This window comes from Myroides odoratimimus (genome assembly GCF_001485415.1).
GTDB classification, from domain to species: domain Bacteria; phylum Bacteroidota; class Bacteroidia; order Flavobacteriales; family Flavobacteriaceae; genus Flavobacterium; species Flavobacterium odoratimimum.
On sequence record NZ_BCMQ01000005.1, the window covers coordinates 1 to 57671 of the forward strand.

The following is a 57671-nucleotide window of genomic DNA, read 5'->3' on the forward strand; positions in this document are numbered from 1 at the left end:
TGTAATGGTAACACAGCTGATTTTGGTTCAGTCGTTCTAGGTTCGAGTCCTAGTAGGCCAACAAAAAACCTCTTGATCATTCAAGAGGTTTTTTTATTTCAAGAATAAGGAATTGAAATAAGAAAGGTCAGAGCACGCTCTGACCTTTTTTTGTTATTAGTTTTGACCTTTGAATTCAGGTTTTCTTTTTTCTAAGAAAGCAGTAGTTCCTTCTGTGAAGTCTTCTGTTTCGAAGCATTCTCCGAAGTTCTTGATTTCTTCGTGGTATCCGTTTACACCATCTTTAAAGTTAGCATTAATAGATTTTATTGCTCTTCCAATTGCAGAAGCAGAGTTAGAAGCTATTTTGTTCGCTATTTTCTTTGTGAATGCTAATAGTTCTTCTTGCTCTACAACGTGGTTCACTAATCCATAAGATAGAGCTTTATCAGCTGTTATCATCTCTGCAGTCATGATTAGCTCCATTGCTCTTCCTTTTCCAATAAGTTGAGGTAAGCGTTGTGTTCCGCCATATCCTGGGATTAGTCCAAGTGTTACTTCTGGAAGTCCCATTTTAGCGTTATTAGAAGCTATTCTGAAGTGTGCTGACATCGCTAACTCTAATCCACCTCCTAGGGCAAATCCATTAACAGCAGCGATTACTGGTTTGTTGTAATTTTGAACATAGTCGAATAGAAGCTCTTGTCCTTTGGCAGCTAACTGTGAACCTTCACTAGTGTTGAAGCTAGAGAATTCTTTAATGTCAGCACCTGCAACGAAAGCTTTTTCTCCACTTCCAGTAAGGATGATAACACGTGTTTCACGGTCTTTTTCAAAGTGTTTAAGGGCTTGGTGAAGCTCTTCAATTGTTGGCTTGTTTAAAGCGTTTAATTTAGTTGGTCTATTAATGGTTATAATGGCCAGACTTCCTTCTTTTTCTACTAGAATATTTTCAAAATCCATAATATCTTTTATTTGATTAATTATTTATAATAGGCAAGGTAACAATAAATGTGGTGCCAAGACCTTCTTCTGTTTCGAAGACTATTGTACCGTTGTAATTTGTAATTATGTTTTTTATGATTCCCAATCCTAATCCCATGCCACTTGTTTTGGTAGTGAACTTAGGTTGGAATATTTTGTTTAGATCTTCTTGCTTTATACCTGTTCCGTTATCAGCTACTTTGATGATTGCGCTTTCTTCTGTTCTAGATATACTCACTTTTATTTGTGGGCTCTTCTGCTCAGATGGGATAGCTTGTATTGCATTTTTGACTAAGTTAGTAATAATTCTGATTAGTTGTGTTCTATCTATTTTAGAGATGATCTCCTGATCGGTGCTTTCAAACCAGATATAGTCTTCATTAAAGATGTCAAGTGTTAATTTTACAGTATTGACAATGTCAAGAGTTTCGTCTTGCTGAGCAGGCATTGCAGCAAAGCTTGAGAACGCTGTTGCAACAGAAGTCATCGTATCTATCTGTTGTATTAATACCTGTGAAAAATCTTTTAGTTTAGTTTTAATATTAGGATCATTAGGGTCAAATCTTCTTTCAAAGCTTTGAACAGTCAGACGCATTGGAGTAAGAGGATTTTTTATTTCGTGTGCAACTTGCTTAGCCATTTCTCTCCAAGCTTGCTCTCTTTCTGTTTGAGCTAGTTTTTCGTACGAATCATCGAGTTTCTCCACCATATCATTATATGCAGTGATAAGAGCTGAGATCTCTTTACTAGTGTTGCTAGAATCAATCTTTTCGTTTTTTTGCCCGAACTTAGTACTTGTAATCTTGACACTAATATTGTTTAGACTTTGGGTAATATAGTTTGACAAGAAGTAAGAGATAGCAATAGACATAATCAGCATAATGATATATACTTGTCCAAATTTAACCATGAAGTTCTGAATCTCGTTCTCGTAAAACTCTGTTTTCTCCTCATACGGTATTTTAAGTATACCTAGGGGTTTGTACTTTAAATCCTTTAAGAAGCTATATGCGATACGTATACGGTTGCTATCTACCGTTTTTATATCTACAAAGCGTTTGTTTGGAGAGGACTGTATTGTCTTTAAAACTAAAGGAGAGATGTTTTTAGAGATGCTATCTACAGAAAAGGTACCTCTTGAGGTAATCAAGAGGTGTCCTTGTAGATCGTGTATATTGATCTCTGTATTGTGTATGGCTGCTAGCTCATGTATTTTATCTCTAAAAATGCGAGGGATATTCTCTGTTGTTAGAGGGTATTCTGAGGTTGTTAAGATGTAGTTTATATTCTCGTTGATAGAGTTTTCTGTCCTTTCTAGTCTATATTGATGATAAGTACGTGCTTCTTCTCTGAATTGATACACTGATACAGCTGATATCAATACAGATGAGATAATACTCAAAAATATAAGTGAGAAAAATATTCTATTTCTCAGAGAAAAGTTCTTTAATATAAAGTCATCTTTCATTATTTTCTGCTATCGCGAATTCGTTTGTATAAGCGTATTCCTAGCATTAATAGTATTGATAATCCTACTAGACCTACAACTCCAAATATCCAATTAAAAGTACTTTTTAAAATTACTAAAAATACTACAGAAAATAAAATCAAGGTTGCTCCTTCATTCCAAATTCTAAAAAAGGAAGATGTTTTAGTCATCGTTCTATTGTTGATTTGTTTGACGAACTGATGGCATTTTAGATGATAAGCAATTAATGCTACTACAAATAATAGTTTTACATGCATCCAAGGTTGACTTAACCAAGCAGGTATTGCTATCAGCATCCATATTCCAAAAATAGTTGCCAATACTGCCGCAGGCCATGTGATGATGTTCCACAGGCGATTAGTCATGATGGTGTATTGATCTCTTAGGATGTTGGATTGTACTTCAGGCATATCCTTCGTCTCGGAGTAATATACAAATAGACGTACGATATAGAATAGTCCTGCAAACCAGCATACTATAAAAATAATATGTAGAGCTTTTAGATATAGGTATAACATGCTATTATTTGTTTTGCCATTCTTTAATCCAAGTAACCATTGCATCTATCCACATGTCATCATCATTCATACAAGGGATTGTTCTAAACTCTTCTCCTCCGTGTTTTAAGAATTCGTCATGTGCTTCCATGCCTATTTCTTCTAGTGTTTCAAGACAGTCGGCTACAAAGGCAGGAGTAACTACTGCTAGCTTTTTAATGCCTTTCTCAGCTAATCCATTTACAGTAGCATCAGTTGGAGGTTGTAGCCATTTGTCCATTCCTAATCTAGATTGGAATGAGTTAGTGTATTTATCAGCAGGGATGTTTAATTTCTCTACTACTTGTCTTGTTGTTTCTAAACATTGGTGTCTATAGCAGAACTCATGTGCTTTAGAAGCTGTTTGACAGCAAGAGCCGTCTATAGTACAGTGTCCCTTCGTTACATCTGATTTGCGGATATGTCTTTCAGGTACCCCATGATAAGAGAATACGATATGGTCATAGTCATACCCTTCTAGATGACCTTGTATAGTATGAGCTAGAGCATCTACATATTCTTTCTTGTTGTAGAAAGCTGGGAAGCTCGTAACTTTCATTTGAGGAAAGTATTTCTGTCTTACTTCTTCTGCTAATACATTAATAGTCTCTGTAGTTGCCATGGCAAACTGAGGGTAAAGAGGGATCATTAGTACATCATCTATACCTTTGTCTTTTAATTCTTGTAAACCTGTTTGGATAGAGGGTTCTCCATATCTCATAGCTAATGCTACTGGTATGTCCACTTTTGCTTGTACTTTCTTTTGTTGTCTTTCAGAAATTACGATTAGTGGTGAACCTTCTTTCCACCATATTTTAGAATAAGCTTCTGCTGATTTCTTTGGTCTAGTATTCAGTATGATTCCTTTAACTAATAAACTTCTTAGGATGTATGGCATGTCTATTACTCTTTCATCCATTAAGAATTCTCCTAAGTATGGTTTTACGTCTTTTGCTGTAGGGCTTTTAGGTGAGCCTAGGTTAACTAATAATATACCTTGCATGTTGTTAATTATTTGTGTTGAGAGACATTAAGTATTTTTTCGGTGTAGTGCCAAACTTCTTTTTAAAGGCAGCAATGAAATGACTAGCAGAACTATAACCGATCTTTAGTCCTACTTCGTTTACATTATAACTACCGTTGTCTAAGAGCTTGCGTGCGTATTCCATCTTATAATCAAACAAGAAGCTGAATACAGAGTCACCGTAAATCTGCTTAAAGCCCATTTTTAGTTTTTTAATGTTAATACCTACTGAGTCTGCTAACTCTTGAAGAGTAGGTGGTTCAGCCATTTTACTGATGATGATATCTTTCGCTTTTTTGATTTTAACGACATCGTCTTCATCAGATAAGAATGGGCAATTCTCTATGTTTTGATCTTCATTCTGATTAAATAGTAAACTAAGTAACTCGTATGTCTTACCAGTGTAGTATAGCTTTTTGATAGTTGGATTCATATAGAAGTTAAACAACTGATTTAGGACTATAGCCATAGAAGGAGTAATTCCTTCTTCAGAGTAATACTTCTTGTCTCTGTTTTCACCAGTTAAAAAACCGATGAACTCTGCTTCTGTTGAAAATAGAGCATGGAACTTCTTGATAGAAATTAAAACACTTATGACCCATGTATTAGGGGATATCTCTAAGTGTACAGGAAGCTGTTTTTGTGGGTTGTATAAGATCAAGAACTTTTCTTCATTAAGAGGAAGAGAATAGGCTCCTTGATTGAATACAAATTTGGCAGACCCTTTTAAACCAAAGTAAAATTGGATAACATCTGTTCCCATTTCTCGTTGAAATGTTATGTTCTCTGTCAAGTTGTTTTCGAATCTTAATATCGAAAAATTATCATCAATTATTATTTCTTCCGTAGGACTCATAGCGATACTTTTTAAACTTAAGTTAGAAACTTATCTAGTTATTTTTTATTTAGAATGATTCTATATAGGGTGTCTTTTAACCCTTGCTATTGTTGCAAATGTACTGTATTATAATGAAATGCAAGGCTTTTTTTTTCAGAAATCCCTTAGCGATATAAATAGTCCTTCTAGCGTTACTTTTGTCGATTCTTTAATCTTAAATTTGTTTACTTTTTTGAATTAACTCTGTGGTATGGACAAAATAGATAAGACTAAACCTGCGACTTTTTATGCAGTGGGATTAAGTTATAAGAAAGCGGACGCTGAAATGCGCGGTAAGTTTAGTCTAAGTGATGAGGCCAAAGACAATTTATTAACTCAAGCTAAAAATGAAGGAATCGAGAGTTTAATCGTGATTTCTACATGTAATAGAACGGAGATATTTGGTTTCGCACAACACCCTTTCGAACTGATTAAATTATTATGTGATAACAGTAATGGTACAGTGGATGACTTCCGCAACGTGGCTTATGTATATAAGACTAAGGAGGCGATAGAACACTTATTCCGTGTTGGAACAGGACTAGATAGTCAGATATTAGGTGATTTTGAAATTATCAGTCAGATTAAGAATGCTTTCTACTTAGCGAAGGAGAAAGAATTGACAACAAATTACTTCGAGAGATTAGTCAATGCAGTTATCCAAGCAAGTAAACGTATCAAGAATGAGACTGAGCTTAGTTCTGGAGCTACTTCTGTGTCATTTGCTTCTGTACAATATATTATGGACCATGTAGAAGATATCTCTAATAAGAATATCTTGTTATTCGGAACAGGTAAAATCGGTAGAAATACATGCGAAAACTTAGTGAAGCATACTAAGAATGATCATATCACACTTATTAATAGAACAAAAGAGAAAGCATTAGAAGTAGCAGGTAAGTTTAACCTTATCGTAAAGGATTATGCAGATTTACAAGCAGAAATACGCAAATCAGATGTGCTTATCGTAGCGACTGGTGCGCAGAAACCTACAGTAGATAAGGCGTTGCTTAACTTGACAAAACCTCTTGTTATTTTAGATTTGTCTATTCCTAAGAACGTGAGTGATGATGTGACTGAGATAGAAGGAGTAGAATTAATACACCTTGATTATTTATCTCAAATGACAGATAAGACGATCGAGAGAAGAAGAGAGTTCATTCCACAAGCAGAAGAAATTATAGAAGAGATCATGTCTGAGTTTATCGCTTGGACGAAGATGAGAAAATTCGCACCTACTATACATGCTCTTAAATCTAAGCTAGAGCAGATAAAAGATGGGGAATTAGATTATCATAAAAAGAAATATGATAACTTTGATTCTGAGCAGGCTGAACTAATCAGTATGCGCATCATACAGAAGATCACTACGCACTTTGCAAACCATCTTCGTCATGAAGATACAGTAGTGGATCAGAGTATAGAATGGATAGAAAAAGTGTTTCATATAGAATCAAATTAAAATGGGTAGAATTATTCGTATAGGTACACGTGATAGTGAACTAGCAATGTGGCAAGCAAAAACAGTTGAACAATCTCTTCAGAAATTAGGGTACAAAACAGAGTTAGTACCTGTTAAATCTACAGGAGATCTAGTGTTAGATAAGCCACTATATGAGATGGGAATCACAGGAATCTTTACTAAGACTCTAGATGTGGCAATGATTAAAAAAGAGGTAGATATCGCAGTACATTCTATGAAAGATGTACCAACAGCTCTACCACAAGGAATCGTACAAGGAGCAGTACTTAAACGTGCTAATACTGTAGATATCTTATTACATAAAGGAGATACATCTTTTATGTCAGAAGAGGTTGAGGCAGTAGTAGCTACAGGAAGTTTAAGACGTAAAGCTCAATGGTTAAACCGTTTCCCAAAGCATACAACAGTTGACCTACGAGGTAATGTAAATACTCGTATGGAAAAACTACAAAACAGCGATTGGAATGGAGCAATCTTCGCTTCAGCTGGTTTAGATCGTATTAAAAAGAAACCATCGAACTTCATTAATCTTGACTGGATGATACCAGCACCTGCACAGGGAGCTATGGTAGTAGTCGTAAATGCAGATGATAATCATGCTTTAGACGCAGTAGCTCAGTTAAATGATTATGAAACAGAGATGACTACTTATATAGAAAGACAGTTCTTAAGAACACTAGAAGGTGGGTGTACAGCTCCTATCGGTGCTTTAGCTACTTATAATGATCACGATGACACGATTAATTTTAAAGGGGTATTATTCTCTTTAGATGGTCAACAGAAGTTCGAAGTGAACAAAGTAGTGGATATCGCAGAGTGGAAGAAACTTGGATTCTTTGCGGCTAAAGAAATTCTTGAGAATGGTGGTAGTGAATTAATGGAAACACTACGTCAACAATTAAAAAAATAAAATGTCTTTTAATCCAACTATTTTATCTACACGTAAGATTAAAGCGAGTGTATTAGACACTGTTGCTTTAGGGAAGGTGCATTTAGTAGAACAAGATTATATCTTGACAGAACACTTGGTATTCGACTTAGATGCTGTACATGAGTATGTATTGTTTACAAGTCAGAATGCGGTGAAGAGTGTGATTAGTCAAGGGTATAGAGAAGTTCTGAATAAGAAACCAGCGCTATGTGTAGGGATAAAAACAAAAGAATTGTTGGAAGAGAACGGTTGGGAAGTTAAGGCTTGGGCACATTATGCAAAAGAATTAGCTCCTATCATTGTTCAGGACTATAAAGATAGATACATAACATTCTTTAGTGGAAGTATCAGAAGAGATCTATTGCCAGATGCTTTTAGAGCAAATGGTGTGGTCTTTAATGAGTTCACAGTATATCAGACTGTACTTAATCCAGTAAAGAATGAATATAAAATAGATGGATTGTGCTTTTACAGTCCTTCAGCGATAGAGAGTTATCTTCAGCAGAACAGCATCACGACAGAAGTGTGCTTCTGTATAGGAGATACTACAGCAGAACCATTAAAAGGAGTTACACAGAATATTGTAATAGCGAAGCAACCTACAGTGGAGGCTACATTACAAGCTTGTGTGGATTATTATAAATAGAGTCAGCTAAAAATTGACGTATTAAAATCGAATAGAAATGATTAAAAATGATTTATTCTTAAGAGCGTTAAAAGGTGAAACAGTAGAGAGACCACCTGTATGGATGATGCGTCAAGCAGGTAGATACTTACCAGAGTTTCGCGAATTAAGAGATAAGTATGATTTTTTTACACGTTGTAGAATGCCAGAAATCGCAGCTGAGATTACAGTACAACCGATTCGTATTGTAAAACCAGATGCTGCTATTTTATTCTCAGATATTTTAGTCGTACCGCAAGCTATGAACATTGATGTAGAGATGAGACCAGGAGTAGGGCCATGGGTACCTAATCCTATCCGTTCTGCTAAAGATGTAGAGCAAGTTATCGTACCTAATATCGAAGAGACATTAGGATATGTAATGGATGCTATTAAAGTAACGAAAGAGATGTTAAACGATGAGGTACCATTGATTGGATTCGCTGGTTCACCTTGGACTATCTTTTGTTATGCAGTAGAAGGAAAAGGTTCTAAGAGCTTTGACTTAGCGAAAGGAATGTGTTTTTCTGACCCAGTAGCGGCGCATACGTTATTACAAAAAATTACAGATACAACTATTTTATACCTTAAAGAAAAGGTAAAAGCAGGTGTAAATGCAGTACAAATATTCGATTCATGGGGAGGTATGTTATCTCCAGTAGATTACCAAGAGTTTTCATGGCAGTATATTAATCAAATAGTAGAAGCATTAGCTGATATCACTCCAGTTATTGTATTTGGAAAAGGATGTTGGTTTGCATTACCTGAAATGGCGAATTCAAAAGCTTCTGCATTAGGAGTAGACTGGACTTGTAGCCCACAGAACGCTCGTCTATTCACAGGAGGAGATATCACATTACAAGGTAACTTTGACCCAAGCCGTCTAATGTCTCCGATCCCTACTATTAAGAAAATGGTACACGAGATGATCGATGCTTTCGGTAAAGATAAGTATATAGTGAACTTAGGTCACGGTATCTTACCTCATATCCCAGTAGATCATGCAAAAGCATTTATCGAAGCGGTAAAAGAATACGAACACAAGTAAAATATTGACAGAAAAGCCTGCCGAAGTATGACGTAGGCTTTTTTGTTTTACTATATCATTTGACCTATGTTAAACAAAGGAACAAAAAGTGAAGAAGAAAGACGTATAGAGTCTATTGTTCAGAAGTTGTCTTCTATTGGATTTACACCAGAGGACAAGAAATTTATAGAAGATCTAGACGTAGAGCTTCAAAAGATAGGCCTGAGTTATGAACAACTGTTGATAACAGAAGGTAAGGACTTAGCCTTACACTTACATAAATTCAACTTCCCTTGGGATAAGATGGAAGAGTTCACAGATCTATTAGTGAAGTGGTCTTCTCAAGAGCCTTTATTAAAAGCAAAAGCAAAGGCTGTCTATCAATATATCCAAGATGAGAGTAAAGCATTCTCATTTAATATCATGACTAAGATTAGTCGTCTTTAAGAGATCACTATTTACAGCAGAAACAGGTTGAGGTATCATACACACTATGATAGTGATATGTAGGACTAGAGGAGTCTGCTTACTATTGTTTATTTAAAGATAAGGTAGAGAGGTGTAATATAATGTATTGGCTGAACTACGGAACAATAGTTTTTTTAATGATGAGTATCCTGACAGAGAGAGGATATGTACTATTTATAATATGAAAGAACAATTTTATCAATATATACAACAGCTTCAAGATACCATTACAAAAGGACTTGAAGATATAGATGGAAAGGCAAAATTCCAAGAAGACCTTTGGGAACGTCCTGAAGGTGGTGGAGGTCGCACACGCGTAATCGAGAATGGAGCAGTATTCGAAAAAGGAGGAGTGAATATCTCTGCCGTACACGGACCATTACCAGTAGCGATGCAAAAGTACTTTAATGTAGGAGATGTAGATTTCTTCGCTTGTGGACTATCGTTAGTGATTCACCCGAAGAGTCCTATGGTACCTACAGTACATGCTAACTGGCGTTATTTTGAAATGTATGACAAAGAAGGTACAGTAGTGCGTTCTTGGTTTGGTGGAGGACAAGACCTTACACCTTATTACCTATTCGATGAGGATGCTACGCATTTTCATACTGTATGTAAGACAGCTTGTGATAAACATAATCCAGCGTTTTATCCATTGTATAAAAAGCAATGTGATGAATATTTTTGGAATGCACATAGAGAAGAGGCACGTGGTATCGGAGGATTATTCTTTGACCGCTTAGAAGTAACAGAAGAAATGTCTATGCAACAGTGGTATGACTTCGTAACCGAAGTAGGAGATAGCTTCTTAGAAGCTTATGCACCTATCGTAGAACGTCGTATGGATACCCCTTATAGCAATGAGCACCGTACATGGCAAGAAATCAGAAGAGGTAGATACGTAGAGTTTAATCTTGTTCATGATAAAGGAACTCTATTTGGCCTAAAAACCAATGGACGTATCGAATCTATCCTAATGAGTTTGCCACCACATGTACAATGGGTATATGACCACCATCCAGAAGAAAACAGTTGGGAAGAAAAGCTGTTGAAGGTATTAGCTAATCCTGTTGATTGGATGAAATAGTTTACAGTTCACGGTTAACAGTTTACAGTATAAAACTACTTAATAGAGATAATTAGTTATATAAACAAATTATTAAGTTATTAGATTTTGTGTATAATGGAATGTTTGTTGTTGCAATTTATGGTACTATAAATAACCATGAATTATATGATAGACTATCGAAATTATAATGTTTGGAAACTGAGCCATGAATTGGTATTAAAGATCTATCCATTATTAAATTTATATCCTAAGTATGAGGAAAGAAATTTAATAGATCAGATAAGAAGGGCAGTAGTATCAATTCCTACCAATATCGCAGAAGGATGTGGTAAGGATACACAAAAAGAACTTGTTAGATATCTATATATCGCCTCAGGTTCAGCACATGAAGTTGAGTATTTAATATTTTTATCAAAAGACTTAGGTTACTTGAATGAGAATGATTTTTACTCAGTTCAGAATGATATTGTAAGTATTAAAAAGATGCTTGTAGTGTTGATTAAAAGAATAAGAGAAACAATGGATAGTAAAAAGTAAACTATAATATTGTTTATTCTATAAATAGAACATTAATAGAATTATCGGGTACATTTAACTGTAAACTGTAAACCGCTTGCTGTAAGCTGTATACCGTTCACCGTAAATCAAAATAAGAACACAGGTCAACGTTCTGTTTATAGATGTCGAGAGCAACTGTAAACTGTAAACAGTTCACCATAAACCAAAATAAGAACATAGGTCAACGGTCTGTTTATAGGTGTCGAGAGCAACTGTAAACTGTATACCGTTCACCGTAAACCAAAATAAGAACATAGGTCAACGGTCTGTTTATAGATGTAGAAAGCAACTGTAAACTGTAAACCGTTCACCGTAAACTAAAATAAGAACACAGGTCAACGTTCTGTTTATAGATGTCGAGAGCAACTGTAAACTGTAAACCGTTCACCGTAAACCAAAAATAATTATGTTTCCATTACAAAGAGGTAGAAGATTAAGAACAAATGAGTCTATTCGTAGTTTGGTAAGAGAGACTATCGTGACTCCACAAGATTTTATGTTCCCTATGTTTATAGCAGAAGGGACTAATGTACAAGAAGCTATTCCTTCGATGCCAGGTATGTTTAGACGTTCTGTGGATTTGACAGTAAAGGAAGTAAAAGAGCTTTATGCATTAGGTATTCGCGCAGTGAATATCTATGTAAAAGTAAGTGATCATTTAAAAGACAATGCAGGTACAGAAGCATGGAATCCTAATGGATTAATGCAGACTGCTATCAAAGCGATAAAAGATGTATGTCCAGGTATGATCGTAATGCCAGACGTAGCATTAGACCCATATTCTATATACGGACATGATGGTATTATAGAGAATGGAGTAGTAGTGAATGACCCTACAGTAGATGCACTGACGAAGATGAGCGTATCTCATGCAGAGGCAGGAGCAGACTTCGTAGCACCTAGTGATATGATGGACGGACGTATCTTACGTATGCGTGAAGCATTAGACCAATCAGGATTTACGAATGTAGGTATCATGAGTTATTCTGCTAAGTATGCATCTGCATTCTACGGACCATTCCGCGATGCACTAGACAGCGCACCGAGAGCAGATGTAGAGATACCAAAAGACAAAAAAACATACCAGATGGACTATGCTAATCGTATTGAGGCTGTGAAAGAGGCGTTATACGATGTAGAAGAAGGAGCAGATATCCTTATGGTAAAACCTGGTATGGCTTATTTAGATATCGTACGTGAAGTGAAAGACGCTGTGAATGTGCCTGTAGCTGTGTACCAAGTATCTGGTGAGTACGCTATGGTAAAGGCTGCATCAGAGAGAGGGTGGCTTGATCACGATCAGATAATGATGGAACAATTAACTTGTATCAAACGCGCTGGAGCAAGTATTATCTCAACATACTTCGCTAAAGAAGCGTCTATTTTATTGAATAAATAGTTAGAATAAGTACTATAAATAAAAGAAGCTCGTTGATTTTGTCAACGAGCTTTTTTCATTATAAGCTATTGATAACTTTTTTTCTAAATAGTAGTAAGAAGTGTTTTAACTTTATCCACTAGTAAAATTATAGAATATATGACGCCTGATTTTAAAAATAAAACATATCGATTAGCAGAGTTTATCTTACTTGTTAAAGATCGAAAAGAAAGAACTACGGAGTATGATCCAGCCTATCAGTATGCTATTTATGCTGTAGAAGATGAGGCAGATGTAGAATTAGAGATTTATGTTGGTGATCCTGTTGAGGTGACAGAGGATGATGAAGAGATATATCCAGACGCTGTTACAGAACTAGATATGTGGTATCTGTGCTCTGACGAAGATATACAAGATGTAGTAGACTTAGCAGTGAGCCAGAAACCCACAGTGACGGTAGAAGAGCTCATCATGGCATTAGATTACTACCTGACGATAGATGATTTTATTGATTTTGACTAAACGATATAGAGACTACTAAATGTTATTTGTCCGTTTATTGCACTAAAAGGACTGTTTTGTATACTATAATGTTCATTTTGTTTCTCTATTTTTGATGGAAATAAATAAACAACAACAATGACAAAAATTATAAAAACTAGTTTGCTACTTCTTGCTACTATTAGTGTAGTAGCATGTGGCGGTAAGGATGATAAAACACAACCTGAAGCTGTGTACGAATCAGAGAGAGGAGAAGTAGCCGAAATGACTATGTCTGAAAAAATCAAACTAGGTGAAGACATCTTTAAAGGAAAAGGAAACTGTGCTTCTTGCCATCAGACAGATAAAAAAATAATAGGACCTAGTGTCAAAGAAATATTACAAGTGTATGATAAACACAACGCTGATCTAGTTTCTTTCTTGAGAGGAAATGAGGAACCTATAGTTGATCCGTCTCAGTTTATCATTATGCAAGCTAACTTAGAGATCACGAAGAAGTTTAGCGATCTAGAAATGGAAGCACTTATTGCCTATATGCGAAGTTTATAGATAATAAATAAACAGTAAGATATCGAAAAGCCTTGAGTCAATAGATTCAAGGCTTTTTTATATTCAGTAAGAGATAGATTTTACCCATTAATATAAAATGCAATTCAGACTAGATTGAATGATAAATGGGAATAAAATACTATTTATTAGGGGGTGGTCGGCATGTGGTCGGCTAGTGATGGGCATTTGGTCGGCTTAAAAGTACCAAAAATAGCCTATCACTATCCCATCATATAGGTATCATATAGTGAGCAAGTGGAAGGAGCGTAAAAGTGAGTAAAAGGGAATTAGAATAGAAAGCATAGTAATGTGCTTAATATTAGTGTGATAGGAGGTGAAGGAATAAGATAGTGCTACATATTATAAAAAGAGAATAAAAAAATGTTGTCTAATATGCGAAGAAAGTGCTCATTCTTAGAGAAATAAAATGAAGAGTTCTAATATTAATCTGTAAAGTGTAAATGATCTATATCCCTTATAAACACTGGCTATTTAGAAGCATTCTACGATTTTATAAGGACTTTAATTAGTAATTTTACTAAACAAAAATAAACTAACAATTCAATGGACTTCATATATCAAGATCCGTATCCGATTCAGAAAGATGATACGCAGTACAAAAAGATTTCTTCTGACTATGTAAAAGTAGAAAAATTAGGAGATAGAGAGATATTAGTGGTTGATCCTAAAGCGATTGAGATGATTGCTGAGACAGCGATGACAGATGTGTCATTCATGTTGAGAACATCGCACTTAGAAAAATTAAAAGCTATCCTAGACGATCCGGAAGCGACAGATAACGATCGTTTTGTGGCTTATAACTTATTACAAAACGCAAAAGTAGCAGTAGAAGGACAATTGCCTTCTTGTCAAGATACAGGTACTGCTATCGTAGTGGCAAAAAAAGGAGAAAACGTATATACGGGATCGAATGATGCCGAGAGTTTATCTAAAGGTATCTTTGAAACATACCAAAAGAAAAACTTGCGTTACTCTCAGATCGTACCTATCAGTATGTTTGAGGAGAAAAACTCAGGTTCTAACTTACCAGCACAGATCGATATCTATGCTACACAAGGAGCTAAATATGAGTTCTTATTCTTAGCGAAAGGTGGAGGATCTGCTAACAAGACGTTCTTATACCAAAAAACAAAATCTCTTCTTAATGATAAAAACTTAACGGAATTTATCAAAGAGAAAATCATGGATCTAGGTACTGCTGCCTGTCCTCCATATCACTTAGCATTAGTGATCGGTGGTACATCTGCTGAGGCAAACTTAGCGGCTGTAAAGAAAGCATCTGCTGGATACTATGATAACTTACCTACTTCTGGGAATATGGGAGGTCAAGCGTTCCGTGACTTAGAGTGGGAGAAAAAATTACAATTAATCTGTCAAGAGTCTAAGATTGGAGCACAGTTCGGGGGTAAATACTTTACTCATGATGTACGTGTGATCCGTCTTCCTCGTCACGCTGCTTCATGTCCTGTAGGATTAGGAGTATCTTGTTCGGCAGATAGAAATATAAAAGCGAAAATCACTGCAGAGGGATTATTCGTAGAACAATTAGAGACTGATCCAGGACGCTTCTTGCCTGCAGTAGCTCCTCACTTAGAAGAGCCTGTGGTAATCGACTTGGACAAGCCAATGAAAGAACAATTAGCAGAGTTAACGAAGCATCCTATCAAAACTCGTGTAATGTTAAACGGAACTGTTATCGTGGCGCGCGACATCGCTCACGCTAAGATCCAAGAGATGTTAGACAATGGACAAGAGATGCCAGAATACTTCAAAAATCACCCAGTGTACTATGCAGGGCCAGCTAAGACTCCAGATGGTATGCCATCAGGAAGCTTCGGACCAACTACAGCAGGGCGTATGGATCCTTATGTAGATAGTTTCCAAGCGGTAGGTGGAAGTATGATTATGTTAGCGAAAGGTAACCGTAGCCAAGCGGTAACTAATGCGTGTAAAAAACACGGTGGTTTCTATCTAGGTTCTATCGGAGGACCAGCTGCTATCCTTGCAAAAGAGAATATCTTAAGCGTAGAGGTGGTTGACTTCCCAGAATTAGGAATGGAAGCTGTACGTAAGATCGTAGTGAAAGACTTCCCTGCCTTCATCATCACTGATGATAAAGGAAATGACTTCTTCGCAGATCTATAGTAATCAATTAGGAATTGAGAGTTAGGAATTACGAATGTGTGCCTATGGCATGTGATTATTCATAAACCTAACTTTTAAAACAAGGATAAACTAACAATTTATAGACGACAATGAAAAGCCGATACTAGCGACAGTATCGGCTTTTTTTAATTGGGAATTTAGAATTAGGAATGTCCCATTCACTAACGGTGTCAAACAGATGTTTTTTTAAGGCTCTGTTCTGTGTCACTTCCTATTGACATACTGTATAGCACACAGTATGTCATCCCGACGATAGGAGGAATCGCACTAGTTTATTCTCACGACTATTTCTACATCTCGTGTGTGATCTTTCCTTACGTCAAGATGACAAAGACAACGGGTAAGGTGTAGGTTAGTAGTAACTTCCAAATATTACTACTTCTTTGTTATTCCGACGATAGGAGGAATCATATTAGTATATCATACATTGATATAGTCAATATAAGTGCCTGAATAATAATATAAGTAGCCCTATTCTAGTAAAGAATAGGGCTGTTTTTTTAAAACTTACTTCTTATGTCTCAAGAGTAGTAATAAGCTAATTAGGAGTAATAAAGCTGCTATGGCAAAGGCTATACCAGGTAAGTATGGTAAGGTATTGTCCTGTGTGTATAGGTAGAAACAATAGGTAAATACTGGTGGAGCCACAATAGTCGTTAATCCGTTAAGGCTTCCTAATACCCCCTGTAGTTCTCCTTGATGTTGCTGATCTAGTGACTTAGATAGCATAGACTGAAAACCTGTCTGTTGTATACTTCCTAGTAAGTATAATGTGATACCTACCCAGAGTTGTATTTCAGTAACACAATAACTCAATAAGAGTAATCCTATAAAGCAGGTTAATAAACCGATGTAGACAAGTCTTTGGTCTGATAGTTTAGTAGACAAGTATTGCAATAGGTATGCTTGTACTAAGAAACCTATGATGCCTATAATGGTTAGTGATAATCCTACTTGCTGTTTACTCCAGTCAAACTGTATCATGGTATAGAATGACCACGTACTCTCCATGCTATGTGATGCAGCCGAAAGTAAAAAGAATACAATAAATAGTAGACTTAGTTGTTTAAAGCGCTTGATACTTTTTAGAGATTGTAAAGGGGAGATTTCTTTTAGTGATAATCGTTTCAGTGAACGTGAAGTATTGGTTTCTGGAAAGAAGAAATACCCATAAAGAACATTTAATAAACCTAATATTCCCGCAAAGTAAAAAGGGTAGGTAAAATGATATTCTCCTAATAATCCTCCTACTAAAGGGCCTATGATAAAGCCAATATTAAAAGCTGCATTTAAATAGCCGAAGTATTTCGTTCTGTTATCTTCATCTGTAACATCTGTAATCGTAGCTGATGCCACGGCAAAGGTAGCACCTGTCACCCCGGCGATAAGCCGACTGATGAATAGTAACCAATAACTATGAGCAAGTGCCATAATAAAACAGTCTATAGAGAATCCAAAAAGAGAAAGTAATAATACTCGTCTACGTCCATAACGATCGCTAATAATCCCTAAGATTGGTGCAAAGATAAATTGCATAAAGGCGTAAGCTAACGTAAGTACACCTCCGTACTTCGCTGCTGTGCTGAGGTCAGCATGTAGTACGTGTTCTAATAGTTCTGGTAATACTGGAAAGATAATACCGAAGCCAGCACTGTCTAATATAATGGTGATCGTAATGAATATTACGATGCTGTTAATCTTGTTTGATTGCATAAGTATATATAATAAAATAACGGTACCCTAAAGAGGGGGTACGCTTAAATAAACTGAGTCACTTACTACGCTGTAGGGGGCGACTGTGATTCGGAATGTTATTTTACTATTGCTGCATAATGGACAAAGATAATGTGTAATGGGTTTATTATCAAAGAGTAATTGCCTTTTTTTAAAATAAGAGAACAGATGTGTACAGTTCTAGAAGGTTATATTTCTATGAATTTTAGTACCTTGCTTACTCATTTGTAAGTACCATGAACGACTTATTATCTTATATATACAATAACCCTTCTAGCTTAACGAAAGGCAAGGGAGGGGACGAATTATTCTTAGCGAAGTACAGTGAGATACAGAAGAAGACTGATGCTCCATGCTTTTTTTGGGGTAATGTGAAGGATCCTTTTATTATGGCACGTTGTTTAATCACGTTGTCTAATGTGGTGAAGTCTAGTTTTAATTTATCTCCTGCTGATCTAGCTAAGCTAAAAGACCCTATTGCTACAGCTGGGGATGGTAGAGTGCGATTCGAAGGATTCTCTCACTGTGCAGGAGTGTACGCTCGTGTAGATGTATTGCCTGATGGGTTAGATGGGGAGTTCTTAGAGAATGGGACTACGAATGTAGACTTTAACCAACCGATGCTTACTGCGCTGAATAGTATTAAGCAAAAGGAAAATGTACTGCTGTCAATAGGTCAGAAGGAGGTTAGTATTCAGACTGAGGATAAGAAAATAGTGGAACGAAAAGTACCTCTTCCGATTAAGTGGATTAAGGGACTGAGTACGGTACAGATCTATCTGTCTAAGGCAGAGAAAGTACATACGTTTAATAAAATACAGACACAACAACTGTTTAGAGGTATTCCGAAAGGGGCGATCAAGACAGATTATTACTTAACTGTACGTGGTAATATGCCTGTGTTTACACCTGTTAAGTCTGCTAATGCAGTCTGTGTAGGAGGTATTCATCGCTTGAGATTGTTAGAACCTCTATTGCCTTATATAGATACTATGCAAGTATATCCACATCCTGATATGCAGAGCACCACGTGGCAGTTGTATTTTGGCGATATTCGATTTAGTTTGTCTTTATCTCGTGAAGCTTTTAGAGGGTTCTCGGGAGAGGGAGCAGCATTAGAGTCGTTAATAGATGATGTGGATGACGAGTGGATAGATGCGATGGATAAGTATGCTTATGCGAATCAACGCTTTAACCCGACGATGTTTGCGATGGAAGAAGGGATGAGTTTCACTGATGCAGATAGTCTGACAGGGCGATTAGCAGCTATGGGATTATTAGGGTTTGACTTAGATGACAATGCTTTCTTTTATAGAAGATTGCCCTTTAAGCTAGAGCGTATCCTAAGTCTAAATCCTCGCCTAAAGAATGCTGAGAAACTAATAGCTGAGAATAAAGTAGAGATTATTAGTGATGCTAATGGACGGGTAGAAGCTCGTGTAGAGGGAACTGGTGGTGTGAGACATACGGTAATCTTAGATGGTGATCAGGAGCGATGTACTTGTGAGTGGTATGGTAAGTACCAAGGAGATAGAGGAATGTGTAAGCATGTGCTGGCAGTGAAGAAGGTTACGGTTAAAGGTTAACAGTTAACAGTTGACAGTTGACAGTTTATGGTGGACGGTTAAGAATGACTAGCTTTGTGGATACTAGTTGGTTATACAGTACACTAGTTCCTAATTGATTGTTCCTTACATTATTGTTATAATTTTATTACAGTATTTGGCAGTCGGATAATTTGAGATTAACTTTGCGCCATGCAAATAGACAAAAAAGACATCAGAAGTTTATCTAAGGAACAATTAAGGGATTTCTTTGTTTCTCAGGGAGATAAGGCATTTAGAGGAAACCAAGTGTACGAGTGGTTATGGAGTAAAGGGGCTCATAGCTTTGAAGATATGAGTAACTTATCATTGGCTACCCGTGAGATGCTAGATGCTAACTTCGTAATTAATCATATCAAAGTAGATAGTATGCAGGTAAGTACTGATGGTACTATCAAGAATGGTGTGAAGTTACACGATGGTCTTATCGTAGAGTCTGTTTTGATTCCTACAGAAACACGTACTACAGCCTGTGTATCTTCTCAGGTAGGGTGTAGTTTAGACTGTGAGTTCTGTGCTACTGCTCGCCTTAAGCGTATGCGTAACTTGAATCCTGATGAGATTTATGATCAAGTATTAACAATCGACCAACAAAGTAGACAGAATCATGGACACCCGTTGTCTAATATTGTGTTTATGGGAATGGGAGAGCCGTTAATGAATTATAATAACGTACAGAAAGCCATTGAGAAGATTACTTCTGAAGAAGGGCTAGGGATGTCTCCTAAGCGTATCACAGTGTCTACTTCAGGATTGCCTAAGATGATCAAGAAGTTGGCAGATGATGGTGTGAAGTTTAAGTTGGCAGTGTCTTTACACTCTGCTATCGAAGAGACACGTAATCGTATTATGCCTTTTACTAAGAATTTCCCATTAACGGAGTTGCGTGAATCACTTCAGTACTGGTATAGTAAGACGAAGAGTCGCGTTACGTATGAGTATGTGATTTGGAAAGGAATTAACGATGACAAAGCTTCTGTGGATGCATTAGTGAAGTTCTGTAAGTATGTACCGTGTAAAGTAAACTTGATTGAGTACAACCCTATCGATGATGGAGAGTTCCAACAAGCAGATGAACGTGCTACGAATAGCTATATAGCAGCTTTAGAGAAGAATGATATCACTGTAGTGGTACGTCGTAGTCGTGGTAAAGATATTGATGCAGCTTGTGGTCAGTTGGCTAATAAATCATAAGTTTAGTTTAGAGGAAATTACGTAAAGAATTGTTTAGCAATTTCTTAATGATTTCTATTTGAGGGAAACTATCGAATGATATAAAAAAGTCGTATTTTTGGGTGCAATGAACATAGTACAGCAAATAAAACAGCCTATACAGAATGAGATGGAGCTTTTTGAAAAGAAGTTCCGCAACTCAATGACTACTAAGGTAGCCTTACTAAACAGAATCACTTACTACATTGTAAATAGAAAAGGGAAGCAGATGCGCCCTATGTTTGTATTTCTAGTAGCGAAGATGGTGGCAGGTGAGGTTAATGAGCGTACTTATCGAGGAGCATCTGTTATAGAGTTAATCCATACTGCTACTCTAGTACACGATGATGTAGTAGATGATAGTAATAAACGTAGAGGTTTCTTTTCCCTTAATGCTTTATGGAAGAATAAGATAGCCGTGTTAGTAGGTGATTACCTATTAGCAAAAGGACTTTTATTGTCTATTGATAACGGTGATTTTGATTTACTTCGAATTATCTCAGTGGCTGTACGTGAGATGAGTGAGGGAGAATTACTTCAGATAGAGAAAGCGAGACGATTAGACATTACAGAAGAGGTGTATTATGAGATCATTCGTCAGAAGACAGCTACATTGATTGCGGCTTGTTGTTCATTAGGAGCTGCTGCTGTCGATCCAGATAATGCAGAACTTATAGAGAAGATGCGTAAGTTCGGAGAGTTAATCGGTATGGCATTCCAGATAAAGGATGATTTATTTGACTATACGGATGGGCCTATTGGTAAGCCGACAGGTATTGATATCAAAGAACAAAAGATGACACTTCCTCTTATTTATACTTTGAATACTTGTGAACCAAAAGAAAAGAAATGGTTGATTAACTCTGTTAAAAATCACAATGAGGATAAAAGACGTGTGAAAGAAGTCATCGCATTCGTCAAACAAAAAGGAGGTCTAGAATACGCTACTACTAAGATGGTAGAGTATCAACAAGAGGCTTTAAATATACTACAGGAGTTTCCAGAATCTACTTATAGAGAAGCTCTGTTCACGATGGTGAATTATGTTATAGAAAGAAAAAAGTAAAATAGTAATAAACGGTATAAAAACAGAAAGAGTCGCTTAGTATATATTAAGCGACTTCTTTTTTTATCTTTGTAAGCACATTCCAATAAAAATATGATTTCCAAAAGTACCATAGATGCTGTATTTGACGCTGCTCGTGTAGAGGAGGTGATAGGAGACTTTGTAACTCTGAAAAAGTCAGGGAGTAATTACAAAGGCTTAAGTCCTTTCGTAAACGAGAAGACTCCGTCATTTATGGTGTCACCTGTGAAGCAAATATGGAAAGACTTTAGTTCTGGAAAGGGAGGTAATGCGATTAGCTTTATTATGGAGCATGAACACTTCTCTTATCCTGAGGCAATACGATATTTAGCAAAGAAATATGGTATCGAAATAGAAGAGACAGAACAGAGCGATGAGGAGAAAGAGCAACTGAATGAAAAGGAGAGTATGTTCATCGTGTCTGAGTTTGCGAAGAAGTACTTTGAAGAGACATTGTTCAATGCGGAAGAAGGTAAGGCAATAGGAATGACCTACTTTAAAGAGCGTGGTTTTACTCAAGAGACAATTAAAGAGTTCGGATTAGGGTATTCTCCAGATCAGTGGAGTGCTTTCACAGATGCAGCTCTTCAGAAGGGATATTCTTTAGAATACTTAGAGAAAACAGGGCTTACCATTGTAAAAGAAGACCGTAAGTTTGACCGATTTAAGGGAAGAGTTATGTTTCCTATTCAGAGTATGTCCGGTCGAGTATTAGGATTCGGAGGACGTATTCTTATTACTGATAAGAAAGCTGCTAAATACCTAAACTCTCCTGAAAGTGATATCTATCACAAGAGTAAGGTACTATATGGTATCTATCATGCTAAACAAGAAATTGCCAAACAAGATAACTGTTTCTTAGTAGAAGGATATACCGATGTTATACAGATGCATCAGACCGGTATAAAGAATGTCGTCGCTTCTTCGGGTACTGCATTAACGCCTGACCAAATCCGTTTGATTAGTCGATTGACTAAGAATATCACGATGTTATTTGATGGGGATGCTGCTGGTATTAGAGCTTCTCTTAGAGGGGTAGACTTGATATTAGAGGCAGGGATGAACGTACGCGTATGTCCTTTGCCTGATGGAGAAGACCCAGATAGTTTTGCTCGAAAGCATTCTAAAGAACAGCTAGACGAGTATTTCAAGAATAATGCTACTGACTTTATCCGTTACAAGGCTAATCTATTAATGGGGGAAGCGAAGAATGACCCTATTAAGAAAGCAGAGTTAATTAGAGATATGGTACAGAGTATCTCTAAGATTCCTGATCAGATACAGAGAGAAATCTATGTGCAGGAATGTGCTCGTATAATGGATATTTCTGAGGATGTAATCTTTAATTCTTTAGCTCAGATTGGTCGAAAAGAATTAGCTGAGGCAAATAAGAAATATACACAGGAGAGGAAGCAGATGGAGGTGGTGCATTCAGAGCAACAACCAAAAGAAGCAATTGATCCACAATATAATTTAGAACGCAAGATCATCGAGATATTGCTGTTGTATGGTAATATGGAAGAGTTGTTTATAGAGCTCTTATTAGATGTGAATGAGGACAATGAGGTAATAGAGGTAGAACATAAAGTAGAACAGAAGGTATATGAACGTATTTACCTTAGTTTGCAGGAAGATGAGGTACAGCTAACCAATCCAATGTTCAAAGTGATTTATAAAGATATTATGGATTACTATCATCATAACGCTTGGGATCTGGAGAAGTATTTAAAGACATTAGATCCAGAAATGGCTCAGGAAGTAACTAATATTATCATGGAGGATGAGAAGGAAGCTTTGCACAATTGGGAGTCTCAGAATATTATAGTGAAACAGAAGGAGCAGGGAGTATCTCAATATGTGACAGAAACTATTCTAACTCTTAGAATGTTCTTATTGAATACCATGATAGAAAAGTATAAGGTAAAGCTGAAAGATAGTGATGAGAAGAGATCTTATGAGATGCTTACGCTAATTATGGATTACACAAGTCTGATGAATATGTTCTCTAAGAGATTAGGTCAAGTAACATCAAGATTTAAAACGATAGAAGACTAAAAAAAGAGGCTATTGCCTCTTTTTGTATTAATTATAGAATTGAACAGTAGTTATTACATCGTATTGCTCACTTTTTGTTTTAGGAACAATGGTATGGTAAGTAATATAACCATTATATCTATAGCCTTTGTTCACTTTAATTTCTACATTTAGAATGTTTTGAAAGTTGTAATTACAACTTTCTTTATAGAATGTTGATATGTCAATAATTTTACTGAAACGCTCTTCATATTTTTGTCCAATAATCAGCTCATCATATCTCCAATCTATAACATTTCTATAGTATTGAGCTCCATGCACTCTATTTTGGAAATCTCTTTCATTTCTAATGACAATAAAGGAATCTCCTTTGAGTCCTTTTACATAGAAATTTAAAGGGCTAAAATTAGGTGTCTCATTAAGTTGTAATGATCTATAGGTTTCATTACCACAATAATCATCATCTGAAGAACATCCTGCTAGGGATATTGATAATATGGTAAGTAAAAACAATAAAAACTTTTTCATAACTAATATTTTTTAACAAAGGTATTTGTTTTAATATATAGTTAATAATAAAAAAATATATTAGTAAGTAATTATTTGATTTCTATAGGAATTATACAAACAGGTATAGGGTTAATCTTATGTTGGTTGATTCTATTTAATCTGCTATATATTTCAAAAACTTCTTTTTCTCTTCCTGTGAAGTCTTCTGCTTTAGCTCCTTTTTCGTGTGCTAGCATAGCTATTTCTAGTTCGTCATAATTAGCACCTAGTTGATCTTCATCAGATCGCTCATCCCCAAATAATCCATCAGTAGGTTTAGCTACTATAATACTACTAGGAACTCCTAAGTACTCTCCGATAGCACGTACTTCTGATTTCATTAAGTCTGCTATAGGGCTTACGTCTACACCACCATCACCATATTTAGTAAAGAAACCAACTCCGAAGTCTTCTACTTTATTTCCTGTTCCTGCTACTAGACTTCTGTGTAGTCCAGCATAGTAGTATAATGTAGTCATACGCAATCTAGCACGTGTGTTGGCAAGTGTAAGGTTTAAGATAGCTTCATCATCTGAAGAGGGAACAGCTGTTTTTAATGTTTCAAATGTCGAAGTTAAGTCTGCTACAGTAGAGGCTACATTAGTAAACTTTTCTTGTAAGAAAGAGATATGTTCTTTTGCTCTTGATACTTGTGAGGAATCTTGATGAATTGGCATTTCAACACATAATAGCGGTAGTCCTGTCATAGCGCATAGTGTTGAGGTTACCGCAGAATCAATACCACCTGATATTCCTATTACATATCCACTTACTCTTGCATTCTGCGCATATTCTTTTAACCAATTAACGATATAATCTGTTACTGCTGAAGTATTCATTTTAGTGTTGTTTACCATGACTTTAAATATTTATGGAATAGGTTGATATCTATCTTATTATATTTGTACATTGAAAATAAAAAAAGATAAAATGACTTTTTCCAAATTTACTAATTTATCTAGTGCTGTATTACTAGTGAGCTGTGTTTTTTGGTCTAGCTGTGGAGATAAGCAGAGTGAACTTGATAAAGAGATTAATGCTATTCCTATAGATATGACTGTTACTCGCTTTGATCAGGAGTTCTTCAAGTCAGAAGATGCTGATCTAGCAAGTATTAAAAAGCAGTATCCGTATTTCTTTAATGAGAATTTATCTGATGAGTTTTGGATAAAGAAAAAACAAGATACCATATTCATTGAGTTAAATGAAGAGGTAGAGAAGAAATACCAAGATTTAGGTGAATTGCCAAAGCAATTAGAAGAGTTCTTTAAACATGTGAAGTATTATTATCCACATGAGGCTTCGAAGAAAAAGGTAATCACATTAATCTCGGAAGTGGATGTGACAGCAAAAGCTATTTATGCAGATTCGTTAGCATTGATTGCTTTAGATACTTATTTAGGGAAGGATCATCATTTCTATGTTAGTTTTCCTGAGTATTTAAGACCATCTTTTGAGCCCACACAGATATTACCTGATTTAGCAGAAAGCTTCGTTTTACAGAAAATAGGAGGCAATAGAGATCGTACTTTCTTAGGAGGTATGGTACAATACGGTAAGGTATTATACGCTAAGAAATTATTGTTGCCTAAAGTTAATGATGCTTATATCATGGGGTATACTTTAGAGCAGATACAGTGGTGTCAGGAGAATGAGCCAGAGATGTGGAGATATTTTATAGAGAATAATTTATTATTTGATACAGACAGTAAGTTGAGTAGTCGATTTCTTACAGCTGCTCCTTTTTCTAAGTATTATTTAGATATTGATGGTGATAGCCCAGGGAGAACTGGAGCTTGGTTAGGTTGGCAGATTGTTAATGCGTATATGCAAAATAATAATGTAACTTTGCATGATCTGTTTAATACGGATGCAAAAGAAATATTTGAAAAATCAAAGTATAAACCAAAGAAGTAATGAGTAAAAATCACGTTTCTGATATAAATATTAGAGTAGAGTTAGACGAGAATAAAGTACCAGATAAATTGTTTTGGACTGCTAAAGATGGAGGTGTAGAGAAAGCTAGTTCTAAAGCAATGTTATTATCTATCTGGGATCATAAAGCCAAAGAGACATTGCGTATAGACTTGTGGACTAAGGATATGCCTGTAGATGAGATGAAAAAGTTCTTTCATCAAACATTAGTGGCAATGTCAGATACATTTGAGCGTGCTACAGAAGATGAGAAGATGGCAGCAACAATGAAAGACTTCTGTGATTATTTTGCAGAGAAATTAGATCTTTTAGAAAAGTAATTATAAGAAAGAGCCTCATACGTTTAAATGTATGAGGCTCTTTTATTATACAACCATAAGATTACAACCTCTTATGTCAGAATGGTCAAATCTTCCAAGTATTTCGAAAGAACCATCTTTATATTTTTTTCCTAAGTCTTGTGTAGCAATAAACGAGCAAGAATTAAGGTTAGCTAAATCGATTACATTGACCCCGCCTGTTTTGCCTTCTTCTACATAGGTTAAAGCATCTTCTGGATCACGAGTTAAGATATCCATCCATGGAGGACATTCAAAGATACCATCACCAAAAGAATAGCCTTGAGATAATAGTTCGGTCATTCCATACTCAGAGTGTATTTTAGATACCCCGAAACCTTCACATAATACTTGGTGTAGTTCTTCTCGTATCATTTCTTTACGTCTACCTTTCATGCCTCCAGTCTCCATAATGATAGTATTGCTAAGGTTAAACTTTTGCATTTCTATCATATCTAGTAAGGCATAGGTAACACCTATTAATAGAACATTTTTACCTTGTTTATCTAAATCGATTAGCATTTTAGCTAATTCTTCATAGTTGTGTAGGTAGAATCCACTTTCAGGCTGATTAGAACCTTCTATAAGATCTTCTACCATATAGATTAGAGAAGAACCTTCTCTTTCTAAATAAGCAGGTAAAAGAGCTAAAACAACATAGTCTTCGATATTTCCATAGAAGTGAGAGAATGCTGCTCTAAAGCTGTATTCGTAATAGTCTAGATCAGTCACATGATGTTTACTAGTTATCATTCCGGTAGTACCACTACTTGTGAATGTTATTTTTATAGGATCTATTGAAGATAAAACATCTTTGCTCTTAAAGAACTCGATAGGTAGAAAAGGTACATCAGTTAATGTTTTGACTTGCTCAGGAGTTTTATTTAGAAGATTACAGAACTGTTGATAAACAGGATTATGTTCATACTGGAATCTAAAGACTTTCATAGCTACTCTATGAAAATCTTTTTTTGTTTGTATTTGGATGATTTCTTCAGGTTTAAACACGGTCTATTATATTTAAGTACAAAAATACAAATAAAAAAAGAGCATCACTTTAGTGATACTCTTTTAAGAATATAAAATCATTAAAATGTATTTCTTATTTTACTACTATTTTTCTAGTAGCAGTAGCATTACTTTCCTTTATCTTCATGATGTAAATACCAGCATTTACACTATAAGGTAAGTTCAACTCTCTGTTATTAACAGTAGTTGTAAATACTTTTTTTCCTACAACATTGTAAAGCTCTACTTCTTTTGGTTCATTTTTAGTAGACTCAATGTACAATTTACCATTTGAAACCGCTGGGTTAGGGTAAATAGATAGCCCTTCGATATTCTGATTAGCGTATCGAGGTTCATTATTATAGCGCAAACCACTTTGCGCAAATGCTGTGCTTCCGCCTAGCATTGCAATGAGCATTATGATATAAAAGTATTTTTTTGCCATCTAACTAAAATTATGGTATAAAAGTAATTATTTAAAATGACATAAAAAAACAAAAAAGTGCCTATTTTTTTAAATAAGCACTTTTTTTTAACATTTTTATCTTAGTATTACTATAGACCTACTGTCCAACCTTTAGTCCACTCTGGAACACCAACTCCATTTCCTGCTCCTTTAGCCTCTCCAGCAGTGAATACTTTAGATACATCTACTGCATCTCCTTTAGTATTTTTACCAGATGTAGCTTTACCTACATTGATAAGTTTTACATTGCTTAAGATTAAAGAACCATCTTTAACGTTAGCAATAGTCTCATCGTGTTCCACGTCGAATGCAGTTGCATAAGCTCCGATTACTACATCAGAAATATTTCCTTTTGTTCCTTCACGTAATTTCATTGCTGTTCCTTTTCCGTCTACTGCAGGTAATAATGTTACTCCTACGATAGTTGGATTAGAGTAAGGGTTTGCAGCTCTGTTTTTAGAATTGTTATCTGCTTCGAATCCTTTATCTGCTGTACCTGATTGTTTTGAATACCAGAATTTGTTTTCTTTCCCTGACCATCCTTCTGTCCAGTCAAACTGATCATCATCATTATTAGTAGACACTAAATATTGTGCACTAACTGTTCCTCCGAACCACTCAAATCCGTCATCAGACCCTTCGTGTGCTTGTACATATTGGATTACAGTCCCACTTCCTACTCCGAATAAAGAAAGTCCATTGAACTCTTTTTCAGCGTTGTAGTTAGCTCCTGCGTATTCGATTCTTAAATATTTAATAGAACCTGAGTTATCATTAGCTACTTTACCTCCGTATGTTAAGTCTGATACTTCAGCTGTTGCTGTTTCTGCTTTGTTAATAGGTGCTTTTCCACAGATTACTAGACCTCCCCAGTTTCCTCTACTTTTCTCTACACCTGTCATTACTACAGGATTGTTTTGTTTTCCTTCTACATAGATTTTTCCTCCTTGTCCCACTGCGATATAAGCAGAAGTACCACCTTCTCCAATAATTTTAACTCCTTCTGGGATGTTTAAAGTAGCTCCATCGTTTACTATTAATTTAGAAGTTAATTTATATGTTTTGTTTGCTTCTAAGCTTAGTTTATCTCCTTTTTTAAGTTCTCCACCTAATATGTCTCCTTTTAGACCTGGAGTAGTTGTTCCAGGATCTGTTGTTCCTCCTCCGTTATTATCATCACTTGATGAACAACTTGCTAATGTTAATGTAACTAATGCAATACTGAATCCTGCTCTTAATAATTTTTTCATGTGTAATATAGTTTTTTATATTGTTTGATACAAAGATGTCTAGAAAACAGAAAAAGTATGTTAACTCATTATCATTGAATGATTAATAGTTTGTTTCCTCAATATTAAATAGGTGTTAAGTTGGTTAATTATAATAGTATATGGATTTGTAGTTTAAGCGAGTGTAAATAGGAAAGAGGAATGAGTACTTTTGTAAGTAATTAGGAGAGAAATATTTTTTAAAATAGATCATATTGAATATGATTTTAATTGACCTTTTTTAGTAAAAAATAAAGCGAGAGCCTTATTAGAAGACTCTCGCTTTGCTTTTGGGGTATTATATGATATTTAGATTCTAGAATGAATAGTTTAGGCTTAAGCTAAAGTTTCTTCCAAGTTTATATGATCTTACTAAGACATCTTGAGTCTTGTTTTGTTGTTCTCTTTCAATTTTTGGGTCTAATAAGTTTTTAGCATTTAAACCAATACCAAACCTTTTATTAAATTTCATTTTGAAAGTAAAATCTAACATACCAAATGCTTTGTCTACTAGGTTACCACTTTGCTCTGTTCCGATAGAGTATAATTTATCAGAGAAATGAGCATAAGATACAGTAGCCATTAAGTTTTTCTCACCCCATTCTTTGATATAAGATAAGTCAGCATTTAATAAGAAATCTGATGCACCTGTGAAGTCTGAATTGTCATGTGTAAATGAGGTAGTGATATATTTATTCTCTCGATTTACTTTTTCATTATCTAATTTTTGGTACGTCTTCATTATAGAAGCGTTTAACCCTCCCGTTAGTTTATTAGTATTTACATCATCGAAGCTGATTAAGTTTTTACGTACTTCTATTTCTACTCCTGCTGCGTATCCATAGTCACCTGTATTCGCATACGTGATATCATTAGAAGAAGAAGCTGAAACAATCTCGTTGATTGGGTTTTTAATATATTTACCAAATACAGAAGCAGAGAATACTTCATCATTAGTAGGGAAGAATTCCCACTTAAGATCTACGTTATAATCATCAGATGCATATAAGTCTGGGTTACCTACTTTAATCTCAGTTACATCCTCATAGATAAATCTAGCTCTCTCTTTGAATTGAGGTAAAGTATATGTTTTAGATGCAGCAAAACGAAGGTTATTTCTATCATCAACAGCATATTTTAAAGATAAGCTTGGTAAGAATGCATTTTTATCTAATGTATTAGAGCTCTTATCTGCGTCTAACTGTGTTTGCCAAGTTACTTTTTGAGTGATTGTCTCAAATCTAGCTCCGATAGTACCTGATAATCTATCTGATAATTTGTATTCTACATTCGCAAAACCTGCATGTACTGTCATATCTCCATCATACGTTTGAGGTAATAATGCATTAGGTGTATTCGCACCTCCTCTGAAAGTGTATGTTTGGAAGTATCCGTTGTTGAAGTTTTGTTGATTAAAGAAGTTATCTAATGCATACGGATTTATATTGTTGTTGTAATCAGCATTGATCTGAAATACGTACTGTGTAGCCTTAAACTCTCTATTTTTTTGACGTAAGTTATATCCTACTGTTAACTTTCCATTGTATAGGTTCTCACTGTTTTTACTGAATTTATAAGATGCAGCGATATTTGCACCTACTTCGTTTTCGATTAGATCCTCGAAGTATCTGTTATTATCAGATCTAGAGTTAGTTGAGAATTCGTAGTTATCCTCTCCTTTAACTTTGTTTAAAGTGTACATCTGTCTGTCAGGAGTCTGAGCAGAGATGTTATTAAGCGCTAACCCCCAGTTTAGGTCTATTTGATCATTTAGTTTATGATCTCCTAATAATTGGTTTACGAATAGACGATCTTGTCTGTAGTTTTGTCTTGATAGAAGCGTATTTTCATAATAGTCTTTTCTATCTGTAATATCTCTGATAAAACCAGTGTATTCATCTAGTTTTTCTTGAGTACCATTGATTAAAAGAGAATTGTATTTAATACTATTTCTAGAGTTGATATTATACTCAGCATTTAACATCGCAGTAGTATTCGTATTGTACTCATAAGACTTCATGTATAAATCTTTTGTAAAACTGTTTTGAGCTTGAGCAGTACGATTAATTCCTTCTTTGAATTTGTAATTATTGTCAAATGATACAGTAGCAAAGATGTTTAATGAAGACTCTGCTCCGAAGTAGAATGATTTACCACCATTCAGTCCTAAACTTATTCCATAAGGAGATTTGTTTTTTGTCTGAGCAGAGTTTTTAAAACTAAAACTTTGAAGCGCATTACTAGGTTGTTTTGTATTAGAGAATCCTAAAAAGTTTCTGTCTGATAGAGATCTAAACTTATCTTCTCCTACAGCATTAGAATTAATGTTTGATCCTAAACTAATGTTGAAGAATCCTTCTCCACTGTGTTTTTTAGAAATAATGTCTATATTTCCTCCTGCGAAGTCTCCAGAGTTTCTTGCACTATATGTTTTATCTATTGAGATGTATTCTACGATATCAGTAGAGAATAAGTTTAAATCAATATTCTTTTTCTCTGGGTCATTTGAGGCTAGTGGCAATCCATTTAGAGAAGTACTGTTATATCTATCTCCTAGTCCACGTACGAATATTGTTCCTGTACCTTCTTGCTTGGCTACACCTGTTGTTTTAGCTACTGCAGAAGCTACATCACTTACCCCTTTACGAGATAATTCTTGTGAACCTATATGTTGTTTGATCTCACTAGATCTCTGTTGTTCTATAAGTAGAGCTGATTCTCTAGATTTAGAACGTGTAGCTTCCACTATCACTCCTTCTAGTTCTACGTGTTCAGAGGCTAATGCTATATTTAATGTTTTTGATTCTTTTTTTGCAACTGTGATTGATTTTTCTTGAGTTACATATCCCATATATTGAAACTGTAATATATAAGTACCTGCTTCTATCGAGATACTGTAACTTCCATCTAATTCTGTGTTTACTCCTTCAGAAGTATTTTTAATTGCCACGGTAGCATAGGCTAGTGGTTCATGCGTAGAGTCATCTGTTATTTTTCCTTTAATTTCGGCCTTTTGTCCATAAAAAGTGGCTGATACCATTAAGGTTAAGATCACTAAGAAATTTTTCATATAAATAAGTGTGTTGTATTATTGGTGCAAAGAACCTAGATGAATGTATAGTGAATGTTAATCAAAGTTTAATTTTTTGCGTATATTAGGTTATCAAATTGTTAACATATTAAATTATTGTAAAGTCTATATTTAGTAATGTATTATGCTCTATATTTGACCTACTAAAACACGCAACACAAGTATGAAAAATTCTGAAATTAAGATCCTTTTAGCTGATGATGAGCAAGATATTATCGATATCATTGGATATAATTTAGAGCAAGAGGGGTATCAAGTATTTACTGCAACAAACGGTAAGCTAGCAGTGGAGTCTGCAACTCAAAACAAACCACACCTTATTATATTAGATGTAATGATGCCTGAGATGGACGGTATAGAAGCATGTGAGTTGATTAGAAAAAACAGTGGTCTATCTAATAGTGTAATCACCTTTTTAACAGCACGTGGGGAAGATTATTCACAGGTAGCAGGTTTTGAAGCAGGTGCGGATGATTATATTACTAAGCCTGTCAAACCTAAGGTACTAATGAGTAAGGTAAAGGCATTACTTAGACGTGCACGCTTCAGTGACGATACTTCTAGTAATACTATAGAAGTAGGAGATATTAGAATAGATAGGGATGAATACAGAGTATTTGTTCGCAAAGAAGAAATTGTATTCCCTAGAAAAGAATTTGAACTACTTTATTTATTAATGGCTAAGCCAGGTAAAGTGTTTACTCGTGACGAGATCTTAGATGCAGTATGGGGTAATGAAGTGGTAGTAGGCGGAAGAACTATCGATGTACATATCCGAAAACTAAGAGAAAAAATCGGAGATAGTTACTTTAAGACTATAAAAGGAGTAGGATATAAATTTGACCACGCAGAATAGTTAATGGCTACAAAGTTTAAAAACTCTTATAAGTTTGCAATAAAGTCTTCATCTTCTATTACCTTGATAAGCTTTATTGTAACCTTTCCCATAGGTGTATTTTATCTAAACATCCCAGTTTGGATAGTGTTAGGATATCTTTTAATCTTATTTACGATGTCCTTTTTTATTCTTCAGTATCGTGTAGAGCACTTTATCTACAGAAGAATTAAAAAAATATATGACAATGTCTCTCTGTTAGAACATGCTGAGCTGAGAAGTAAAGCCGTGACGACTGATATGCAGACCTTGACAGAAGAAATCCAGAAATTTGCTAAAAACAAGAAAATTGAGATTGAGTCTCTTCAAGTGAGAGAAGAATATAGAAGAGAGTTCTTAGGGAATATATCTCATGAACTAAAGACTCCTCTATTCACGATACAGAGTTATTTAGAGACTTTACAGGATGGTGCGATTAATGATCTTAAAGTCAGGGACCGTTATATAGAGCGGGCAGCTCAGAGTGTAGATCGTCTTATCTATATCGTTAATGACTTAGATATGATTACTAAGCTTGAGTCTGGTGATCTACACCTTAATATCGTGACTTTTGATATTGTAGAGACGATTCGACATGCTTTTGACTTTTTAGATTATAAAGCCAAAAAAAGAAATATATCTCTAATCTTCGATCTGAATTATAACAAACCTATTTATGTAGTAGGTGATAAGGAACGCATAGGACAAGTCATTACGAATCTAATAGATAACTCTATTAAATATGGTAAGGAAAAAGGGACTACGGAAGTAACTATTGAAGACTTAGTGAATAATAAATTAATTATCCGTGTTACAGATAATGGCTTAGGGATTAAGAAGGAGAATGTGTCTCGTCTATTCGAGCGCTTCTATCGTATAGATAAGAGTGGAGCTAGAGCAGTGGGTGGTTCTGGATTAGGATTGTCTATCGTGAAGCATATTGTAGAGGCACATGAAGAACATATTTATGTAGAGAGTAGTTTTGGCTATGGATCAGAGTTCTCTTTCACTTTAGAGAAAGCTTTCGTAGACCCTACTGATAATTAATTATGTGCCAATAGGGTATCTATTTGTTGCAGATAAAATTAAAATAGGATAGTTTCACTATAATTACTTAATTTTGCGCAAATTTATAATGAAGTATATCACGTGGGAAGTAAAAATAAACTAAAGCGATTCAGAGAGAACGAAACTTTTGACATTGTATATCAGCCGACTAGAGAAGATATGATAGGAGAGTTACCTCAAAAAGGTAATTGGAATAAAGACGTTTTTAAGAATGACAATCCTATAGTATTAGAACTAGGATGTGGAAAAGGAGAATATACAGTAGAGCTAGCGAAGCGTTTTCCTGAGAAAAACTTTATTGGTATTGATATTAAAGGTGCTCGTTTTTGGCGTGGGGCTAAGACAGCTGTAGAGTCAGGAATGACTAATGTGGCTTTCTTACGTACACAAATCGAACTTATCGAGTATGCATTTGCATCAGGTGAGGTGAGCGAAATCTGGATTACTTTCCCAGACCCTCAGATCAAGTATAAACGTACTAAACACCGTCTAACGAATAGTGAATTCCTTAAACGTTATAAGAATATTTTATCAGAAGATGGTATTATGAACTTAAAGACGGATAGTGAGTTCATGCATGGTTATACATTAGGACTTCTACATGGAGAAGGACATGAAGTTATCTACGCTAATCACCACATTTATAAAAATGAAGGTGCACCTTCAGTAGTAACAGAAATTCAAACTTTTTACGAATCACAGTATTTAGAACAAAATAAACCTATAACTTACATTCAATTTAGAATTAAGTAAGATGGGAGTAGAAGTTGTCACACTTTTATTTTTCGGTTTTTTAGCAGCTACCTTGGGAGTTTCTCTTCCAGGGCTGCTTAATATGACAGCTGTCAAGATTGCTAAGGAAGAAGGAGGGCGCAATGCTTTCTCGTATGTCTTAGGAGCTTCGACCGTTATTTTTATTCAGACCTTTATCGCCATATTCTTTTCTAAGCTTATTGATTCTAGCCCGAGTATTACTGAGGCATTACACGAAATCGGTTTAGTTATTTTTGCAATATTGACGATTTACTTCTTCTTTTTTGCAAAGAAAAAAGAGATGAAGAAAAAGAATAATCCTAAGAAGAGCAAGTCGCCTTTTGTTTATGGACTTTTCTTAGCTTCGATCAATGTATTCTTAATTCCCTATTACGTTTTTTTAAGTATTACTTTAGCTACTTATGATTATCATATCTTTGACCTGATCTGTACTATATTCTTCTCATTAGGGGTAGTGATAGGATCAGCGATGATGTTTTATCTCTATATTTCCTTTTTTAAGAAACCCTCTAGAGAAGATGCTTTTATCTTGCGCAATATTAATTATGTAATCGGAACTATTACGGGTATTATCTGTTTAATCACGATATATAAGTTATTGAAATAATGGACAAGCAGGCTAATTTCTTTGAACGAGTTTTCACTGTTGCAAGACAGATACCCGTAGGTAGAGTGACTACTTATGGGGCTATAGCTAGAGCTATCGGAGCAGCGCGTTCGGCGCGTATGGTAGGTTATGCGATGAATGCGTCTCATGATGATGATACAGTACCTGCACATCGTGTAGTGAATCGCAATGGATTATTGACAGGTAAGTTTCATTTTGATGGAACTAATCTGATGCAACAGTTATTAGAGAATGAAGGGGTTGAGGTAGTAGATAATAAAGTGGTCAATTTTAAAGAACTCCTTTGGGAACCTACTGTGTACGAAGGAGAATAATTAACCTCATAGACCGCTTCTTTTCTCTAGTAGTGTATTTTAATCCAATTATTTAGATGTTATTAGTTCATATTTTGAATTAGTTTGTTTACTTCTTATTTTTACAGAAAGAGGTCTGTTTTTCTCTAATAAATAGCTGTTATTTCCTTTTTAAGAGTTTTAGAAGACTCTTTATTTACTGTTTTTTTGCATATTTAGGCTATTTAAGCCTTTTTTTGTGTCTTTTTTTAAAAAATAAGCTTAGTTTTTTTGCATTCATATTGAGATTTTAATGATTCAAATCATTGATTATTAGTTGTTTGTGGTTGTTTTTGTTTTTAGGGGTTAAAAACCAGAATAGCCTGTAATCCTAGATATAGTACGCTTTAGAGTGAGCTCCTTCAAGAGTTCTTCAACATTTCCCCAAGATTACTCTATTAGAGCACTTATTTCTTGAAGAAGTCTTGAAGGAATATTGAGGGAGTGTTGAAGGGGATAGAAAAAACGAATGATTAGTTAGTTGTTACTTATCAGTACAGGCTTTGTTTTTCTGATATCATTATATTTACTAAAAAATACCTGAATGAAAGAAGAGAAAGTATATTATTATGGTTCTAGCATGGGTAGAAGCCTTGTGATCATAGGTGCTATAGGTTTAGTATTCGGGCTAGTACTGTGTTATTTTATACTTAGAGATGTGGAGGTGAGTATCACGTTATTTATAACATTTTGGCAGTTGACTTTATTGTTATCACTATTCATAGGAGTAGGTATAGTCTGGATAGTTCTAGGCATTATCTTGTTAAGAAAGTCAGCAAGTCGACACGTCCTATTGAGACTTACACCCGATGAGATTATTAACTATGAGAGAGGGATTACCCTTAAGTGGAGAGATATAGAAGAAGTGATATACATTGGCTTTCGCAACAAGCATGGGATAGGGGTTAAGATGAAGAATAAAGATCTTGTGTTTAATCAATTGCCTTTGTACAGTAGTGTATTTAATCGAATATTTGGATTGAGTTTATTTGATGCTCTCTCTGGAGAATATCTTGAAGGAGATGGTAGAGCTATACATCAGGAGATAAAAGGATATCATGAAGGGGCGAGATAGGTATGGACTGTGAGTCTGTGCTAATATGGTTGTAAAAAGTCATGACTCAATTTTCAGGTTCTTAGATCTTACATTATCTTTATAAGAAAAGAGATTAATATTATGGAGTATAATAAAAATTTTAAAGATTTAATAGCAATAAATAAAGACGAACTTTATATTGGAAAAGGTAACCCTATGGGGAAAATTTTGTTTGTTGGAAAAGAGGCTGCAATAGATATAGAAAATAATCTAAAAGGATATAATCAAGAAGTAAAGAATAATCATTTATACTGGGTAGATAATATAAGTAAAAATTTATCTCAAGAAGAAGTTATGAGTTGGTGTAGTAATGAACCATTATTTAATCCACTTTATCCATATAAAGGACAAAAGAATACAATATATTCTTTTGATACTAAAAAGAATATAGAAAGAGGAAAAAGAGGAACAAGTGCTACTTGGTATAATTATCAAAAATTATATGATAAGATTTATAATAATGGAGTAAAGAATAATTGTGTTAGTTTCTTTGAGAATTCTTTTATAACTGAATTGAGTGAAGCATCTGCAAAAAGTAGTTCTAGAGTTGATAAGCTAGAGAGAACTATTAGTATAAAGAAAAGAAGAAAGTTTTTATCTAATGATTTTTATCGTGATTTTCCTATTGTTATAGTTGCAGTAGGACACTATGTAAGAGACGAAGATATAAATATTGAAGAAATATTTGATGTAACGTTTGACAAGAAACAAAGTACTATTGATGTTACAAAATCAAATTATATAAATATTCATTATGATAATCTTGAAAAACCTAGTAGGATAGTAATTCATACCAATCAATTAAGTATGGGAATAAGTGATGCTTTATTAGATAAAATAGCTGAAATAGTTGAAAGTTTTAAATAATTATAGAAAAAACTCCACTTGATTAGGTGGAGTTTTGTTATTTATAGTATTCCTCTTTTTGATAGCTTTAGAGATCATATATAGATATGTGGTCAAAAAGGTCGGGTATTAAGAAAATATCTAGTAGACATTTTTAGTGATGTCCATTGTGTGACGCGCATGATAATGCGTCTGTACTTTGACGTAGTCAGGAGGCGTGTGGGCTAAATGCGTTTGTGGATATGCTAGTGTGATTCCTCCTATCGTCGGAATGACAAGATACTAGATATTATGCCATAGGTGCAATTTCTAATTCCTAATTAATTTAATACAGTGGGAAGTTAAGACTGAAGACTGTTCTGTCTTCTCGTCTGTGGTACGTTAGGTATCCATTGTGCATCTCTACGATATTCTTAGATAGAGGTAATCCAATACCTGCTCCTTCTTCACGGGTGGTGTAGAAAGGGATGAATATCTTTTCTTTAATCTCAGGGATGATTCCTAGTCCACTGTCTTCTATATCTATGTAGATACGATTGTTCTTTTCGTATAAGTTAATATGGATTTCTTTTACCTCTTGTTTGGCAGTGGCGTGTATTGCATTCGTCAATAAGTTGATAAATACTTGCTCCATCTGTTTAATGTCCCACTCTAGATTGATCTGCAGATTTAAGTTCGTTTGTACTTTGATACCATTATTTTTGAATAGAGGCATCAGAGTTTCTATACTCATCTGTATAATGCGATTAACGGGGACTGACTGCTTTTTAGGAGAAGTCAGCATGGTTAATTTTCTATAGTTGTCTATGAATTGCTGTAAGTGATTAGTACGGTTAACGATTGTATTGATACTTACTTTGATATCATCCATATCTTCTTCTGACAGCTCTTCCTCTTCTAGTATTTCTTGAGTATTATGAGCAAGTGAGTGGATAGGTGTAAGAGAGTTCATGATCTCATGAGAGATAATCTTCATTAGATTCTCCCAAGTATCTTTTTCTTTTTTCTCTAACACTTTCTGAATAGAATCTAATAATACGATGAAGTACTCTTGATTTTGACTTATTGTATTAGAAGTTTGGAGCATAAAGGTTTGTTTCTCCTCATGCTCTATTTTGATATCGATAGACTCTTTAGATTCTTTAAAGTTTAGTTGTTGTAGATGATGTGTCAGTGTAGGGAGTAGTCGTTCTAGGTTTGTCCAAGACCTAATCTTCGGTATATCGAATAGGGAAGAGAAGTAATCATTGATAAGGAATATGTCCCACTTATCGTTCTTCTTCTCTAGAATTAGAATACCTGTTTCTATATTGTTTAAAATATTTAGATAGACCAGCTCACGTATTTCGTTTTGCTGTTGTTGTGTTTGCAGTTTATGATAGAGTTTCTGTAAGTTATTTAATGTCTCATTGGGCTGCTCTTTTGTAGTCTTAAGCGAATAGTCATCATACATCATCGCTAGTACGATACGGTCTATAGCTGTGTAATATTTCTTCTGAAAAAAGAAAAGTTCAATGAATAAAGCGATTATCAGTATACATACCAAGACAAAGGAATACACAAGGTTCTTAGTGAACAAATACATGCCTAACAATCCTAATAGAAGGATAACTATAATGCGCAAGAAGGCTTTAAAGTGGAATGATTGCATAGGATTAAACTTAGTTTTTGATATTGTATTTTTCTAGTCTTCTATATAATGCGGCTCTAGATAACCCTAGTTCTTCAGCCGTCTGAGAGATATTGCCATCGTACTTCTCTAGTGCTTTAAGGATAGAGATACGCTCCATATCTTGTAAGGTATTCTCTTCTGTAGAGGTATCGTTAATCATAGTTGGTGAAATACCGAAATCATGAAGGTTTAGCTCATCCTCTTCTGTTAGGATTAATGCACGCTCCACACGATTTTGCATTTCGCGTATATTCCCTTTCCAGTCGTAGTAAGTTAAGGCTTGCTGAGTAGATTCGCTAATACTCGGTACAGTTCGATCATATTTATGAGCATACTCTTCCACAAAGAATTGTAGTAGAGGTAAGATATCTTCTAGACGATCTCTTAATGGAGGCAGCTGTAGTGTCACAGTGTTGATACGGTAATACAAGTCTTCTCTGAATGACTTCTCATTGACCTCTTGTTCTATATTAGCATTCGTAGCTGTGATGATGCGGATGTCTACAGGGCGAGCTTTAGACTCCCCTAGTCGAATCACGCTTTTAGATTGGATGACTTGAAGAAGCTTAGCTTGTAAGTGAAGAGGTACATTGCCGATTTCGTCTAAGAATATAGTACCACCATTGGCGGCTTCGAAGCGACCTTCCGTATCTTGCTTAGCATCTGTAAAAGCTCCTTTAGCATAACCAAATAGCTCACTCTCAAAAAGATTTTCGTTTAAAGACCCCAAGTCTACATGAATAAATGGTTGCTCTTTTCGAGGAGAATTGTCATGTATATGCTTTGCCAGTACATATTTACCTGTACCATTCTCTCCTAATATTAGTGCATTAACATCTGTTTTAGCTACACGACTAGCCATCGTATATACTTTCTGAATGCTAGGAGCCTGACCTATAAATACGTTATCTTCTTTTTGTGGTTTGTCTACTAGCGTTTCTTTTTTGCGCAGTTGTTTGACTACTCCTTTTACGGTTTCTATAAGTGCTTCATTATTCCATGGTTTTAGGATATAATCTACCGCTCCGAGTTTGATACCTTCTACAGCAGTTTCTACATTACCATAAGAAGTCATCAGTATAATCTGTGTATTCGGTGCAATATTTTTAATCTCTTTAAACCAAAATATCCCTTCTTTACCATCTTCGAAGCCTACACGATAATTCATGTCTAGAATAATCACATCTACTTCTTGTTGAGAAAGTATTTCTGCTATTTTTTTTGGGTTATTATTCGTCAATATGGTTTCAAAGTGTCTTTTTAGCAACATTTTTGCTGCGATAAGAACTTCAGAATTGTCGTCTAATACAAGAATTGTAGCGTTAGTTTTTCTCATGGTGTAAAGGTTTATTTCAAAAGCGAACGTTTTAGTGTCCGAAACTGAACAGTTTATTTTTTGATCAAATATTAAGTTGTTGATTTGTAATGATTAATGTGTTCATTAATGATTGGCACATTATTGTTATTATATCTATAAAACAATTAATAATGGATCGTACTATTCCTCGTAAAAATAGAAAAAAAGTTAAGATAATACTTGTTTCAGTTGGTATTATCGCTTTGCTATTGATCAGTTATATCACTTTTTTTCAGCATATCGCTTTAAACGTTTCTAAGAAAGAGATACGTATTCGTCCTGTAGAAGAGAACTTCTTCGAAGAGTATATTTCTTTTCAGTCTCAGGTAGAACCATTGCATTCTTTGTTAGTTAATATCACAGAAGGAGGAGCGGTGATGGAGAGATTAGTAGAGAATGGTAGTATGGTAGTACAGGGACAACCTTTAGTAAGACTGTATAACCCGAGTTCTGAGTTTAACTTTATGTCTCAAGAAGCTTCTCTGATTGATCAAATGAATAATTTGAATGTGAATAAGATGAATATTCGTAATCAAGAGTTAAATTTAACGAAAGATTTGATAAGCATCGAGTACGATTATAAGAATGCAGAGCTACAGTATGATCTGAATAAGAAATTATATGATCAAGAGATATTGTCAGAGAGTGATTGGAACAAAACAAGAGAGGCTCTAACATATCAAAAAAAGCGTAAGGCGCTGATGGAAGAGAGTATCCAAAAAGAGAAACAAAGTAATGCGTTACAAGTAAAACAAATAGATCAATCGATAGCTGTCATCAATAGAAGCTTAGAGCAGCTAAGAGAGAATAAACAGAATTTCTTATTAAAAGCACCTGTATCGGGGAGGCTGTCATCGTTCGAGGCTATATTAGGAAAGACGTATAACGGAGGAGAGAGTATCGGTAAGATAGATGTGATGGAAGGATATAAGCTAGTCGCACAGGTAGATGAGTTCTATCTCGATAAAATAATGCTTAAGCAGAGAGGGCAGATCGATATGAAAGGGCAGATCACGAATGTAGAAGTGATCAAAGTGTTGCCTGAGGTGAAGAGCGGTAGATTCGAAGTACACCTGGCTTTCGATACAGAAAAGGAATTAAAACTACAGGAAGGGACGACTTTCGGAGTGAAGTTATTCTTGTCAGGAAAAGAGAAAGCGCTCTTATTACCTAAAGGTAATTTCTTTCAAGACACAAAAGGAGAATGGGTATATGTAGTAAAAAACAATAAGGCTACAAGAAGGAATGTAGAGATAGGACGCGAGAACCCTGCTTACTATGAAGTGATATCGGGCTTAGAAGTAGGAGAAGAAGTGATCGTATCAAGTTATAAAGATTATTTAAGAGTAGAACATTTAAACATAGAAGAATAATTATGGTAATAACTATTAATCAAATGTCTCGTGTATTTCAGACAGAAGAAATAGAGACAACAGCTTTAAATCAGGTTTCTTTAAATGTAAAAAAAGGAGAGTTTATCTCTGTTATGGGACCTTCAGGATGTGGAAAGTCAACGTTGTTAAATATCATCGGACTATTAGATAATGCGAGTAGTGGAAGCTACCTGTTATTAGACAAGGAGATGGTGGGATTAACAGAAGGTCAGCGAGCACAGATTAGAAAAGAAAACATCGGATTTATATTCCAAAACTTTAATCTAATCGATGAGTTGACAGTGTATGATAATATAGAACTTCCTCTAATCTATAATAAAGTACCTAGTAGTGAGCGCAAGAAGAGGGTAATGGAGATAGCAGAGCGCTTAAATATAGTACATAGATTAAAACACTATCCACAACAGTTATCAGGAGGACAACAACAACGTGTGGCTGTAGGGCGTGCCTTGGTAACGAACCCTAAGATTATCCTAGCCGATGAGCCTACAGGTAACTTAGATAGTAAGAATGGTAACGAAGTAATGGAATTATTAACAGAACTGCACCAACAAGGAGCTACAATCATCATGGTGACTCACTCGAATCACGATGCTTCGTACTCAGAACGCACGATTTTAATGAAAGATGGAATGATCTTATCAGAGAAAATGAATACTAAAATCGTAGATGTTTTTGCAGAATAAAAACACAGAATTATGATACGTTTTTTATTAACACTTGTAGCTGCGCTATTGTCCTTCATCATGTATGGACAAGGTAAGCAAACGGTTACTATAGCAGGTGGAGTACAGAGTATAGAAGTATCTTCTATAGTGATAGTTAATGTTGATGCAACTAGGGATTCTAATACAGTAGAAATAGTCACTGATAAGGAGAGCCCAGAAGAGTTAGTACAAATCAGACAGGTAGGAACTAAATTGTCTATTGAATCCAAATCTCCAAACAGAAGATATAAAAGTATAGGAAAGATTACAGTGAATGTTTCTCAGAAGTCAGTACTTACTTATTACGCTAGTGCTATGGCTAGAATAGTGGTGTCTGGTAGAGTATCTGGTGATAGCGCTAAGATATCTGTTGATGGGGCTGGATCTATAAATGCTAATTTCTCTGTGAATACAATCAGTATTAATGTAGACTCAGCCTCTAAGTATGTAGGTAATGTAACAGCGAAGACGATGAAGGCTAATGTAGACTCAGCAGGTCGTGTGGAAGTGACAGGAGATGTCGAATCCCTTGTAGTCAATGTGGATAGTGCAGCGACATTCGCAGGCAAAGGCTTAAAAGCAAAAACAGTAAAAGCTGAGGTAGACTCTATGGGGAAGGCAGAAGTGTATCCTACAGAAAGTCTAAATGCTTATGCAGACTCTATGGGTAAAGTGGTGTACTATAATACACCAAAAGAATTAAAGAAATATACAGATTCTATGGGATCAGTTAAGGCAGGTAATTAGTGTTATGCTAAAGAATTGGTTTAAAATATATATTAAAAATATCAGCAACTCTAGATTGTTCTTTTTGTGGAATATCATAGGGTTAGCTATTGGTATGGCTTCTGTTATCCTAGCAGTGACTTACTATAAGAGTGAGTATAGCTATAATAGATGGATACCTAAGGTAGGTAATATGTATGAAGTAAACCTAGAGATGGGAAAACAATCCAATTCTATCTATATCCCTGCAGGGGTAGGACCTTATTTATTAGAGAATCGATTAGCTGAAGACTACTGTTACTACGCGTTAGAGTATTTAGATTTCTATGGGGAGAGTAAAACAGAACAAGGAGTTGTAAGTAAGATATTGAATACACAAGATACGTTCTTTTACTTTTTTCCTTTTGAATTTAAGTATGGCGATAAAGATAGACTGTTCATAGATGACTATTCTATAGCAATATCTTCTAATCTAGCTACTCGTTTTTTTGGAGAGGCTAATCCTGTCGGAGATACACTTTCGTTAGCACATCAGAAGTATGTGATAAGAGGGGTGTATGAATTAAATCAACGTGCTACAATTATGCCTGAGGTTGTACTTGCTTCTATAGACTTTGATGATATGGAAGAGTATGAGTTATGGCAAGAGAATGTAGGTGGACTCGTGTTTAAAAAAGCAGAAGGAGTAGACCAGGTTAAGTTATTAAAAGAACTAGAAGAAGTTTACTACAATAAGAAAAAGAAGAATAAATACTTCGATGATAGAGGAGATGAGGTTACTTCTAAGTTAGTTCCATTAGCAGAAGCTCGATTTGAATCTAAGCAGAGTACTCTATTAGAAGGGAATACGAAGAGAGAAACAATAGGGTTAATCAGTGGGTGTTCGTTCTTAATCTTTTTACTGACTGTAGTGAACTATATCAGTCTGAATCAGTCTAATGTATTAAGTAGAGCAAAGGAGTTGTCTCTAAGAAGAATTATAGGAGCTTCAAAAGGACAGTTGGTATTACAGTTACTTTTTGAGACGGTACTGAATGTCTTAGTTGCGTTAAGTATCTCTTTGGTTTTAGTAGAATTGAGTTTACCTATTTACAACAGTTTTTTACATCAACACTTAGTATTCTCTTGGGAAGCTATGGGGATTTTGATTTTACTGATAGGTGGAGGAATTATTTGCCTAGGAGGTTTGTTACCTGCTTTATACGGTAGTATTATCGCTAGACAACACACTAAGGGAGGGCAAGTACAGCTTCATTTAAGTATCTCTAAGTGGAGAATGACATTCGTGGGAATACAGTTGGTGATTGCTTTCTTTTTCTTAATCGCTGGATGGCTAGTGTATAATCAGGTGGATTATATGCAAAGCAAAGAATTAGGATTTAAAGGAGAACAGGTATATCAAGTCAAGCTATATACACAACAGATCAGACGTAAGATGTATAGATCATCTAAAGTCATAGAGCAAATAGCGGATATAAAAGGGGTGAAAGGTGTAGGGCTGTCTACGATCTCTTTTAAAGGAAATAGTATGAATACGAACCATACGGCTTATTACCAACAACAGAAAATAACGGACTTCATCATGGATGGGGTAGATGAAGGGTATATACAGATGATGGGATTCAATATGCTGGCGATTCAGGAGGATATAGATGAAGATCTCCCAACCGTATATGTCAATGAGAAATTTGTTACTCAACTAGGTAAACAACCTAGTGATGTAGTAGGAGAGGTCATAGCGTATGACAGTAATACATTTATCATAAAAGGGGTAATAGGAGACTTTAACCGAGACGGATTTGAAGAGAGTATAAAGCCAATGCTTCTGTTTCACTGGAGAGATATAGAGTTTTTGCCTTATGGTATAGAGTCTCTATCTGTGCAGATAGATCCAGAGATAAAGGAAGAAACTCTAGAACGTCTACAAGCGTTCTGGATAGTGAATGTTGATTATGAGTATCCGTTTGAGGTGATGGCTGTGAAGAAACAGTTTGCTCAGACTTATCAGAAAACATTATCACAGCGCAATATGTTTATGCTGTGGAATGGAGCAGTAGTGTTGATCGCTCTGTTCGGACTCTACGCGGTGATGTCCTTTGCAATAGAACAACAATTAAAGGAAATCGTGATCAGAAAAGTATTAGGGGCTAGTGAGAAAGAACTCTATCTGAAGTTATTAAAGCCTTTTATATATGCTCTGGGGATTACTTATGTATTAGTACTATACCCTACATATTGGTTGATGAGTAAATGGTTAGATAGGTTTGTAGATCATACAGATATTTCGGTTTACCCATTTGTACTTTCTTTAGTGCTACTCTCTGTTTTAGTCTTTGTGGTTTTAGCAAGTAAGCTGTATAAGGCTGTTAAAATCAATATTATTAATTATATCAAATACGAATAAAAATGTTAAAGAACTGGTTGAAAATATATTGGTACAATACGATGAAGCACAAGATGTATTTCTTGTTGACAGTAGTAGGATTAACACTAGGTATTGCGTCAGTTGTATTAGCATCATTATACTATCTAGAAGAGTCTAGTTATGATCAGTGGAATCCGAATAAGGATGAGGTGTATCTCGTAGAGACTGTAGCTCCGAATTTCTCTATGACAGATCAGTTCCGTCCTATGGGAAGGTATCTAAAGGATAATTATAAGGAACTAGATGATTATATGTATTTTGGATATAATGGTTCTTTAAATTTTATTTATAATGAGAAGACAATAGATGTAAAGGATACATATACTGTACAAGATAACTACTTTGAGTTTTTTCCATTCGAGTTTGTATATGGGAATACTGAAAAAGCATTAGTTAACCCTAATGATGTAGCAATAGATATTAAGATCTCTGAAGCACTATTTGGGGAAGGAGTAAACCCAATAGGTAAGACAATAGAAGCTATTAATCCAAACTATGATAGTCAGGGTAACACTAGGTTTATAATCTCTGGTGTATACAAAATAGGAGACCTACGCAGTTCTTTTGCTCCTAATGCAGTTATGAATAATTTGACTGAAAAGTCTAGGGACAGTGATGACTGGACGAAGGAATTTGGATTAAATCTATGTGTGAAGACTAAACAGCCTGAAAAAATTAAAAAGGCTATAGTGGAGCTTAGAGATAAATATGTTGCCATTCCTAATGCAGAGAAGGATGGTCTAACATTAGAGCAATATAAAGAAGAAGAGCCTTTTAAATACTATACAGGAGATATTGTATTAAATAAGCTTGCAGATGCTCGTATGCTACCGAATAAAAGGTTATTCCCTGCAGGTAGTGCAAATGTGCAAATGTTAAACATAAGTATCTTCTTATCTATGACGATACTCTTACTTTCTATTTTTAATTATGTCAATCTATCATTAACGCAAGTAGTGAGTAGAGGAAAAGAAATAGGAATGAGAAGAGTAGCTGGTGGAGGTAAGAGAAGTTTTTATCAGCAGAGTATTTTTGAAACTGCTATTGTGGTTATTCTTTCTTTAGTATTAGCTATTTGTATTATTGAGCTCATTCTGCCTTATATCAATGTGTATTTAGAGACGAATATCACATTTTCGTTTATCAATGATTTAGCTGTTCTTATCGTTATTGCCACTTTAGTGATTCTGATATGTGGTGGTATTCCTGCTTTTTTTGTTTCAAGATTTGAGACTGTCAAATTATTAAAAGGAAATATAATAGGAACTAGAGGAGGTAAATGGCTTAGTAATGGTTTTTTAGTTCTTCAATTTACAATAGCTTGTTTCTTTATTATAGGTTCTATCATCGTCAATGCACAAGTAAGTTATATGCTCAATAAAAGTCTTGGTTTTAAAGGAGATCAAGTTATTAATATAGAGTTTCTTAATCATAATAGTTATACAGGGAAACGTGCTACTAAATATGCAAGCTTTAAAGCCGAACTAGAAAAGATTAGAGGAATTGAGTCGGTATCTACTAGTACTATAGGTTTTGGAAATACTTCAAATGGTGTATTTGGCACCTATCATAACAACGGGAAAGAGAATTTGATGATTAGTAATGTTATGATAGACTATGATTTCTTCGATGTATTAGAGATTAAGCTAAAAGAAGGTAGGATGTTATCTGCTCAATTATCTTCTGATAGTTTAGATAATGTGGTGGTGAATGAGACTTTTGTTCGTAGGATGAATTTGACTAATCCTCTTGATACTTCAATAGAACAGTTAGGCAAGAAGAAAACAGTAGTGGGAGTAATTCAAGACTTTAATATCGATAGACTTGAAGTAAAAATATTGCCATCTGTATATTCTTATATGCCAGAGACTAAGCATAGCTATGGGATGTATTCTGTTATATACATAAGGGTGGCTCCAGAATATTTTAGTAAGACTATTGTAGATATCGAGAAGCTGTGGAAGCAGTATAATATAGAAGAAAGGGATGTGTTTCAATACAAGTTTGTAGATAAGCAGTTTGCAGAGACTTTCCATAAAGTACAGATGGAGAAGAGAATATTTAATATTCTAAGTACTGTAGTTGTATTCATTGCTTTATTTGGACTGTTTGCCGTATCGTCTTTTACGATAGGAACAAAGCTAAGAGAAGTAGCTATTCGAAAGGTATTAGGAGCTGAGATTTTCGGACTGTTAAGACAGTTGTCATTTCAGTATGTAATTTATTGCTTGGTTGGGTTCGGTATAGCAGTATTCCCTAGTTATTACTTTTTAAATAAGTGGTTAGCGAACTATGCGTATCGCATAGAGATCGGATGGAGTGTGTACGTGTATAGTTTGTTGTTGATTTTAGGATTGACATTGTTGATTGTTATCAGTCGTGCTTATAAGGCGACTAGAGTAGATGTATTAAAGTATATCAAATACGAATAGAGATGTTAAAGAACTGGTTAAAGATTTATTGGTACAATACGATGAAGCACAAGATGTATTTCTTGTTGACAGTAGTAGGGTTGGCGATAGGTATTGCGTCAGTTACATTAGCATCGTTATATTATCTAGAAGAGTCTAGTTATGATCAATGGAATCCTTATAAGGATGAGGTTTTTGTTTTAGAGTCTAAAAGTGATCAGATCTCTAGTAATAGTCAGCCCTTTGCACTAGGGTATTTCTTAAAAGAGAATTACCCTATAGTGGAAGATTATATGTACTATAATGGGGTGTATTTTAGAGGAAATGTAAAAATAGATGAGAAGGAATATACTATTGAGAAAGTAATATATGCTCAGAAGAATTTCTTTTCTTTTTTTTCTTTTGAGTTTGTTTATGGCAATGAGAAAACAGCGTTTAATAATCCAAATGATATTGCTATAGAACTAGAATTAGCTGAATTATTATTCGGTAAGAATGTTAATCCATTAGGAGAAGAAATTGAGATAAATGATGTTAAGTATAGTGTATCTGCTGTCTATAGAATAGGACATGATATAAGAAGTTCTATGAGTCCTAATATTGTAATAGATAAGTTAAGTACTGAAGAGATAGCGTCTAGAGGAGATTGGTTTACAAGTAATTATAATTTAGTAGTTAAAACCAAAGATAAAGAACAGACTAGAGTCGCTATTGATAATTTATTCTATAAACATTTTTATTCTGTTTTAGCAGAGTCTAAAGGAGTTTCTGTAGAAGAATTTGTAGAGACGACTTTTAAAAGCTTCTATGCTAAGAGTTATTTATTACCCTTAAATGGCGCTAGGATGAATGCAATAGGTTATTTTTTTCCTGAGGGAAATACTAATCTATTGATGTTGAAAATTATAGTGGGACTTTCTGTTATGATTCTATTGTTATCGATATTTAATTTTATCAACCTAGCACTATCTCAGTCTCTGAATCGAACTAAAGAAGTTGGGGTGAGAAAGGTTTTAGGCGCAAATAGAAGTTTAATTATTAGTCAAGGGCTTTTAGAGTCCTTTATAACAACAGGAATAGCTTTATTATTAAGTGTTATTATTTTAGAATTATTAGTGCCGTTCATAAATGTATTTGTGGGTACAACGATTGAGTTCTCGTTTTTTAAGTTTATAGGCTTATTATCGAGTGTATTAATAGTTGTCACTCTCTTGGTGGGTATCTTACCAGCACTATATCTCGATAAGATGGATACGTTATCAGCACTTAAAGGTTTTATCTATAAAAGCACTAGTGGAAGAGTAATAAAGAATAGTTTTTTAGTTCTACAGTTTGTTATTGCTAGTTTTTTTATCACAAGTGGGATATTGATACATCAACAGGTTAATTATATGCTTAATAAAGATCTCGGCTTTAAGGGGGATCAGGTAATAGGTGTATTATTTAAGGAAAATAGAGAATACGATGGGACTTCTGATCGATTAAATCAATACTATAATTTTAAAGAGGAACTTCTACAAATAAAAGGAGTGGAGGATGTGTCAACAGCTTCTTCACACTTTGGAAGTAATGCATTATCTAATACGTTTACTTATCATTCATATCAATCAGAAGAGTTCTTAGTCGAACAAATAGGAATGGATTATAACTACTTTGATTTATATGATATAAAGATGAAACAAGGGAGGAATATATCTTCTCAGTTTGCTTCAGATAGTATTAATAACATTATTGTCAATGAGGCCTTCGTTAGAGAAATGAAACAGAAAGAACCACTAGGGAAGTTTATAGAAGGCAAAGGTTTTAAGTACACAATCATAGGTGTGGTAGATGACTATAATAATGAAAGATTAGCAAACGAAGTAAAACCTAAGATTTACTACCACTTTCATACTAATCAAAGGATAAGAAATAATTTTCTATATGTCTCTATTAAATTAAGTAAAGATAAGATAGAGTCTACTCTAGATGCTGTTGAAAAAATATGGAAGAAATATAATATAGATAGTAAAATTCCTTTTGTTTATGAATTTGTAGATCAACGTTATGCGAAAACTTTTGACCGTGTGTTATTAGAGAGAAAAGTATTTAGAGTATTAAATTATACAGTTGTATTCATTGCTTTATTTGGACTGTTTGCTGTATCGTCTTTTACGATAGGAACAAAGTTAAGAGAAGTAGCTATCCGAAAGATACTTGGAGCTGAGACTTTCGGACTGTTAAGACAATTGACATTTCAGTATGTAATTTATTGCTTGGTTGGATTTGGAATAGCAGTATTCCCTAGTTATTACTTTTTAAATAAGTGGTTAGAGAATTATGCGTATCGCATAGAGATAGGATGGAGTGTGTATGTGTATAGTTTGTTGTTGATTTTAGGATTGACATTGTTGATTGTTATTAGTCGTGCTTATAAAGCGACTAGAGTAGATGTATTAAAGTATATTAAATACGAATAGAGATGTTAAAGAACTGGTTAAAAATATATTGGTACAATACGATGAAGCACAAGATGTATTTCTTGTTGACAGTAATAGGATTGGCGATAGGGTTATCAGCTGTGATTATTTCGTATTTATATTATACTGAAGAAATGTCTTATGATACTTGGCACAAGGATAGTGATCGTGTATTTATGGTTGAGACTAAGTTTAGTGAAGAGGAGAGCTGGCCAATGTTATCTTATCCATTTGGATCTAAATTAAATGAAATATCTCCTGAAGTAGAAGCATATTCTTATGTAGATAATAGCTATGATGATGGAATGTTACTGCGTAATGGAGAACTGCTTTCTTATACCAAGGCTATTAGCGTACAGTCTAATTTCTTTACTGTATTTCCTTTTGAAATAGTAAGTGGAAGTCAACTACAACCTTTTGATGCCCCAAATCAAGCATATATAAAAGATACATATGTAGACTATTTATTTAAAGATAAAGATCCTATAGGGCAGACTATAGTGATATGGGATGTCTCTTATGTAGTAAAAGGAATATTTAAAGAAGCAAATACATTAAGTTCTATCAATCCTAATATCATAATAAATGATTTAGATGAAAGGGAGAAAGAAGCAGTAGAGAAAGGGTATTGGGGAAATTTTAGTTCTGCTTTATGGGTAAAACTCAAGGATACGCAGTCTAAAGAAACTATAGAGAAAAGGTTACTCGCTATATATGATGAGTATGTCATGTTGCCTGAGGCTAATAAAAAAGGTATATCTGTAGACGAGTATAAAAGAAGTAGAGGGGAGCGTTATTTTGGTTATTATCTACATGATTTAAAGGGACAACGTTTTGAGAAAAATATTGATATAAATGCATTACCAGAAGGGAGTGCTAATGTTAATAGAATATATATAGCTATAGGTTTATCATTGCTAATCTTATTGTTATCTGTATTTAATTATATTAATATTACTACAGTACAGGTGATGGATAGAGGTAAGGAAGTGGGTATGCGTAAAACTTTTGGTGCGAATCGTTTAAGTCTGATATATCAAAACTATTTTGAATCAACTATAACGGTACTAATATCTATAGTATTGTCTTTTGTAATAGTAGAATTCTCTTTACCTAGTTTAAGAGTGTTTTTTAAGGCACAGTTAATCTTCGATTTGTTTGATTTTATACTACAATTACTAATTTTCTTAATATTAGTAGTTTTTTTAGTGGGAACTATACCTGCTCTGTATGTATCTAGTTTTAAAACAATAGAAGTTTTAAAAGGTAATATAAAGAGAAGTAAGAAAGGGGTGTGGTTTAAAAATCTTCTATTAACAGTTCAGTTTATTGTTGCTTGTTTTTTTATTATAGGATCTTTTATTATTTATCAGCAAGTGAGTTATATGTTGAAAAAAGATTTAGGATTTCAGGCTGAACAAATAGTAGGGGTGACATATAATTTTAAGAAGGGTATAAACAATAAATATGACGTGTATAAGAGATTAAAAACAGATGTTTTAAATCTAAGTAATGTGGAAGGAGCGAGTGCGTGTTTATTAGATATTGGCGGTAGTAGATATGTGTCTTCAGGCTTTAGTTATAAAGAAAAAGATGTGCAGCCTGGTATAGCTGCAATAGATTATGATTTCTTGGAATTATATCAGATTGAAATGAAAGAAGGAAGAATGTTATCAAAGGATTTAGCTAATGATAGTATTCAAAATATTTTGATTAATGAGAAAGCAATGTCCATAATGGGGGAGTCACAGCCTATAGGCAAGAATATAAAATGGAATGGAGGGGAATATACTATAGTAGGAGTAGTAAAGGATTTTAATCTAGTAGGACTTAGAGAAGATTATAGACCATTATTATTTGTTACACTGTCTAATAATCAGTGGGGAAACAATATGAAAGAGATGTCTATTAAGATAAAAGCTGACAAGGCTGAGGAAACAATGAAGGCTATTGAAGAGGTGTGGAAGAAACATAATATAACTGATTTACCATTTCAGTATGAATTTGTAGATAAGCGATTTGCTAAAAGTTTTGAACGGTCTTTACAGGAACGAAATGTATTCTTAGTATTGAATTCTTTGGTTGTTTTCATTGCTCTTTTTGGATTGTATAGTTTGGCATCATTTACGATTAACTCTAGGTTAAAAGAAGTTGCTATACGCAAAGTATTAGGTGCGAGACCTAAAGATCTGATACAGAAGTTAACAGGGCAGTACATTGTGTTTTGTTTAATAGGTTTTGGAATAGCTGTATTTCCCAGTTATTACTTCTTGAATAAATGGTTAAGTGATTATGCTTTTAGAATAGAGATGAGTGTATGGCCATTTATATTTTGTTTTGTCATCATTATAATATTGACATTACTAATTGTTATCAGTCGTGCTTATAAAGCGACTAGAGTGGATGTATTAAAATATATTAAATACGAGTAGTATGATAAAAAACTGGTTAAAGATTTATTGGTACAATACGATGAAACACAAGATGTATTTCTTGTTGACAGTCATAGGGTTGGCGATAGGATTATCAGCTGTGATTATTTCGTATTTATATTATACTGAAGAGATGTCTTATGATACTTGGCACAAGGATAGTGATCGTGTATTTATGGTAGAGACTAAGTTTAGTGAAGAGGAAGGCTGGCCATCATTATCTTATCCTTATGGAGAGGTTTTAAAGGATATTTCAGATCGTGTAGAAACTTATAGTTATTTAGATGCTCATTATCAGGGAGGTGTAGTGTTGATCAATGGAGAGGCTAAAGTTTTTGAAAAAGCTAGTTTTGGGCAATCAGCGTTTTTTGACGTATTCCCTTTTGAGATTGTACAAGGAAATAAAATAAAACCTTTTGATGGACCTAATCAGGTATTTATCAAGGATACTTATGTGAAATATCTATTTAAAGATGAAGAACCTGTAGGGCAAGTAATTCTTTTGTGGGGAAAGACATTTACAGTAAAAGGAGTTTATAAGGAAGCAGAAACACTGAGTTCTATAAATCCTAATATGGTATTTAATGTTTTGGACGAACGAGTAGAAAATGCTATAGGTAGTAATGGTTGGGGAAATTATAGTTCAGCACTTTGGATTAAATTAAAAAGTCCAGAGTCAAAAGAGTTGATAGAGAAACAATTATTAAGTATATACGACGAAAAAGTGATTGCTCCTGTAGCAAAAAGCAAAGGACTCACGATAGAGGAACTAAAAAAAGAAAAAGATTATGTATTGACATTTTATTTACATGATTTAAAAGGACAACGGTTAGTTAATTCGAATCAAAAAAACGCTTTGCCAGAAGGAATAGCGAATAGAAATAGAATTTATATTGCTATAGGTCTTTCAAGTCTTATCATGTTATTGTCAGTATTTAATTATATCAATATTACTACAGTACAAGTAATGAATAGGGGTAAAGAGTTAGGTGTACGCAAAGTATTAGGAGCTAATAAAGCAAGTACAATGCTGCAAAACTATTTTGAGTCAGCTGTAACAGTACTTATATCTATTATCATTTCTTTAGTTATAGTTGAATATGCTCTTCCTAGTCTGAGAGTGTTTTTTAAAGCTAAATTGTTGTTTAATGTTTTGGAATTTGTGCCTCAGGTTTTATTGTTTCTAATAACTGTAATTTTTTTAGTGGGAACAGTGCCTGCGTTCTATATTTCTAGTTTTAAAACAATAGAAGTTTTAAAAGGAAATATAAAAAGAAGTAAGAAAGGAGTTTGGTTTAAGAATACATTACTAACAGTTCAGTTTATCGTTGCTTGTTTTTTTATCATCGGTTCTTTGATTGTTAATCAACAAGTGAATTATATGCTTAACAAGGATTTAGGTTATAATGCAAATCAGATAGTAGGGGTACCGTATAACCTTAAAAGAGATCTTGTAGAGAATACTCTACCTATCTATAAAAGACTAAAAGCAGATATTCTTAAAATAAAAGGAGTTGAGGGGGCAAGTGCGTGGTCATTGGCAATAGGCGGAAAAAATTATTCGTCTGTAGGATATTCTTATCAAGGCAAACAAATACAGGCAGGTGTAGCAGCTATGGATGATGATTTTTTAAAACTATTTGATATTAAATTAAAAGAAGGAAGAGCACTGTCTCAAGATTTTGCTTCTGATAGTATAAAAAATGTATTGCTAAATGAAAAGGCAATAACAATGATGGGTATTACTGACAATGCTTTAGGAAAAGAATTTGAATGGAATGAAGAGAAAGTTACTATTGTTGGGGTTGTAAAGGATTTTAATTTGTTTGGATTGCATGAAGATTATCGTCCAATGATATTTATGTCATTAGATTTTGAACAAGGATGGGGGAGCAATATGAATGAGATGTCTATTAAGATAAATACGGAGAATGTTAAAGAGACGATGGAAGCTATAGAACAGGTTTGGAAAAAACATAATATCTCTGATTCACCTTTTACTTATGAGTTCGTAGATAAGCGTTTTGCACAGAGTTTTGAACGGTCTTTACAAGAGCGCAAAGTATTTTTAGTCTTGAATTTATTGGTTGTTTTTATTGCTCTTTTTGGATTGTATAGTTTGGCATCATTTACGATTAACTCTAGGTTAAAAGAAGTTGCTATACGCAAAGTATTAGGTGCGAGACCTAAAGATCTGATACAGAAGTTAACAGGGCAGTACATTGTGTTTTGTTTAATAGGTTTTGGAATAGCTGTATTTCCCAGTTATTACTTCTTGAATAAATGGTTAAGTGATTATGCTTTTAGAATAGAGATGAGTGTATGGCCATTTATATTTTGTTTTGTCATCATTATAATATTGACATTACTAATTGTTATAAGTCGTGCTTTTAAAGCCACTAGAGTAGATGTATTAAAGTATATCAAATACGAATAGTATGATAAAGAACTGGTTAAAAATATATTGGTCTAATGTGCTGAAGAATAAAGTCTATTTTATTCTAACATTAGTAAGTTTAGGAGTGGGTTTTGCCTCTGTTATCTTGTCATTCGTGCATTACAGAGAAGAGTCATCTTATGATCAGGCGAATCCGAATAAGGATAATATTTTCACAGTAGAGTCTATTCTGAATGCAGATACGAGTTGGATGAAGTTACCATATCCTTTTGGTTCTAAGTTAAAAGAAGAGTCTTCACATATCATTGATTATACTTATTTGGATAATTATTATGGAGGTGGGACAATGACTGTAGATGGGGTGAAAAAAGGTGTAGAAAAGGTAGGATATGTAAAGTCTAACATCTTTGACTTTTTTCCTTATGAGATTGTAAAAGGAGATAAGAATAAGCCATTTAATGGGCCGAATACTGCTGTTATTACTGATGAGTATGCTAAGCAATTATTCAATGAAGAAGATCCGATAGGTAAATCTTTTGAATACAATAAGGATACATATGTAGTAAGTGCTGTGTATAAACTAGGGAAGAACAGGAATTCAATAATGGCAAATATACTGGTTAATGCAGTTGATCAATATGAGAAAGAGGGAATAGAGCAATGGGGTAATTATAACTCAACTATTTGGTTAAAGTTAGACGATGCTAAGTATACTACCGAAGTGGAAGGGCTAATAAAGGATATCTTGATTAAGCAAGTGTATGTATCGCTAGCGAAGGATGAAGGATTGAGTCTTGAGGAGTATATGAAAAAAGAAGAAGGTGTGACACTGGAGGAGTTTAAGAATCTAAAAAATAAAGGATATAAACTACATGTCTTAGCAACACAAAGAATGCAGAATAACTCTGACTTAAATGGTACTCCTGAGGGAGCAACTAATGTTGGGAGATTGAATATCATGATAGGCCTTTCTTTATTGATATTAGTATTATCTGTATTTAATTATATCAACTTAAGCACTGCCCAAGCGATAGGTCGTACACGAGAAGTTGGAATTAGAAAGACATTAGGTGCGACTAAGAAGAATTTGATATTACAAGGGTTATTTGAGGCTCTAGTTACCTCTATACTAGCTTGTATTATTGCTTTTGTATTGATTGAGTTTACGATGCCATGGTTAAAAGTATTCTTAGATTCACAGATGGAAATAGAAGTATTTTATATACTACCATGGTTGCTATTGTTCATTGTGATTATTGTTTTATTAGTAGGTATTATTCCTGCTTTATTTACTGCTAGTTTTAAAACGTTAGAAGTTCTGAAAGGAGAAGTAAATAAGAGTAAGAAAGGTAAGACATTAAAGAACGTCATGTTAATAGTACAGTTTACGGTGGCTTGTTTCTTTATGGTTGGAAGTTATATTGTATATGGGCAAGTAACTTATATGTTAAATAAGGATCTTGGGTTTAAAGGAGATCAAGTGGTAGTCATTCCTTTCATTAGTAAAGGTCCTTATGAGGAGAAGATTAATATATATCAATCTCTGAAAGAGGAGATCACAAGGCTCAATGGAGTAGAGAATATGTCTATCGCTTCGATCAGTATAGGGAGTAGTTATGGTAGTTCTTCAGGTTTTATACATAATGGAAATAGAATACAGGGTATTAATGTAGGAATGGACTATAACTATCTAAATACTTTAGATATAAAGCTGAAAGAGGGAAGAGGTTTATCACCTGAATTTGCGACTGACTCTATCTCTAATATATTGATTAATGAACGTACTGCCTATGAAATGAAAGAAGAGCATCCTATAGGAAAAACAATAGAGTGGAACGGTAATAAGCTGACAATAGTAGGTGTGGTAAAGGACTTTAATCTATATGGTCTTAAATCTAACTATGCTCCTCTAGTCTTCTTTAGTTTAAAAACAATTCCTTGGGTGGGATTAAATAGTAGACAGATTACAGTCAAGGTTAAAGGTGATAATGTTGAGAAGACAATGAATGAAATAGCGAAGATATGGGCGAACAGGGATATCT

The 57671-nt window shown here is 34.6% G+C and carries 47 protein-coding genes (1 of these 47 running past the window's edge); 33 read left to right on the top strand and 14 right to left on the bottom strand.

Going from position 1 to position 57671, the window contains the following annotated elements; genetic code table 11:
- Positions 1-156: 156 nt before the first annotated feature.
- The 5 genes from MODO_RS06055 to MODO_RS06075 are packed head-to-tail and all read right to left on the bottom strand — an operon-like array spanning position 157 to position 4868.
- Positions 157-942 (bottom strand): enoyl-CoA hydratase/isomerase family protein, encoded by a 786-nt coding sequence (locus MODO_RS06055; protein ID WP_006259839.1) that lies wholly within the window; start codon positions 940-942, stop codon positions 157-159.
- A 16-nt stretch (positions 943-958) separates the two neighbouring features.
- Entirely contained in the window at positions 959-2431 is a 1473-nt protein-coding gene (locus MODO_RS06060; RefSeq protein ID WP_006259838.1) for a sensor histidine kinase, read from the bottom strand.
- On the bottom strand, positions 2431-2970 hold the full coding sequence (locus tag MODO_RS06065) for a CopD family protein (protein WP_006259837.1): 540 nt from the start codon (positions 2968-2970) through the stop codon (positions 2431-2433). The genes MODO_RS06060 and MODO_RS06065 overlap by 1 nt, the downstream gene beginning before the upstream one ends.
- 4 nt (positions 2971-2974) lie before the next feature.
- The gene (hemH, locus tag MODO_RS06070; protein ID WP_006259836.1) at positions 2975-3991 is read right to left on the bottom strand and encodes a ferrochelatase; all 1017 of its coding nucleotides are present in this window, start codon (positions 3989-3991) and stop codon (positions 2975-2977) included.
- 4 nt (positions 3992-3995) lie between these two features.
- A complete protein-coding gene (locus MODO_RS06075) occupies positions 3996-4868 on the bottom strand; it encodes a helix-turn-helix transcriptional regulator (protein ID WP_006259835.1) in 873 nt (290 codons plus the stop codon).
- Positions 4869-5100: 232 nt separating this feature from the next.
- Here MODO_RS06075 and hemA point away from each other — a divergent pair, with 232 nt between their 5' ends.
- The 11 genes from hemA to MODO_RS06130 all read left to right on the top strand — a co-directional run bounded on the left by hemA (position 5101) and on the right by MODO_RS06130 (position 15683).
- Entirely contained in the window at positions 5101-6351 is a 1251-nt protein-coding gene (gene hemA, locus MODO_RS06080; RefSeq protein ID WP_006259834.1) for a glutamyl-tRNA reductase, read from the top strand.
- A 1-nt stretch (position 6352) separates the two neighbouring features.
- Complete coding sequence (gene hemC / locus MODO_RS06085) at positions 6353-7282, top strand: hydroxymethylbilane synthase (protein WP_006259833.1); 930 nt, start codon at positions 6353-6355, stop codon at positions 7280-7282.
- Between the two features lies 1 nt (position 7283).
- Positions 7284-7949, top strand: a complete 666-nt coding sequence (locus MODO_RS06090; RefSeq protein WP_006259832.1) for a uroporphyrinogen-III synthase — start codon at positions 7284-7286, stop codon at positions 7947-7949.
- 37 nt (positions 7950-7986) lie between these two features.
- Positions 7987-9015: a uroporphyrinogen decarboxylase gene (gene hemE / locus MODO_RS06095; protein WP_006259831.1), complete on the top strand. Its 1029-nt coding sequence runs from the start codon at positions 7987-7989 to the stop codon at positions 9013-9015.
- A 66-nt stretch (positions 9016-9081) separates the two neighbouring features.
- Positions 9082-9441 (top strand): hypothetical protein, encoded by a 360-nt coding sequence (locus MODO_RS06100; protein ID WP_006259830.1) that lies wholly within the window; start codon positions 9082-9084, stop codon positions 9439-9441.
- Between the two features lie 127 nt (positions 9442-9568).
- On the top strand, positions 9569-10549 hold the full coding sequence (gene hemF, locus MODO_RS06105; protein WP_006259829.1) for an oxygen-dependent coproporphyrinogen oxidase: 981 nt from the start codon (positions 9569-9571) through the stop codon (positions 10547-10549).
- Positions 10550-10696: 147 nt separating this feature from the next.
- Positions 10697-11068, top strand: coding sequence for a four helix bundle protein (locus MODO_RS19500; RefSeq protein ID WP_006259828.1), 372 nt, complete (start codon positions 10697-10699; stop codon positions 11066-11068).
- 427 nt (positions 11069-11495) lie between these two features.
- On the top strand, positions 11496-12488 hold the full coding sequence (hemB, locus tag MODO_RS06115) for a porphobilinogen synthase (RefSeq protein ID WP_006259827.1): 993 nt from the start codon (positions 11496-11498) through the stop codon (positions 12486-12488).
- A 138-nt stretch (positions 12489-12626) separates the two neighbouring features.
- Positions 12627-12989, top strand: coding sequence for a DUF7716 domain-containing protein (locus MODO_RS06120; protein WP_006259826.1), 363 nt, complete (start codon positions 12627-12629; stop codon positions 12987-12989).
- Between the two features lie 117 nt (positions 12990-13106).
- The gene (locus MODO_RS06125) at positions 13107-13517 is read left to right on the top strand and encodes a c-type cytochrome (protein WP_006259825.1); all 411 of its coding nucleotides are present in this window, start codon (positions 13107-13109) and stop codon (positions 13515-13517) included.
- A gap of 564 nt (positions 13518-14081) precedes the next feature.
- Entirely contained in the window at positions 14082-15683 is a 1602-nt protein-coding gene (locus MODO_RS06130; RefSeq protein WP_006259824.1) for a fumarate hydratase, read from the top strand.
- Positions 15684-16211: 528 nt separating this feature from the next.
- On the opposite strand, the gene MODO_RS06135 is transcribed toward MODO_RS06130, so the two are convergent.
- On the bottom strand, positions 16212-17417 hold the full coding sequence (locus tag MODO_RS06135) for a TCR/Tet family MFS transporter (protein WP_006259823.1): 1206 nt from the start codon (positions 17415-17417) through the stop codon (positions 16212-16214).
- A gap of 257 nt (positions 17418-17674) precedes the next feature.
- On the opposite strand from MODO_RS06135, the gene MODO_RS06140 reads away from it, so the two are divergent.
- The 4 genes from MODO_RS06140 to dnaG all read left to right on the top strand — a co-directional run bounded on the left by MODO_RS06140 (position 17675) and on the right by dnaG (position 23396).
- Positions 17675-19024, top strand: a complete 1350-nt coding sequence (locus tag MODO_RS06140; RefSeq protein WP_006259822.1) for an SWIM zinc finger family protein — start codon at positions 17675-17677, stop codon at positions 19022-19024.
- Positions 19025-19195: 171 nt separating this feature from the next.
- Complete coding sequence (gene rlmN, locus MODO_RS06145; protein WP_006259821.1) at positions 19196-20236, top strand: dual-specificity RNA methyltransferase RlmN; 1041 nt, start codon at positions 19196-19198, stop codon at positions 20234-20236.
- A gap of 106 nt (positions 20237-20342) precedes the next feature.
- Positions 20343-21320, top strand: a complete 978-nt coding sequence (locus MODO_RS06150) for a polyprenyl synthetase family protein (RefSeq protein WP_039328652.1) — start codon at positions 20343-20345, stop codon at positions 21318-21320.
- A 93-nt stretch (positions 21321-21413) separates the two neighbouring features.
- Positions 21414-23396, top strand: coding sequence for a DNA primase (gene dnaG, locus MODO_RS06155; RefSeq protein ID WP_006259819.1), 1983 nt, complete (start codon positions 21414-21416; stop codon positions 23394-23396).
- Between the two features lie 27 nt (positions 23397-23423).
- Here dnaG and MODO_RS06160 read toward each other — a convergent pair whose 3' ends face one another.
- Together MODO_RS06160 and nadE are read right to left on the bottom strand one after the other, a co-directional pair.
- Positions 23424-23903 carry a hypothetical protein gene (locus MODO_RS06160; protein WP_006259818.1) on the bottom strand — a complete coding sequence of 160 codons (480 nt, stop codon included), beginning with the start codon at positions 23901-23903 and terminating at the stop codon, positions 23424-23426.
- Between the two features lie 71 nt (positions 23904-23974).
- Positions 23975-24781, bottom strand: a complete 807-nt coding sequence (gene nadE, locus MODO_RS06165) for an NAD(+) synthase (RefSeq protein ID WP_006259817.1) — start codon at positions 24779-24781, stop codon at positions 23975-23977.
- Positions 24782-24854: 73 nt separating this feature from the next.
- On the opposite strand from nadE, the gene gldB reads away from it, so the two are divergent.
- Positions 24855-25841, top strand: a complete 987-nt coding sequence (gene gldB, locus MODO_RS06170; protein WP_006259816.1) for a gliding motility lipoprotein GldB — start codon at positions 24855-24857, stop codon at positions 25839-25841.
- Positions 25841-26179: a gliding motility protein GldC gene (gene gldC, locus MODO_RS06175; RefSeq protein ID WP_006259815.1), complete on the top strand. Its 339-nt coding sequence runs from the start codon at positions 25841-25843 to the stop codon at positions 26177-26179. Before gldB ends, gldC begins: the two co-directional genes overlap by 1 nt.
- 45 nt (positions 26180-26224) lie before the next feature.
- Here the strand turns inward: gldC and MODO_RS06180 are convergent, their stop codons facing one another.
- The 4 genes from MODO_RS06180 to MODO_RS06195 form a co-directional block, all read right to left on the bottom strand.
- Positions 26225-27205 (bottom strand): LuxE/PaaK family acyltransferase, encoded by a 981-nt coding sequence (locus MODO_RS06180; RefSeq protein ID WP_006259814.1) that lies wholly within the window; start codon positions 27203-27205, stop codon positions 26225-26227.
- A 94-nt stretch (positions 27206-27299) separates the two neighbouring features.
- Positions 27300-27611, bottom strand: a complete 312-nt coding sequence (locus MODO_RS06185; protein ID WP_006259813.1) for a T9SS type A sorting domain-containing protein — start codon at positions 27609-27611, stop codon at positions 27300-27302.
- A 149-nt stretch (positions 27612-27760) separates the two neighbouring features.
- The gene (locus MODO_RS06190; protein WP_006259812.1) at positions 27761-28921 is read right to left on the bottom strand and encodes a beta-helix domain-containing protein; all 1161 of its coding nucleotides are present in this window, start codon (positions 28919-28921) and stop codon (positions 27761-27763) included.
- 334 nt (positions 28922-29255) lie between these two features.
- Positions 29256-32009: a TonB-dependent receptor gene (locus MODO_RS06195; protein ID WP_006259811.1), complete on the bottom strand. Its 2754-nt coding sequence runs from the start codon at positions 32007-32009 to the stop codon at positions 29256-29258.
- 184 nt (positions 32010-32193) lie between these two features.
- Here MODO_RS06195 and MODO_RS06200 point away from each other — a divergent pair, with 184 nt between their 5' ends.
- The 7 genes from MODO_RS06200 (at position 32194) to MODO_RS06230 (ending at position 37669) form a co-directional block, all read left to right on the top strand.
- On the top strand, positions 32194-32886 hold the full coding sequence (locus MODO_RS06200) for a response regulator transcription factor (RefSeq protein ID WP_006259810.1): 693 nt from the start codon (positions 32194-32196) through the stop codon (positions 32884-32886).
- Positions 32887-32889: 3 nt separating this feature from the next.
- Complete coding sequence (locus MODO_RS06205) at positions 32890-33951, top strand: sensor histidine kinase (RefSeq protein ID WP_006259809.1); 1062 nt, start codon at positions 32890-32892, stop codon at positions 33949-33951.
- Between the two features lie 102 nt (positions 33952-34053).
- A complete protein-coding gene (trmB, locus tag MODO_RS06210; RefSeq protein ID WP_006259808.1) occupies positions 34054-34725 on the top strand; it encodes a tRNA (guanosine(46)-N7)-methyltransferase TrmB in 672 nt (223 codons plus the stop codon).
- A 1-nt stretch (position 34726) separates the two neighbouring features.
- Positions 34727-35353 (top strand): hypothetical protein, encoded by a 627-nt coding sequence (locus MODO_RS06215; RefSeq protein WP_006259807.1) that lies wholly within the window; start codon positions 34727-34729, stop codon positions 35351-35353.
- On the top strand, positions 35353-35688 hold the full coding sequence (locus MODO_RS06220; protein WP_006259806.1) for an MGMT family protein: 336 nt from the start codon (positions 35353-35355) through the stop codon (positions 35686-35688). Before MODO_RS06215 ends, MODO_RS06220 begins: the two co-directional genes overlap by 1 nt.
- Before the next feature lie 562 nt (positions 35689-36250).
- Positions 36251-36781, top strand: a complete 531-nt coding sequence (locus MODO_RS06225) for a hypothetical protein (RefSeq protein ID WP_006259805.1) — start codon at positions 36251-36253, stop codon at positions 36779-36781.
- A 102-nt stretch (positions 36782-36883) separates the two neighbouring features.
- Positions 36884-37669, top strand: coding sequence for a hypothetical protein (locus MODO_RS06230; RefSeq protein ID WP_006259804.1), 786 nt, complete (start codon positions 36884-36886; stop codon positions 37667-37669).
- 304 nt (positions 37670-37973) lie between these two features.
- Here MODO_RS06230 and MODO_RS06235 read toward each other — a convergent pair whose 3' ends face one another.
- Positions 37974-39299, bottom strand: a complete 1326-nt coding sequence (locus MODO_RS06235; RefSeq protein WP_006259803.1) for a sensor histidine kinase — start codon at positions 39297-39299, stop codon at positions 37974-37976.
- Positions 39300-39309: 10 nt separating this feature from the next.
- Entirely contained in the window at positions 39310-40656 is a 1347-nt protein-coding gene (locus tag MODO_RS06240; protein WP_006259802.1) for a sigma-54-dependent transcriptional regulator, read from the bottom strand.
- A 152-nt stretch (positions 40657-40808) separates the two neighbouring features.
- Between MODO_RS06240 and MODO_RS06245 the strand changes: the two genes are divergently transcribed.
- The 9 genes in view from MODO_RS06245 to MODO_RS06285 are tightly spaced (at most 23 nt apart) and all read left to right on the top strand, a layout consistent with a single transcriptional unit that may run on beyond the window.
- On the top strand, positions 40809-42050 hold the full coding sequence (locus MODO_RS06245; protein WP_156860084.1) for an efflux RND transporter periplasmic adaptor subunit: 1242 nt from the start codon (positions 40809-40811) through the stop codon (positions 42048-42050).
- Positions 42051-42073: 23 nt separating this feature from the next.
- The gene (locus MODO_RS06250; RefSeq protein WP_006259800.1) at positions 42074-42757 is read left to right on the top strand and encodes an ABC transporter ATP-binding protein; all 684 of its coding nucleotides are present in this window, start codon (positions 42074-42076) and stop codon (positions 42755-42757) included.
- Between the two features lie 12 nt (positions 42758-42769).
- A complete protein-coding gene (locus MODO_RS06255) occupies positions 42770-43525 on the top strand; it encodes a GIN domain-containing protein (RefSeq protein ID WP_006259799.1) in 756 nt (251 codons plus the stop codon).
- Between the two features lie 4 nt (positions 43526-43529).
- A complete protein-coding gene (locus MODO_RS06260) occupies positions 43530-45908 on the top strand; it encodes an ABC transporter permease (protein WP_006259798.1) in 2379 nt (792 codons plus the stop codon).
- 2 nt (positions 45909-45910) lie between these two features.
- Positions 45911-48361 carry an ABC transporter permease gene (locus MODO_RS06265; protein ID WP_006259797.1) on the top strand — a complete coding sequence of 817 codons (2451 nt, stop codon included), beginning with the start codon at positions 45911-45913 and terminating at the stop codon, positions 48359-48361.
- A 2-nt stretch (positions 48362-48363) separates the two neighbouring features.
- Entirely contained in the window at positions 48364-50799 is a 2436-nt protein-coding gene (locus MODO_RS06270) for an ABC transporter permease (protein ID WP_006259796.1), read from the top strand.
- A 2-nt stretch (positions 50800-50801) separates the two neighbouring features.
- Positions 50802-53231, top strand: a complete 2430-nt coding sequence (locus tag MODO_RS06275) for an ABC transporter permease (RefSeq protein WP_006259795.1) — start codon at positions 50802-50804, stop codon at positions 53229-53231.
- Between the two features lies 1 nt (position 53232).
- Positions 53233-55668, top strand: a complete 2436-nt coding sequence (locus MODO_RS06280; protein WP_006259794.1) for an ABC transporter permease — start codon at positions 53233-53235, stop codon at positions 55666-55668.
- 1 nt (position 55669) lies between these two features.
- Positions 55670-57671: the 5' portion of an ABC transporter permease gene (locus MODO_RS06285; protein WP_006259793.1), read on the top strand. 452 nt of this gene lie beyond the right edge of the window; only the first 2002 of its 2454 coding nucleotides appear in the window; it begins with the start codon at positions 55670-55672; the stop codon falls past the right edge of the window.

What these genes read in the sequence shown, in the direction of transcription:
- MODO_RS06055 (WP_006259839.1), bottom strand. Translation starts at nt 942, where the DNA reads ATGGATTTTGAAAATATTCTAGTAGAAAAAGAAGGAAGTCTGGCCATT.
- MODO_RS06060 (WP_006259838.1), bottom strand. Translation starts at nt 2,431, where the DNA reads ATGAAAGATGACTTTATATTAAAGAACTTTTCTCTGAGAAATAGAATA.
- MODO_RS06065 (WP_006259837.1), bottom strand. Translation starts at nt 2,970, where the DNA reads ATGTTATACCTATATCTAAAAGCTCTACATATTATTTTTATAGTATGC.
- hemH (WP_006259836.1), bottom strand. Translation starts at nt 3,991, where the DNA reads ATGCAAGGTATATTATTAGTTAACCTAGGCTCACCTAAAAGCCCTACA.
- MODO_RS06075 (WP_006259835.1), bottom strand. Translation starts at nt 4,868, where the DNA reads ATGAGTCCTACGGAAGAAATAATAATTGATGATAATTTTTCGATATTA.
- hemA (WP_006259834.1), top strand. Translation starts at nt 5,101, where the DNA reads ATGGACAAAATAGATAAGACTAAACCTGCGACTTTTTATGCAGTGGGA.
- hemC (WP_006259833.1), top strand. Translation starts at nt 6,353, where the DNA reads ATGGGTAGAATTATTCGTATAGGTACACGTGATAGTGAACTAGCAATG.
- MODO_RS06090 (WP_006259832.1), top strand. Translation starts at nt 7,284, where the DNA reads ATGTCTTTTAATCCAACTATTTTATCTACACGTAAGATTAAAGCGAGT.
- hemE (WP_006259831.1), top strand. Translation starts at nt 7,987, where the DNA reads ATGATTAAAAATGATTTATTCTTAAGAGCGTTAAAAGGTGAAACAGTA.
- MODO_RS06100 (WP_006259830.1), top strand. Translation starts at nt 9,082, where the DNA reads ATGTTAAACAAAGGAACAAAAAGTGAAGAAGAAAGACGTATAGAGTCT.
- MODO_RS19500 (WP_006259828.1), top strand. Translation starts at nt 10,697, where the DNA reads ATGATAGACTATCGAAATTATAATGTTTGGAAACTGAGCCATGAATTG.
- hemB (WP_006259827.1), top strand. Translation starts at nt 11,496, where the DNA reads ATGTTTCCATTACAAAGAGGTAGAAGATTAAGAACAAATGAGTCTATT.
- MODO_RS06120 (WP_006259826.1), top strand. Translation starts at nt 12,627, where the DNA reads ATGACGCCTGATTTTAAAAATAAAACATATCGATTAGCAGAGTTTATC.
- MODO_RS06125 (WP_006259825.1), top strand. Translation starts at nt 13,107, where the DNA reads ATGACAAAAATTATAAAAACTAGTTTGCTACTTCTTGCTACTATTAGT.
- MODO_RS06130 (WP_006259824.1), top strand. Translation starts at nt 14,082, where the DNA reads ATGGACTTCATATATCAAGATCCGTATCCGATTCAGAAAGATGATACG.
- MODO_RS06135 (WP_006259823.1), bottom strand. Translation starts at nt 17,417, where the DNA reads ATGCAATCAAACAAGATTAACAGCATCGTAATATTCATTACGATCACC.
- MODO_RS06140 (WP_006259822.1), top strand. Translation starts at nt 17,675, where the DNA reads ATGAACGACTTATTATCTTATATATACAATAACCCTTCTAGCTTAACG.
- rlmN (WP_006259821.1), top strand. Translation starts at nt 19,196, where the DNA reads ATGCAAATAGACAAAAAAGACATCAGAAGTTTATCTAAGGAACAATTA.
- MODO_RS06150 (WP_039328652.1), top strand. Translation starts at nt 20,343, where the DNA reads ATGAACATAGTACAGCAAATAAAACAGCCTATACAGAATGAGATGGAG.
- dnaG (WP_006259819.1), top strand. Translation starts at nt 21,414, where the DNA reads ATGATTTCCAAAAGTACCATAGATGCTGTATTTGACGCTGCTCGTGTA.
- MODO_RS06160 (WP_006259818.1), bottom strand. Translation starts at nt 23,903, where the DNA reads ATGAAAAAGTTTTTATTGTTTTTACTTACCATATTATCAATATCCCTA.
- nadE (WP_006259817.1), bottom strand. Translation starts at nt 24,781, where the DNA reads ATGGTAAACAACACTAAAATGAATACTTCAGCAGTAACAGATTATATC.
- gldB (WP_006259816.1), top strand. Translation starts at nt 24,855, where the DNA reads ATGACTTTTTCCAAATTTACTAATTTATCTAGTGCTGTATTACTAGTG.
- gldC (WP_006259815.1), top strand. Translation starts at nt 25,841, where the DNA reads ATGAGTAAAAATCACGTTTCTGATATAAATATTAGAGTAGAGTTAGAC.
- MODO_RS06185 (WP_006259813.1), bottom strand. Translation starts at nt 27,611, where the DNA reads ATGCTAGGCGGAAGCACAGCATTTGCGCAAAGTGGTTTGCGCTATAAT.
- MODO_RS06190 (WP_006259812.1), bottom strand. Translation starts at nt 28,921, where the DNA reads ATGAAAAAATTATTAAGAGCAGGATTCAGTATTGCATTAGTTACATTA.
- MODO_RS06195 (WP_006259811.1), bottom strand. Translation starts at nt 32,009, where the DNA reads ATGAAAAATTTCTTAGTGATCTTAACCTTAATGGTATCAGCCACTTTT.
- MODO_RS06200 (WP_006259810.1), top strand. Translation starts at nt 32,194, where the DNA reads ATGAAAAATTCTGAAATTAAGATCCTTTTAGCTGATGATGAGCAAGAT.
- MODO_RS06205 (WP_006259809.1), top strand. Translation starts at nt 32,890, where the DNA reads ATGGCTACAAAGTTTAAAAACTCTTATAAGTTTGCAATAAAGTCTTCA.
- MODO_RS06215 (WP_006259807.1), top strand. Translation starts at nt 34,727, where the DNA reads ATGGGAGTAGAAGTTGTCACACTTTTATTTTTCGGTTTTTTAGCAGCT.
- MODO_RS06220 (WP_006259806.1), top strand. Translation starts at nt 35,353, where the DNA reads ATGGACAAGCAGGCTAATTTCTTTGAACGAGTTTTCACTGTTGCAAGA.
- MODO_RS06225 (WP_006259805.1), top strand. Translation starts at nt 36,251, where the DNA reads ATGAAAGAAGAGAAAGTATATTATTATGGTTCTAGCATGGGTAGAAGC.
- MODO_RS06230 (WP_006259804.1), top strand. Translation starts at nt 36,884, where the DNA reads ATGGAGTATAATAAAAATTTTAAAGATTTAATAGCAATAAATAAAGAC.
- MODO_RS06235 (WP_006259803.1), bottom strand. Translation starts at nt 39,299, where the DNA reads ATGCAATCATTCCACTTTAAAGCCTTCTTGCGCATTATAGTTATCCTT.
- MODO_RS06240 (WP_006259802.1), bottom strand. Translation starts at nt 40,656, where the DNA reads ATGAGAAAAACTAACGCTACAATTCTTGTATTAGACGACAATTCTGAA.
- MODO_RS06245 (WP_156860084.1), top strand. Translation starts at nt 40,809, where the DNA reads ATGGATCGTACTATTCCTCGTAAAAATAGAAAAAAAGTTAAGATAATA.
- MODO_RS06250 (WP_006259800.1), top strand. Translation starts at nt 42,074, where the DNA reads ATGTCTCGTGTATTTCAGACAGAAGAAATAGAGACAACAGCTTTAAAT.
- MODO_RS06255 (WP_006259799.1), top strand. Translation starts at nt 42,770, where the DNA reads ATGATACGTTTTTTATTAACACTTGTAGCTGCGCTATTGTCCTTCATC.
- MODO_RS06260 (WP_006259798.1), top strand. Translation starts at nt 43,530, where the DNA reads ATGCTAAAGAATTGGTTTAAAATATATATTAAAAATATCAGCAACTCT.
- MODO_RS06265 (WP_006259797.1), top strand. Translation starts at nt 45,911, where the DNA reads ATGTTAAAGAACTGGTTGAAAATATATTGGTACAATACGATGAAGCAC.
- MODO_RS06270 (WP_006259796.1), top strand. Translation starts at nt 48,364, where the DNA reads ATGTTAAAGAACTGGTTAAAGATTTATTGGTACAATACGATGAAGCAC.
- MODO_RS06275 (WP_006259795.1), top strand. Translation starts at nt 50,802, where the DNA reads ATGTTAAAGAACTGGTTAAAAATATATTGGTACAATACGATGAAGCAC.
- MODO_RS06280 (WP_006259794.1), top strand. Translation starts at nt 53,233, where the DNA reads ATGATAAAAAACTGGTTAAAGATTTATTGGTACAATACGATGAAACAC.